This is a genomic window from Paenibacillus sp. FJAT-26967, assembly GCF_001541095.1.
Taxonomy (GTDB): Bacteria; Bacillota; Bacilli; order Paenibacillales; family NBRC-103111; genus Paenibacillus_F.
This window is the reverse complement of the sequence record NZ_LMXH01000008.1, coordinates 1-57,671: the sequence shown is the minus strand read 5'-3', so window position 1 is coordinate 57,671 and position 57,671 is coordinate 1. Positions and strand designations below refer to the sequence as shown.

General features: G+C 47.4%; 52 protein-coding genes, 1 rRNA gene and 1 riboswitch (1 of these 54 running past the window's edge). All 53 genes read right to left on the bottom strand.

The window, feature by feature from the left end:
• Positions 1 to 1,002 carry the 5' portion of a sensor histidine kinase gene (locus AR333_RS21565; RefSeq protein WP_068777441.1) on the bottom strand. 186 nt of this gene lie to the left of the window's left edge, so 1,002 of the gene's 1,188 nt are visible here — the first part of the coding sequence; its start codon is at positions 1,000 to 1,002; its stop codon lies off the left edge, out of view.
• Positions 1,003 to 1,092: 90 nt separating this feature from the next.
• On the bottom strand, positions 1,093 to 3,708 hold the full coding sequence (locus AR333_RS21560) for a stalk domain-containing protein (RefSeq protein ID WP_068777440.1): 2,616 nt from the start codon (positions 3,706 to 3,708) through the stop codon (positions 1,093 to 1,095).
• 476 nt (positions 3,709 to 4,184) lie between these two features.
• Entirely contained in the window at positions 4,185 to 5,387 is a 1,203-nt protein-coding gene (gene metK / locus AR333_RS21555; protein ID WP_172798921.1) for a methionine adenosyltransferase, read from the bottom strand.
• Positions 5,388 to 5,559: 172 nt separating this feature from the next.
• The gene (locus AR333_RS21550; protein ID WP_068777438.1) at positions 5,560 to 5,835 is read right to left on the bottom strand and encodes an alpha/beta-type small acid-soluble spore protein; all 276 of its coding nucleotides are present in this window, start codon (positions 5,833 to 5,835) and stop codon (positions 5,560 to 5,562) included.
• A 163-nt stretch (positions 5,836 to 5,998) separates the two neighbouring features.
• Entirely contained in the window at positions 5,999 to 6,568 is a 570-nt protein-coding gene (locus AR333_RS21545; protein ID WP_156430981.1) for a hypothetical protein, read from the bottom strand.
• Between the two features lie 72 nt (positions 6,569 to 6,640).
• Complete coding sequence (locus AR333_RS21540) at positions 6,641 to 9,559, bottom strand: S-layer homology domain-containing protein (RefSeq protein ID WP_068777437.1); 2,919 nt, start codon at positions 9,557 to 9,559, stop codon at positions 6,641 to 6,643.
• A 489-nt stretch (positions 9,560 to 10,048) separates the two neighbouring features.
• Complete coding sequence (locus AR333_RS21535) at positions 10,049 to 13,912, bottom strand: S-layer homology domain-containing protein (RefSeq protein WP_253735947.1); 3,864 nt, start codon at positions 13,910 to 13,912, stop codon at positions 10,049 to 10,051.
• Positions 13,913 to 14,250: 338 nt separating this feature from the next.
• Complete coding sequence (locus AR333_RS21530) at positions 14,251 to 15,366, bottom strand: glycosyltransferase family 4 protein (protein ID WP_068777435.1); 1,116 nt, start codon at positions 15,364 to 15,366, stop codon at positions 14,251 to 14,253.
• Between the two features lie 128 nt (positions 15,367 to 15,494).
• Positions 15,495 to 16,268 (bottom strand): WecB/TagA/CpsF family glycosyltransferase, encoded by a 774-nt coding sequence (locus AR333_RS21525; RefSeq protein ID WP_068777434.1) that lies wholly within the window; start codon positions 16,266 to 16,268, stop codon positions 15,495 to 15,497.
• 14 nt (positions 16,269 to 16,282) lie between these two features.
• Positions 16,283 to 17,473 (bottom strand): polysaccharide pyruvyl transferase CsaB, encoded by a 1,191-nt coding sequence (csaB, locus tag AR333_RS21520; RefSeq protein WP_068777433.1) that lies wholly within the window; start codon positions 17,471 to 17,473, stop codon positions 16,283 to 16,285.
• Complete coding sequence (locus AR333_RS21515; RefSeq protein ID WP_367584924.1) at positions 17,437 to 19,509, bottom strand: DUF5693 family protein; 2,073 nt, start codon at positions 19,507 to 19,509, stop codon at positions 17,437 to 17,439. Before AR333_RS21515 ends, csaB begins: the two co-directional genes overlap by 37 nt.
• Positions 19,510 to 19,604: 95 nt before the next feature.
• Complete coding sequence (locus tag AR333_RS21510) at positions 19,605 to 21,299, bottom strand: phospho-sugar mutase (protein ID WP_068777431.1); 1,695 nt, start codon at positions 21,297 to 21,299, stop codon at positions 19,605 to 19,607.
• Between the two features lie 49 nt (positions 21,300 to 21,348).
• Positions 21,349 to 21,777, bottom strand: coding sequence for a 3-hydroxyacyl-ACP dehydratase FabZ (gene fabZ, locus AR333_RS21505; RefSeq protein WP_068777430.1), 429 nt, complete (start codon positions 21,775 to 21,777; stop codon positions 21,349 to 21,351).
• Between the two features lie 198 nt (positions 21,778 to 21,975).
• Positions 21,976 to 22,530, bottom strand: a complete 555-nt coding sequence (locus AR333_RS21500) for a CDP-alcohol phosphatidyltransferase family protein (protein ID WP_068777429.1) — start codon at positions 22,528 to 22,530, stop codon at positions 21,976 to 21,978.
• 117 nt (positions 22,531 to 22,647) lie between these two features.
• Positions 22,648 to 22,899, bottom strand: a complete 252-nt coding sequence (locus AR333_RS21495) for a DNA-directed RNA polymerase subunit beta (protein WP_068777428.1) — start codon at positions 22,897 to 22,899, stop codon at positions 22,648 to 22,650.
• 21 nt (positions 22,900 to 22,920) lie between these two features.
• Positions 22,921 to 23,799, bottom strand: coding sequence for a flagellar hook-basal body protein (locus AR333_RS21490; protein WP_068777427.1), 879 nt, complete (start codon positions 23,797 to 23,799; stop codon positions 22,921 to 22,923).
• 69 nt (positions 23,800 to 23,868) lie between these two features.
• The gene (locus AR333_RS21485; RefSeq protein WP_068777426.1) at positions 23,869 to 24,684 is read right to left on the bottom strand and encodes a flagellar hook-basal body protein; all 816 of its coding nucleotides are present in this window, start codon (positions 24,682 to 24,684) and stop codon (positions 23,869 to 23,871) included.
• Between the two features lie 13 nt (positions 24,685 to 24,697).
• Positions 24,698 to 25,696, bottom strand: a complete 999-nt coding sequence (locus AR333_RS21480; RefSeq protein WP_068777425.1) for a rod shape-determining protein — start codon at positions 25,694 to 25,696, stop codon at positions 24,698 to 24,700.
• Between the two features lie 168 nt (positions 25,697 to 25,864).
• Complete coding sequence (gene spoIIID / locus AR333_RS21475) at positions 25,865 to 26,155, bottom strand: sporulation transcriptional regulator SpoIIID (protein WP_068777424.1); 291 nt, start codon at positions 26,153 to 26,155, stop codon at positions 25,865 to 25,867.
• 213 nt (positions 26,156 to 26,368) lie between these two features.
• Positions 26,369 to 27,112, bottom strand: coding sequence for a M23 family metallopeptidase (locus tag AR333_RS21470; RefSeq protein ID WP_068777423.1), 744 nt, complete (start codon positions 27,110 to 27,112; stop codon positions 26,369 to 26,371).
• A gap of 75 nt (positions 27,113 to 27,187) precedes the next feature.
• Positions 27,188 to 28,231 carry a stage II sporulation protein D gene (spoIID, locus tag AR333_RS21465; protein WP_068777422.1) on the bottom strand — a complete coding sequence of 348 codons (1,044 nt, stop codon included), beginning with the start codon at positions 28,229 to 28,231 and terminating at the stop codon, positions 27,188 to 27,190.
• Between the two features lie 219 nt (positions 28,232 to 28,450).
• Positions 28,451 to 29,779, bottom strand: coding sequence for a UDP-N-acetylglucosamine 1-carboxyvinyltransferase (gene murA / locus AR333_RS21460; RefSeq protein WP_068777421.1), 1,329 nt, complete (start codon positions 29,777 to 29,779; stop codon positions 28,451 to 28,453).
• Between the two features lie 165 nt (positions 29,780 to 29,944).
• Positions 29,945 to 30,196, bottom strand: coding sequence for a DUF1146 family protein (locus AR333_RS21455; protein ID WP_068777420.1), 252 nt, complete (start codon positions 30,194 to 30,196; stop codon positions 29,945 to 29,947).
• 4 nt (positions 30,197 to 30,200) lie between these two features.
• Positions 30,201 to 32,753 carry a S8 family serine peptidase gene (locus AR333_RS21450; RefSeq protein WP_068777419.1) on the bottom strand — a complete coding sequence of 851 codons (2,553 nt, stop codon included), beginning with the start codon at positions 32,751 to 32,753 and terminating at the stop codon, positions 30,201 to 30,203.
• 383 nt (positions 32,754 to 33,136) lie between these two features.
• Complete coding sequence (locus AR333_RS21445) at positions 33,137 to 34,651, bottom strand: NADH-quinone oxidoreductase subunit N (RefSeq protein ID WP_068777418.1); 1,515 nt, start codon at positions 34,649 to 34,651, stop codon at positions 33,137 to 33,139.
• A gap of 3 nt (positions 34,652 to 34,654) precedes the next feature.
• Entirely contained in the window at positions 34,655 to 36,283 is a 1,629-nt protein-coding gene (locus tag AR333_RS21440; protein WP_068777417.1) for a NuoM family protein, read from the bottom strand.
• Positions 36,273 to 38,156 (bottom strand): NADH-quinone oxidoreductase subunit L, encoded by a 1,884-nt coding sequence (gene nuoL, locus AR333_RS21435; protein WP_068777416.1) that lies wholly within the window; start codon positions 38,154 to 38,156, stop codon positions 36,273 to 36,275. Before nuoL ends, AR333_RS21440 begins: the two co-directional genes overlap by 11 nt.
• A gap of 80 nt (positions 38,157 to 38,236) precedes the next feature.
• Positions 38,237 to 38,548 (bottom strand): NADH-quinone oxidoreductase subunit NuoK, encoded by a 312-nt coding sequence (nuoK, locus tag AR333_RS21430; protein ID WP_068777415.1) that lies wholly within the window; start codon positions 38,546 to 38,548, stop codon positions 38,237 to 38,239.
• Positions 38,549 to 38,550: 2 nt separating this feature from the next.
• On the bottom strand, positions 38,551 to 39,075 hold the full coding sequence (locus AR333_RS21425; RefSeq protein ID WP_068777414.1) for an NADH-quinone oxidoreductase subunit J: 525 nt from the start codon (positions 39,073 to 39,075) through the stop codon (positions 38,551 to 38,553).
• Positions 39,068 to 39,520 (bottom strand): NADH-quinone oxidoreductase subunit NuoI, encoded by a 453-nt coding sequence (nuoI, locus tag AR333_RS21420; RefSeq protein ID WP_068777413.1) that lies wholly within the window; start codon positions 39,518 to 39,520, stop codon positions 39,068 to 39,070. The genes AR333_RS21425 and nuoI overlap by 8 nt, the downstream gene beginning before the upstream one ends.
• A gap of 39 nt (positions 39,521 to 39,559) precedes the next feature.
• The gene (nuoH, locus tag AR333_RS21415) at positions 39,560 to 40,567 is read right to left on the bottom strand and encodes an NADH-quinone oxidoreductase subunit NuoH (RefSeq protein ID WP_068777412.1); all 1,008 of its coding nucleotides are present in this window, start codon (positions 40,565 to 40,567) and stop codon (positions 39,560 to 39,562) included.
• Complete coding sequence (locus tag AR333_RS21410) at positions 40,567 to 41,664, bottom strand: NADH-quinone oxidoreductase subunit D (protein WP_068777411.1); 1,098 nt, start codon at positions 41,662 to 41,664, stop codon at positions 40,567 to 40,569. Before AR333_RS21410 ends, nuoH begins: the two co-directional genes overlap by 1 nt.
• Positions 41,665 to 41,667: 3 nt before the next feature.
• Positions 41,668 to 42,387, bottom strand: coding sequence for an NADH-quinone oxidoreductase subunit C (locus AR333_RS21405; RefSeq protein WP_068777410.1), 720 nt, complete (start codon positions 42,385 to 42,387; stop codon positions 41,668 to 41,670).
• Positions 42,384 to 42,902, bottom strand: a complete 519-nt coding sequence (locus AR333_RS21400; protein WP_068777409.1) for an NADH-quinone oxidoreductase subunit B family protein — start codon at positions 42,900 to 42,902, stop codon at positions 42,384 to 42,386. The genes AR333_RS21405 and AR333_RS21400 overlap by 4 nt, the downstream gene beginning before the upstream one ends.
• On the bottom strand, positions 42,887 to 43,252 hold the full coding sequence (locus AR333_RS21395; RefSeq protein WP_068777408.1) for an NADH-quinone oxidoreductase subunit A: 366 nt from the start codon (positions 43,250 to 43,252) through the stop codon (positions 42,887 to 42,889). The genes AR333_RS21400 and AR333_RS21395 overlap by 16 nt, the downstream gene beginning before the upstream one ends.
• A 185-nt stretch (positions 43,253 to 43,437) precedes the next feature.
• Complete coding sequence (locus AR333_RS21390) at positions 43,438 to 43,842, bottom strand: F0F1 ATP synthase subunit epsilon (RefSeq protein WP_068777407.1); 405 nt, start codon at positions 43,840 to 43,842, stop codon at positions 43,438 to 43,440.
• 131 nt (positions 43,843 to 43,973) lie between these two features.
• A complete protein-coding gene (gene atpD, locus AR333_RS21385; RefSeq protein ID WP_068777406.1) occupies positions 43,974 to 45,383 on the bottom strand; it encodes a F0F1 ATP synthase subunit beta in 1,410 nt (469 codons plus the stop codon).
• 43 nt (positions 45,384 to 45,426) lie between these two features.
• The gene (gene atpG, locus AR333_RS21380; RefSeq protein ID WP_068777405.1) at positions 45,427 to 46,290 is read right to left on the bottom strand and encodes an ATP synthase F1 subunit gamma; all 864 of its coding nucleotides are present in this window, start codon (positions 46,288 to 46,290) and stop codon (positions 45,427 to 45,429) included.
• A 48-nt stretch (positions 46,291 to 46,338) separates the two neighbouring features.
• Positions 46,339 to 47,853, bottom strand: coding sequence for a F0F1 ATP synthase subunit alpha (gene atpA / locus AR333_RS21375; protein WP_068777404.1), 1,515 nt, complete (start codon positions 47,851 to 47,853; stop codon positions 46,339 to 46,341).
• A 16-nt stretch (positions 47,854 to 47,869) separates the two neighbouring features.
• Positions 47,870 to 48,418 (bottom strand): F0F1 ATP synthase subunit delta, encoded by a 549-nt coding sequence (locus AR333_RS21370; RefSeq protein ID WP_068777403.1) that lies wholly within the window; start codon positions 48,416 to 48,418, stop codon positions 47,870 to 47,872.
• Positions 48,415 to 48,900 carry a F0F1 ATP synthase subunit B gene (gene atpF, locus AR333_RS21365; RefSeq protein WP_068777402.1) on the bottom strand — a complete coding sequence of 162 codons (486 nt, stop codon included), beginning with the start codon at positions 48,898 to 48,900 and terminating at the stop codon, positions 48,415 to 48,417. The genes AR333_RS21370 and atpF overlap by 4 nt, the downstream gene beginning before the upstream one ends.
• Before the next feature lie 106 nt (positions 48,901 to 49,006).
• Complete coding sequence (atpE, locus tag AR333_RS21360; RefSeq protein WP_068777401.1) at positions 49,007 to 49,219, bottom strand: F0F1 ATP synthase subunit C; 213 nt, start codon at positions 49,217 to 49,219, stop codon at positions 49,007 to 49,009.
• A gap of 113 nt (positions 49,220 to 49,332) precedes the next feature.
• On the bottom strand, positions 49,333 to 50,109 hold the full coding sequence (gene atpB / locus AR333_RS21355; protein WP_068777400.1) for a F0F1 ATP synthase subunit A: 777 nt from the start codon (positions 50,107 to 50,109) through the stop codon (positions 49,333 to 49,335).
• A gap of 26 nt (positions 50,110 to 50,135) precedes the next feature.
• The gene (locus tag AR333_RS21350; RefSeq protein WP_068777399.1) at positions 50,136 to 50,504 is read right to left on the bottom strand and encodes an ATP synthase subunit I; all 369 of its coding nucleotides are present in this window, start codon (positions 50,502 to 50,504) and stop codon (positions 50,136 to 50,138) included.
• On the bottom strand, positions 50,497 to 50,730 hold the full coding sequence (locus AR333_RS21345; protein ID WP_068777398.1) for an AtpZ/AtpI family protein: 234 nt from the start codon (positions 50,728 to 50,730) through the stop codon (positions 50,497 to 50,499). The genes AR333_RS21350 and AR333_RS21345 overlap by 8 nt, the downstream gene beginning before the upstream one ends.
• 196 nt (positions 50,731 to 50,926) lie before the next feature.
• On the bottom strand, positions 50,927 to 52,063 hold the full coding sequence (gene wecB / locus AR333_RS21340) for a non-hydrolyzing UDP-N-acetylglucosamine 2-epimerase (RefSeq protein WP_068777397.1): 1,137 nt from the start codon (positions 52,061 to 52,063) through the stop codon (positions 50,927 to 50,929).
• 22 nt (positions 52,064 to 52,085) lie between these two features.
• Entirely contained in the window at positions 52,086 to 52,715 is a 630-nt protein-coding gene (gene upp, locus AR333_RS21335; RefSeq protein WP_068777396.1) for a uracil phosphoribosyltransferase, read from the bottom strand.
• A 251-nt stretch (positions 52,716 to 52,966) separates the two neighbouring features.
• Positions 52,967 to 54,217 carry a serine hydroxymethyltransferase gene (gene glyA, locus AR333_RS21330; RefSeq protein ID WP_068777395.1) on the bottom strand — a complete coding sequence of 417 codons (1,251 nt, stop codon included), beginning with the start codon at positions 54,215 to 54,217 and terminating at the stop codon, positions 52,967 to 52,969.
• An 84-nt stretch (positions 54,218 to 54,301) separates the two neighbouring features.
• Positions 54,302 to 54,952 carry a TIGR01440 family protein gene (locus tag AR333_RS21325; RefSeq protein ID WP_068777394.1) on the bottom strand — a complete coding sequence of 217 codons (651 nt, stop codon included), beginning with the start codon at positions 54,950 to 54,952 and terminating at the stop codon, positions 54,302 to 54,304.
• Between the two features lie 18 nt (positions 54,953 to 54,970).
• A complete protein-coding gene (gene rpiB, locus AR333_RS21320) occupies positions 54,971 to 55,429 on the bottom strand; it encodes a ribose 5-phosphate isomerase B (RefSeq protein WP_068777393.1) in 459 nt (152 codons plus the stop codon).
• A gap of 152 nt (positions 55,430 to 55,581) precedes the next feature.
• Positions 55,582 to 55,662: riboswitch (ZMP/ZTP riboswitch) on the bottom strand.
• A 179-nt stretch (positions 55,663 to 55,841) separates the two neighbouring features.
• The gene (locus AR333_RS21315; protein WP_068777392.1) at positions 55,842 to 56,423 is read right to left on the bottom strand and encodes a low molecular weight protein arginine phosphatase; all 582 of its coding nucleotides are present in this window, start codon (positions 56,421 to 56,423) and stop codon (positions 55,842 to 55,844) included.
• 112 nt (positions 56,424 to 56,535) lie between these two features.
• Positions 56,536 to 57,108 carry a manganese efflux pump gene (locus AR333_RS21310; RefSeq protein ID WP_068777391.1) on the bottom strand — a complete coding sequence of 191 codons (573 nt, stop codon included), beginning with the start codon at positions 57,106 to 57,108 and terminating at the stop codon, positions 56,536 to 56,538.
• Positions 57,109 to 57,320: 212 nt separating this feature from the next.
• Positions 57,321 to 57,437, bottom strand: a 5S ribosomal RNA gene (gene rrf / locus AR333_RS21305).
• Between the last annotated feature and the right edge of the window lie 234 nt (positions 57,438 to 57,671).

The following is a 57,671-nucleotide window of genomic DNA, read 5'->3' as shown; positions in this document are numbered from 1 at the left end:
CTCGGTCAATTCCACATTAAATCCGATTCCGTTATCGTTAATCGATATGTTGACCAGATCTTCACGAAGAGATAATTCGAGTGTGACAAATGTTGCCTGAGCATGTTTGAGAATATTTGAAAATGCTTCTTGAACCAAACGGAATATAGCAACTTCCATCCCGGATGGAAGTCTTGTTTCTTTTCCAGAAAGCTCGAATTTTGTATGTACTTGGGTCTTATCCTCGAAATCCTGCAAAAATTTCCGCAAGGTTGGAATTAACCCAAGGTCATCTAGAGCCATTGGCCTAAGATTATAGATCGTTTTACGTACTTCTTCTAGCCCGCTGCGTAACTGGGACTTAAGATCCATAAGTTCTTCTTTGGCAGCCTGGTACTCTTGCTTTGTTACCATTCTTTCTGCAATCTCTGTACGAAGTACAAGGTTTGCCATGGTCTGGGCCATGCCATCGTGAATTTCACGGGCAATTCGTTTACGTTCTTCTTCCTGCCCTAAAATAATTTTAAGCCCGAGCAGCTGACGATTTTTAGCCGACTCCAGAATACGGGTTACCTGATTCAAATCTCCCGATAAGTACTCAAGCACCACATTCATTTGAGAGACAATCATTTCCGCCCGCTCGAGCTGTCTATCTACATTCTTAATACGCTTTTGAATATCATTGCGTCTTGCTTTCAGATGATTCTCTTTTTCTCTTGAAACGGTAAGCTGAAGCTGTAGCGAGATGGCCGCCTCATATGCAACTTTAATATGGGTTTCCCGGTATTTGGCAAAGTCGCGGCTCACATCCGTCAGACGTACGCGTGCACGCTTGTAATCGCGTTCCAGGGTATCTACCGATTCAATTGTCTGGGAAACTTCCTCGATAATTTGCTGCAATTCTTTGAGAAGGGATTCGCGTTCGCTCCTCGCACTTTCACAAATTTCGAAGACCTGATACTTGCTGCTTTCCATGACTTCGATAGCATTCTTGATGACACGATCCAATGCATCTACCTGCAACTCGCTCCAAACTCCTTTATCAAAAACAAATTGGTCTGCCTTCTATAGTACCATACTTTGGATCATTTGAGAGTAAACTAATAGAACTATTTATTGCAGTGTAACGGACTGTTCTTGCTGGTTCCAAGTGACTTTCCAGCCCAGATTTTCAGTGATAATCCGCAGGGGTACCATCGTCAAATTGTTCACAATCCGTGGAGGGACTTCCGCTGTAACACGCTTGCCGTCGGCAATTAAATCCAGCTGATTGTTCCACATATCTACGATGTTACTATTCTTAACTACGGTCGCGCGCAGCTCTTCCTGATTCCACAATACTTTAGCTCCGAGCGCTTCGGACACGAAACGTATAGGGACCAGTGTGTTGCCTGCATCATTAATAGGAGCTTGTTCCAGCACATACGATTTACCATCGACGGTCGCTGTCTTGCTTCCGATTTGCAGCTTCACTTTGGACATAGATCCCGCCGTACCGTAATCCGGATAACTGAATGAAATATCATCGAGTTCTATTTTGCCTTGCAGTGCACGCTCGTCCTGGCCCTGCTCAGGATTCACGACATAAATACTGCGTATAGTCAGCGGATATTTTAGATTTAAACCCGATAAATTGGCAGATACGGACTTCCATCCCTGCCAGTTAATATTTTTGGCCAGTTCGACCAGCTCTTTTTTACCATTTGCATCAATGATCTCCGCACGCAGCCAGTTCTCGCTTTCGTCCCCTTTCACGCGCAAATTAATGGCTTGAGGATACCCGTAGAGCTGTGCTCCGTTCGTGTTAAATACCGCGTAAGCTGCTTTGTTACCTTTACCTTTTGTAAAATCGTAGGCCAGCTGCAAACTGTTGTTGCCCGCCTCATTCTTCACAATGCTCGCCTTCGCCTCTACCTCTGCCGGATATTTATCCGTATTGGTCAGGACAGACTTGTCGTCCAGGTTGTACCACATGGACTCATTGCCAATCGGAATACTAACCATGCTGCTGAAACCGTCATAACGGGCAATAACCTGGGCATTTTTAGCGCCCTCCAGACTTTCTACATGAAGCACGCCATCTTTCACTGCTCCCTTAATGCCTAGCACTTCCCATTCGAGCGATGCCGGAGAGAGCTGCTTGGTTTTGCCGCTTTTGGTCGTAGCCGACACCGTCAGGTTATAGCTTCCACCCGCAACCAGGCCAGGCCCGCCGGATTTAGTAACCTTCATCGAGCTAAGGTCCGCACGTCGGATGACTTTAACATCCAGGCTGGATGAACCTTCCCCGGATGATGCCGTTAGCTTTCCACTGCCGAATTTCGTCGGGATAAACGAGTTTCCTTCGAATTTACCCAGTCCATTCGTTACCTGCCACTGAGGCTGAATTCCATTCGAGGCCATCGGGTTGTAATAAGTATCATAAGCGCTGAATGTATAAGAAGATTTCTCATTCAAGAACAGCTCTGTATCGCCTTTAACGACTAAGCTCTTGACCTGACCCTTCGGAGCTGTCGAAAAAACACCCAGTCCATTGACGACAATTCGCTGAGAACCGTATTCCGTCTGATTGGCCAGCTGTATATTTGTAGTGCCAAGCGGACGCTCTACCATTTGGGTCGACCCGCCGCCATCCAGGTTCATAGCTTTATCGGCACCTATGGCGATCAGGAACTTCTGGAACTCTTGCAGACTCATGCCCGCGCTGTTGTCATTCTTATCGGCTGTAACTACGTAAGCCGTCTTCATATCCTTCGAGTACCCTACTCCTGTACGGGAACGGTAGCCGCCTAGAGAAGAAACATCTCTGGAGAAGGTTGTAGCCTTGCCCCCGTCTACTAGAATAGAGTGGCCTCCAATCATCATTTTGAATGTATCGTTGGGATAAACTGCACCCGTTCTTTGATTTGTAAAAGCATAATTCGAAGTCAGCTTCTCGCCTACCTTCAAATTCGTTTTAACGAACTCAGCAGACTTGCCTGCAGCGCGCAGGATATAGCCGTTCGCCGGCGGCACCTGTTTAATGACAGAGTTAACGGCAATTTGCTTGATCACTCCATCTTGCACTAACACCTCAGTAGGAGTCGATTGACCGTCATTCGAGCGTTCCACTTGTCCCCATGCTTCTGTATACATGAACAACCCGTCTTTATGGCTGTGAGTACCATCGTCGAACCAATAGTAGGTTTTGTTGATACCACCCAGATCAAAAGCCGCACCATTGCTTGCTTTAATCGTACCTTGGAACGCGAACAGATCAATTACCGGTTTGTTGTCTTTCGTTACACCAAAGGCATACAAGCCTTTCATGTTATTAACCGGCGAAGTAATAATTTGACCATTAGTAATTTGCGGACCTAACGGCACACCCTCTGCTTGGGTATTAAAAAAGTCTCCATTCACACCAGCTACAGCTCCTGATTCTTTGGCCATAGTGATTACGGTCTGCTTATCCGTTAACGTCGTAGTCTTCCCCGACATTACATCCAGTTTGACATAGGGACTTGTTAAATCCACTTCAATAACATTGGCATTCGCCGTAACCTGCTTATTGTTTCTGGTAAACTTCCAAACATATCTTTTCATCACGGCACCCGATGTTAGTATGTTCTCCGATTTGAGAGTGACGGACGGCTCTGCGGCAAAGGTCGGTAAAGGTGTGGAAGCGACGACTTGAAATGCGACGACAAAAGCCAGTGTCGTTCTCCACAACTTGCTGGTAAATCTCATGCTTGTTTCACTTTCCTCTCTCCTAAATAGGTAAAATCAACTAGAACGCACAATAGTATAGACTCTCATTCTAGCCAAAAAGTTACGTATTTCGTTCGATTTTTCACAGAATAAGAGGAAAAGGGACTATTTGAGTGTCAAAGTAGCGAATAATAGAGTCTTTTTGCTTTAAAAAGTGAGTTTTAATAGTGCAGTAGTGAAAGGAATCTCTAGTTACTAGCTATAGGATTCGTAGGGAGGATGATATTTGAGGGATTTTTGAGTCTTGAGTTACATAAGTCTTATAGAAAAGGACAATCTATTCAATTCCAGTGCACACGGGTGTTACTCTAGAAATCTAGCAATCTAGCAATCTAGCAATCTCCTGATAACCTAATCTCAAATTACAGACTACTCAAGCGAAATTATTTCCCAACACTTAAAAAACACGGCCTCCCCGCAATGGGTAGACCGTGTTCTTCAAGATATCTTATAGTTTACAGAGCATCGGCTTTCAGAAGATCCGCTTTGTCTGTACGCTCCCAAGGAACATCCAAATCATTGCGGCCAAAGTGACCGTAAGCAGCAGTTTGCTTGTAGATTGGACGACGCAGATCCAGCTGTTTAATAATTCCCGCCGGGCGCAGATCAAAATGCTTGCGAATCAAATCAACAAGCTTGTCCTCTGCTACTACGCCTGTACCGAATGTATCCACGCTAATGGATACCGGCTTAGCAACGCCAATGGCATACGCAAGCTGAACTTCACACTTCTCAGCAAGGCCCGCAGCGACGATGTTCTTAGCTACGTAGCGAGCTGCGTAAGCACCAGAACGGTCGACTTTTGTCGGATCTTTACCGGAGAATGCTCCACCGCCATGACGCGCATAACCACCGTAAGTATCCACGATAATTTTGCGGCCAGTCAAGCCGGCATCCCCTTGAGGTCCACCGATTACAAAGCGGCCAGTCGGGTTAATAAAGTAGTTCGTATTTTCATCCAGGAATTGTTCTGGAACGATGGGTTTAATCACGTGCTCTTTGATGTCCTTCTGGATTTGCTCCAGCGTAACTTCTTCAGCATGCTGAGTGGATACAACAATTGCATCTACACGAACAGGCTTGTCCCCGTCATACTCAACCGTTACTTGAGTTTTACCGTCCGGACGAAGATAGTCCAGGGTACCGTTCTTACGAACTTCAGTAAGCCTACGGGAGAGCTGATGAGCCATCGAAATCGGCAGCGGCATCAATTCAGGTGTTTCATTCGTCGCGTAACCAAACATAAGACCTTGGTCGCCTGCACCGATTGCCTCGATCTCAGCGTCACTCATTTGACCTTCGCGAGCCTCAAGAGCTTGGTCAACCCCTTGTGCGATGTCAGGGGATTGTTCGTTAAGGGAAGTCAGTACGGCACATGTCTGGTAGTCAAAACCAAACTTAGCGCGTGTATAACCGATATCTTTGATCGTTTTACGTGCGATTGCTTGAATGTCCACGTACTCGGAACGAGAAGTAATTTCGCCGATGACGAGTACCAAACCGGTAGCTACAGATACCTCACAAGCTACGCGTGCGTTCGGATCGTTCTCCAAAAATGCGTCTAACACCGCATCGGAAATTTGATCGCAAATTTTATCGGGATGACCTTCTGTCACGGACTCGGATGTAAATAAACGTCTGCCGCGTTCTAGTGTCAATGTCACCGACCTCCTACTCCATTATAGTATGTAAAAACAAGTGCAAACTTACACAAAAAATGAACCTTTTCCGTGATGGAAAAGGTTGCTTGCTTAACATGACCTTCTTCAAAATATATTACTGTATTTATAAGGGAAAGTCAAACCAGCATAACCTAGAAACAATCATAAATTATAACGTAAAAAGAACCTCTTCCGCCTTACGTATTAAACGGCTTGTAATAGCCCCGCCTACTGCTCCCGAATCACGTGAGGATATATGTCCCCAGTAATCTTCTTTAATGGAAGCGGCTGGTATGGAACCAAGATCCGAAGCGAATTCCGTATTGAAATCTAAGCTGTTCAAAGCTTGTTTCCCTACAGGAAGACCCATTTCCGCAGCAATTTCATACTTGAGTAAATCAAGTGCCTTATGGGACTCAGGTACTACTTTTTTGTTGCTTGCCATGTTTCTTTCACTCCTCTACATATTGGTACAGATAGTATCACCTTCTCCTCACAAAAAACGCGGATAATTTCTTGTCAGCAGGGTTAATTTATGGAGAGAAAAACACACGAAAAAAACACAACAAGCATTTCGATATGAACTAACTTGTTGTGTTATATAGCCATCATTGCGCCACACGTGTTCCATCGGCATTCTGAACCACATAGCCTCCACGTACCATTACATATACCTCTGCTGTTTCCTTGAGATCCGGTTTAACACCGCGTCCGTCTCTAGGGAAAATAAGCAGATGATTATTAGTAATAACAGTCCCAGCGGCTAGATCCTTACCCGCTGTTACGTCTGGAATCCCATTATCATCACTGCTTACTGCAATCGTCTTGCCCGTGCGGACAATCAGTTCAGCACCTGCATCTGCATAGAGAGTTTGGCCTGATTTCAAAACGACAACTTTCAAATCAGCAGATGTGCCTGGAGAAGTAGTACCTCCCCCGCCATTGTTGGGCAGCTTGGCCACTTCTTGAGCAATAATTTCTCTAACCTTGCTCTCCGTTAAACCTGAATTGTTCCCCCCGCCTGTAGATCCTCCAAGATTTTGGACGTATTGTTCTAAGTAGCTTTTTGTAACGACTGGATCGTCCACAGAGCCTGGGGTCGGGGCAGCGGCATTAGTAATAGATATAGTAGATACGAAAACCAACAATGTGGTTGTCATTAAGAAATACTTCTTCATGTAAACCACCTCCATATTTGATTTTTTCTAAAAAAAAATAAGAGGGCCTAGGCCCTCTTATTTTTTTACAAATTACTTAGTTACAAGTGTAGTTGTGGAAGTACCGTTAGGAGCAGTTGCTTTGAGTGTGAACTCAATTACATCATTACCAATGTTCAGGGTACCATTAGATCCCAAGGAAACACCATTATCCGTACCATTAGCTTTTGTTACAATACCGCTGATGGAGAAACGAATACCAAGGAAAGCGTCATATTTCTCGATAACATTGGTATCAATTGCTGCGATGTTTGCATCGTAAGCATACTCAATGCCATAGTTGTCTTTTGCTTTCAGTTCCATAGTAGTGTACACATCATTAACATATTTCTTAGCCGACTTAGAAGTCAGAGAAGCTACTGCTACAGCATCATTCTTAACTTTAACAGCCAATGTTTGGTCACTAGACTCACCGGATGCTGTTTTGAAAGTAACAACTACGTTTGCAGTACCTGCTTTGTTACCAACAAGTTTAGCTTTTCCTGCATTGTCAGCATAAACTGCTTTAACTACAGTATTATCGGAAGACGATACGCCTGTAATGAAGTTAGTAGGTACAGCTACAGTCTTACCTGCTGCATCTTTAGCTTCAATAGTTACACTGCGACCCATTTTGCTGTCATAAGCATTTGCTTTATCAGCAGCAGGTGCATTAGCATTGTCGAGGATTGCAAACAGGTCACTCACAGCAGCAACGTTGTAAGTCAATTTCTCGTCAGCTTTAGCGATAGTTACTTCTCTGGAGATTGAATCAATTTCATTAGTACCTTTATAGAGCTTAGTTACAACTTTAAAGGTTCCAGTAGCACCTGGTGCAGTTTTAATTGTGAAACCTTTATTGAATGTTTCTAAATCAGTGTTAGCATAATTTTGAGTAAGAGTTTGTTGGTCTTTATTTACTAAGGAAACATTAGTGGAGTTGCCTTCAAGGGTAACTTTAACACTGTAGTCTGCATTACTCACACTGTTAACTACTTCACCGTTTTGATCTTTAACTTTCAGAATCAGATCGGTTTCTGCACCAGCGATTGCTTTTTGCTTGGACTCAGTAGCTACAGAAAGTGAATCAGCGATACGAGATTTGTCGATTTTGAAGTTCTTGTTAACATAGCTGTTAACTCCTGGAGCAATGATGGAAACACTGATGTTCATGTATCCATTCTCAAGAGTTGCAGGAATACCAGCAATTCTGATTTTACCTTTGTTCTCACCAGTAAGCTGCAGAGATACGTTTTCAACGCTGCTGTTAACTTTGATGATATCAGCATTGTCTACGATTTCTTGTGCTGTAAGAGCATTGCCGCTCTCGTCATAAACATTGATTGGGAGGAATTTCTCGCCATCGCCAGCCGCTAAAGATCCGCTGAAATCTCCGAATTCAACTTTTTTAGCAAATTTGTTGGATTTCACGCTAAGCTTCGTAGTTGCGGAAGATGCACCAGCATAGATAGTAGCTGTGTACTCAGCACTCGAGCTAGCTTTTTCAGTTAGAGAGAATACAACTTTCTCAAATGTTTTCTCGGAAACTGACAGGCCTTTTTCGTAAGGAGTTACGATTACGTTCGGTACACTGGAGATGTTGCCAGCATCAACATCAGAGATGATGTTGCCGAATTGGTCGTATTGATAAAGATTTACAGTTGCTGTTTCTCCAACATTAGCAAGTGTTTTGTTAGTGTTGCTGTATACAACATCACTAAGTTCAAGCTTGGTAGCATAAGGAGCTACGTTTACTTTGAAAGTCTTGTCTTTAGCAACACGGGACTCGTTGTTAAAGATATTAACTGGGATAACACCCATACCTTGAGTGATACCGTTCAAAGATTTTCCATTGGAATCACGATCGTCAACTTTGAGAGTCAGAATCAAAGTTCCGTCTTCGTTCTTCTTCAGGCTGTTCTCAACGTTGGAAGTGAAAACAGTGTAGTTGCTAGCGGAGAAAGACGCATTCTCGCCATATTGGTTGCTTGCTTTGATCTTGATACCGACTTTTTTACCATAAGCAATTGTGTCGGAAGTATTCAAGAAATCAATGCTAGTTACTTTCTCATCAGTAGCTTGGAACTCAGCAGTGGATTTGTCTACTGTAGAGGAATCTACACCGGACAGAGTTACACTGTAAGTACCATCGATGATTTTAACGTCTTTCAGAGTAAGTTCAGCAGACTTCTTGTCTTCTGCCCATACTACGTCTGTAGCTACTGCTGCAGTTCCTCTTTTCAGAGCCAGTGTAGCTTTAGTTGTATCTACTTCACGGTTAAATTTAACCGATACTTTCTTAATGCCTGTAGCTTTAGCTTCAGTTACGGAAAGCTTCTTGCTAGCGTTAACGACTTGTTGAGCTTGGTAAGAAGCTGTTACAAGCAGGTCACGAGTAGCAGGTGTGGAACCGTTGAAAGGCTGGCCAGCTGGAGTATCGAACAATTTCAGTTCTTGAGCCATTTGAACATAGCCTTTAGCCCAACCGGATACGGTTTGGTCAGAAACGCCTGGCTTAGCTAGCGCTTCGCTTTCTTTGCCAAGACCACGAACTAAGAAAGTAGCAAGCTCTTCTTTAGTTACGTCGCCAGCTGGTACGTACTTGCCTTCTTCTTTACCATCAGTAAGACCAGCAACTCTAAGAGCTTCGATGTAAGGAAGTGCATAGCCGTTAGCTGGGTCACTGGATTTAACATCAGTGAAGCTGGAAGTAGTAGCATTGGATTTCAGTTCGAAAACCAAAGCTGCAACTTTAGCGAATTGAGCGCGGTTCATTTTGTCTTTCAGACCAAAGCGGCCTTCTTCAACACCGTCGAAGATACCTGCTTGAATCATCGAATCAAACTTGGCTTTTGTAGCCGCGTCCAGATCTTTAAGATCGGAGAAATCGTCTGCTTTAGCACCGAATGCTACGGAAGAAAATACGGATAATGCCATAGCTGTGGAAAGAATAACGGATAAACTTTTTTTCATAACCTTTTTGTCTCCTCCTTGAATATCTTTCGGGTTTTGAGAGTGATTGGGAAATCTAGAGCTCATATTCCTCATTGTTTGATTCACCCCCTTTCCAGAGTTGTAGAGCCTGAAATAGTATAACTAATTCATCTGCAGATCTCATGTCCGCATAGAATCTAGTAACGAGAAAATAATAGATATGTAGACATCTAACACCACTTTAAACATTATACATTGGCGTTATTGCTACGTAAAGAAGAATTTTGAGAAATGATTCCAGAAAACCTTAGTGTTTAGGGGCTTTCTTTCTCTTCCAATGTATTAAACGAACGGTTTCGGAAAAAGTTGCGGTTGTTGCGATTTTTTTTGAAATTATTTTGTAACTTCTTATGTATTATAGCTTGGAATTATTAGGCATGTCCAATTTCACTGCTATTAAGCCGTTTTTCTACTATATATAGAGAAACGACCGCACATTGTGCACGGCCGTATCTTCCATAATAATCCTTACTTAGTACCCATAACTCGCGATGCCACAATAGCAGCCTCTGCTCTTGTGAAGGTCTCCAGCGGATCGAAACGCACGGTTTCTTTCTTCTGGCCTTCAATAAGAACGTTAGGTTTGCCCTCAATATACTTCTTCTTGAATACCGCTTCTACGGCCGGGCGTGCATAATAGTCAATGGCGCTGCCATCCGTAAATGTCTTCTGCAGGCTGCTCAAAGTCTTATTCGCGTCCGTTGCAAGCTTCAAATCAGCTGCGCGTGCAATCATGACCGCCATATCTTGACGGGTAATAGAACTATCCGGACTGAAACGGTTGCCGGCAGTACCACGAATGATACCGGCACGAGCTGCCGTCTCAATGTACTTATAATCATACAGTCCGTAGAGGTTCTCGACTTTGAATACGTCAATAAACGTTGGTGTCCCCCCGTAATTCAGCGGGAGATCAAAGATACGGACAAGCATCGTCGCGAACTCACCGCGGGAAATCGGCTCGTTCGGACTAAACGAGTAATTTGTCTTACTGTTCATAATTCCTTTGGAGAATAACATCTCCAATTCATTTCTTGCCCACGGGTGACCCGTTAAATCATCGAATCCTTTGTCCATGTACATAACTTGATAGTAACCGAATTTCTCGAAAGGTACGGTAATGGTGTTGCTTCCCGTATTCACTGTACCACCGAGATTAACCCATCCGCGGCCAGTCAAAGTGTTGTACTGCTCATACGTATCAAAGAAGAAGACCGAAATGTATTTGCCGGCATCATCACGGATAGAAGGATCAAACTTAAGCGTTAAAGTACCACGTTTAGTAGGAACTACTGTTTGATCGACTGAGCGTGTAAAGAAGTTTGTCTTTGGATCGTATGGCTCAATACCTCTGCCTTGCAAAGCATAGCTTAAATAGTCTTCTGGAGTTTGTGCGCTTGATTTCTCATTAATCACACCCGCATCCACATAATATAACTTGCTAGCCGTACTGAAGTTATCAGACTTGCCTTTGACAGCTAAGCGGGATTTCGCATAATCGTTAGGGAACTGATTGTGAATGGAGAACTTATCCACTCGTCCGTCAATGCTATCCGCGATACCGAAATACAATTTGCGGTCCGCGGTAATATACTCTTTGTTATCAAATGTAGGCTTATAACGTTTAAGCTTCGTGTCTTTATCAAATTTCAGCTGGAGTCCGCCATCAAACACTTTGAAGCTGGAGCCCATGTTATCCAGATACTGCGCGCCTGCAACTGGCGTATTCGTATTAAAGAGTACGATACTTCCGCTTGTTTTGGTGCTGCCCCGGTTAACAGTAAATTTGACTGTGTTCTTGCCAGCCTTAAGATCTCTCACTTCATAAGTAAAACGATCGACTTCCAAACCGTTTTCATACAAAGTCTCTTTATCCGCTTTTTCTTTACCGAAAACAACACTATCCGCTTTCTCAGCGTCAATCACAATTTTGGTAAAGTTACTATTAATATTGGCTTGGTATTCATGCTTTTCATTCTCAATCAATATCGGTTCTTTAATGACATAGGCCAAGGGCTCTCTAGCGATAGTAACGGTTTTGGACACGCTCATATTCGCTTGATTGGTCACCGTGAACTGGAATGTCATCTCGCCTCTTTCCGGAAGGGCGATTGCATTGGTTGTGAAGTCTACCCCCGAAGATGGCATACTTGCGAAAAATCCGCCTGATACCGATGTGCTAGATCCAGTAGTGGAGCTCCAAGTATGGTAATCGTTTTTTGGATTGCCGTCTTTATCTTTGGAGTAAACGTTCAGGGAAACGGTCACATTGCCTGCATTCGTATTAAAATATTTACCGTTCAATTGAACAGTGCGCTCTGTAGTTGCATACATATCCGGCTTCTGAGCTTTGGGAAACTTAGTTTTGCCAGCTGTATCTTCCTTCGGCAAGAAAAGAACAACTTCAGGAGCTTCAGCCGTAATCAAGTTAACATTATAGACAGCCCGGCTGATCAATGAATTGTTAACATACATATAGAACTTGATCTGGTTAGCTCCTTCGCTAAACAGTTGAGCTGCTGTAATTCCGTATTTTGCCGCTAATTTGGTTAATTCAAATTTGAATTGACGATTAGCATCAAAATCTGCTGCCTGAAGCTCGATCATTTTGTCATTCACATAAAGCTCAACTTTATTGCCTGCTCCGGTTGGAAGGTAGTTGACCGCTTTACCGGAAAGACATCCTACTGTTGTTCCACAAGTGAGCTGATCCACACCACGGATCGTAATCCCTGTGTTACCAGGACTGGAAATTTGATTGGCAATAATGTAAGGTGCATTGTTGATTTGGATGCTATACTCCCGGCTGCCATTCTCAACCGGAATCCCCGCTGCATCTATCGGCAGGAATTTCAACTGCTTTTGCCCGTCCGTTATGTTCTCCAGTTTGTAAATAAATTCGTTGTTCCCTGGGTTAGAGATTTCAGAAACTTGTTTGTTATCAAGCAGAACTCTAATTTTAGCTGTATGAGCATTCGTTAGAATCTTCATTTCTACTGGTAATTCATTAACTTCTGTAGTCGCCAACTCAGACAAGGAAGTATAAATATTCTGATTCGTTGCCGCATCTTTACCCGTTACCATAGCAACATCCGTTACTCCGGCTTCGCTCGGATTGGTGTAGCTGAAGGTGTAAGTAGAAGACGCTGTTCCGGCTACTCCCAGTGAATCTTTAAAAATAAACTGAACTTGCTGAGGGTTGCGGACTGCTGTCCATTCAGATATCCCGGCTACATTCAGATCAAGAGTAAGGTTGAATACATCGTACTCATTCTTCAGGCCTGTTCCTTTGCCAAACTGCTTAACAGCACCCCCGACAGAGGAAGATGGTGTGTTAAGATCCAGATTAGCTGCAACCTGGTTACCATTCACCATGATATCTACCAAGTTATAACGAAGAGATGTAGGCGCATTCGTACCATCTCTGTTGTAGTCTACTTTAAGATTTGTTTTGAGTGTCAGGTCTTTAACATCGAAGTTTGGTTTGTTTAACAGAGATTCCGTTTGTCCTGCGCTGGTTTTTCCCATCTCCACGCCAAAAGCAAATGGCTGGCCGTTGTCATAAACAAAGCGCTTCTCAGTCTGGTAGGAATTCGAATCATTGCTCGAATCAAAAACGATCCGGTTATCCCCGGCTTTCAAACAGATCTCGCCGGTGGCCCCACAATTGCCTGCTGCGTCGCCGCCACGGAAATACACCATGCCTTCGCTGCGGTTCAGGATACCAAGCTTCGCATTGGCACTGCCCGACTCATATGCCTTAACTTGATTGGCATTGGAAGCCTTCGCTTTAATATCTACCGCGGTGACTCCCATTCTGATGTTGTTGCGGTCTACCGGATAAATTTTACCGTCTACAAGGTTTTCGTTGTTGATTGTAAAATCGGTCAGGTTCGTTGTAGGCGTATAATAAATCCAGCCGGGTGCGGAAGAAAGCTGGTTGGTATCGCCCATTTTGATAACAATGCGGTTAAGACCCTCTGACAGGGTAATGTTCGTAAAGGTAATTTCATTAGCGCTTGTCAGCGAAGGTTTGTGAGACTTTTCTACCGTAACTTGCTTTGTATTTACATTCGTAATTTCGTAATAAATTGTAGGGATTTGTGATTCACTGATGTTAGAAATACTTGCTTTTAAAGTAAAAGGATTGCGAGTTACACGGGTTACGTTGTTGTAATCCTCGGGAGCTTCCTTATCCGTGCCGAAGTTAACGGTCTTATTGTACATATTCGTAATGGAAATGGTCGAAGCCGCATACGCCGTAAGGGGCGGAAGCAGACTGATCAACATGGCAAACATCATCACGACGCTGAGCCATTTGCGGGATTTCATTTTCAAAATAACTCCTCCTTATATAAATAGGTTCTAATCGACGGATAGCATGAAAAGGTATTGCTTTAAGGGGCCTCCTTCCAATTCAAAGCAAATAAGCCGTCTTAAAATAAAGTAGTCGTATTTTAAATATCGGTATGCCTTTCTGAAAAGTTTAGGTGTTTATCAGTATTTGGAAATTAAAACCCACCAAAAAAGCCACCCCGCAACGGAGTGGCCTTCTCATATAAAAAAACAGGTATTTATTTATGAAAGAAAATATTAGAACGGTCGCTTAGCCTTATCAACAGATATAGTCTATCCAAAACTCACATTAGGTCATCTTTATAACGTCACTATCACTTCGGCAAGCGGCTGTTGAAACTTGTTGATTTAACACCCAGCTTCTGCAAGAACCGGATAACCGGCTTTTTGCTGCTGCTGATAATTCCGATAGCCTCTGCACCTACCACTAGAACAAACAGCAGGATGGCTACAATCAGAACCGTTAACCAAGCGGAATCATTATAATTATTCAAGACAATTGCTACTCCGCCAAACATAGCAGCGATGCCGTAAATAATCAACACAGTCGTCCGGTGACTAAACCCAAGCTGCAGCAGGCAGTGGTGCAAGTGGTTCTTATCTGCTTCAGAAATCGGCTTCTTGTTCAGGAAACGGCGCATGATAGCAAAGAAAGTATCCGAAAGCGGCACACCCAAGATCATAATCGGTGTAAGCAAGGAGAGTACGACCGATACTTTAAATCCGAGGATAGAAAGTGTCGCCAGCGCGAAACCCAAGAAAAGCGCTCCCGAATCGCCCATAAAAATTTTGGCCGGATGGAAGTTGTAGAACAGAAAGCCTGTAATGCTTCCAAGTAAAATGGTACATAACAGCACAACCGTAACCGCATCACTGAATGGTGTCAGCAGTGCGAGAATAAGAATGGTCCCTGTTCCGATTCCAGAAACACCAGCCGATAGACCGTCAAGTCCATCGATCAGATTAACAGCATTCGAAACGCCTACAATCCATAGGACAGTCAAAGGCATGCTGATGTAATCGGGTAAAGAAATATGTCCGCCGAACGGGACATTGAATTCATTAATTTTCAAACCAAAAGCAACTACGATACAGGCCGCAATAATCTGTCCAAGCAGCTTCCATTTAGGCGAGAGTTCAAAGCGGTCATCCAGTGCTCCTGTAATTACAATGACCAATCCGCCAAGCACCAGTGCAAGCGCCGCATTGGCATTTACTCCCGAAAGCGCCGGAGATATTACAAAGAAAGCACCTACAAATGCCAGGAATATAGCTACTCCGCCCATCCGCGCCATAATCTTGGTATGTACTTTCCGGTGGTTAGGTTTATCCGTGGCGCCAACCCAGAAAGCAAACCGTTTGACTAGCGGTGTTAACAACAGTGCGAATAGGCAGGATACAACAAAGCCTAGCACATATAATACATTCATAATCGGTTTTTCAACCCCTCTTATTGCGAGTAACTTGTACTGATTGTTCTGCCGACCAAATTATACTTCTACTCGATTGAGAACGCTAATCTCAATTTCATCTCAATTCAGCGTACAGCGGCCAATTTTCATCGCTTTTCAACGGTTTTTAACACATTTTCTTTGTCTCGAACCACTTTCATTACAAATTGCGGCAAAACCATCATTCTTCCAAGCCTCGAAGGCTCTTGCAGCAGCCGGTAAAACCATTCTAATTTAAGCTTCTGAAACAATTTGGGGGCTCTTTTAAGCTTCCCTGCAAAAACATCAAAACTCCCGCCTACACCCATTATAACAGGAACGGCCAACCCCTGCTTATGTTTCGAAATCCAAGGTTCTTGAGTCGAAGCCGAACGCCCGACCAGTAGAATATCAGGCTCAAGAGCCCTGATCTGACCTACGACCGCATCGTCTTCCTCTTCTCCGAAAAAACCGTCACGAAACCCGACAATATCAATCAGCGGATACTGCTGCGCAAGTTTGGCAGCCGCGGCCGCTATCGTCTCCCGGGTCGTTCCGAGCATATAAACTTTCCATCTCCGGGCTTCGCCGGTTCTCATTAACTCATGAATAAGATCGATTCCCGGAACTCGCTCCGATACCGGCTGGCCTACGTATTTGGTGGCCCAAACAAGCCCGTTCCCGTCCGGTACAATCAGATCCGCGGTATGCATCATCCGCATGTAATCAGGATCTTGAAGAGCTGCCATAATCATGATCGGATTCGCCGTAATGACATGGTGCGGCCGGCGAGATTCTATCGCTTCAGTTAAGTAGGCTACCGTGTCTTGCATGTTCATCTTGGAAACGGGAACGCCGTATATCCGAACAATCGGCACCATTGCGTTATCGTTAGCAGTCATTGGTCTCATCCCTCTTAACGGTAATATTGCACGATTTGTTGCGCCGGCTGCTGCGCTTCTTTCTTCAGCCGGTCAATGGCGGCTTTCTTCTCGGCCGCCCAAGCCTCGCGCCCGTCGAGCAGCCTCTCGATCTCGGCGGCTACAGCCGCCGGATCGAATTGCTCCGTCGACGCGGCCGCAACCATTCCGAGCCTCGCGAGGAATTGATCGATCTTAGGGTCGTAGGACACGCCGACCATCGGAACAAACTGCGAGGCGGCATAGATCAGCGAATGCAATCTCATGCCGACGAGCACATCGCAGGCGCTCACCTCGGCGAGCATGTCCTGCGGATGCGTGACGCCGCTGACAATGCGGACGTCATGCCCTTCGCCCTTCGGGCCGACTCGATCCGCCACGTAAGCGGATGCTTCCTCGTCCGAAGGGAGATGAAACGGCAGCAGGCGGATTTGAACTTGCCGCCTGCTCATCACGACGCGCAGCGCTTCTGCCAGCGCGTCCAGCTCGGAGCGGTCCGTGTTCCAGTAACGGACCGATACTCCGATGACGGGAACCGCAGATCCTGCGCCGTCATCGGGTGCTTGTCCCGCCCTGCCGGCAGTTAGTGGCGACTGGTGACCGGAGGAGCTGTCGCTCTCCGCTCCCGCCTCTGCCGAGCGCAGCGGAAGACCCATCACCGGGTCCGGTACAACCCGGACGGACGAAGCCGGCACGCCCATGGTGCCGAGTAAATCTGCAGATTCCTGGTCTCGTACCGAAATCATGGGACATTTCTTAAATGTGGACCCGATCCAGGAATAGAAGCGGCGATTGCTCACGGGACCGACACCTTGCGAATAAATAAACGTCGGTTTGCGGAACCACTGGGCCAGTTTAAGAACCAACAGGTAGTACGGGATGGTGCGTGAGCTAGTCGCATCCTGCAGCAGGCTGCCGCCTCCGCTGATGAGCCCGTCCGATGAACGGATCGTCCGGAATAAATCCGGGATCTTCATCCGGTGTACCGCCTCGACTCCGTACATTTCGGTAGTCCGCTGAGGATTAGCTGACAGAACGACCGGCTGAATGCGCACACCAGCCGCTTCACCCTGTTCTTGCAGCGCAAGCAGAATAGACTGCAGTACAGCCTCATCTCCGCTGTTATCGAAGCCGTAATAACCGGAGAGAACTACCCTTTTACCGCTGCGCGGCGTTTGGCTGCCCATGCTTTCCAACTCCTTGTGACGATTTCCCAGGCTGCAATCAAGAGCAAGCCGATGATGAGTCCGAACACAATTCCGTACACGACACGAATGCCTGAAATGTGAAGCGGGGTGTGCAGATGTGCGAATGTATCCACAATGGAGAGCTGCCCGATTACGCCGATCAGAAGCAGGTATACCGCATTCCGGTATTTTACCGTGAGATACGCACCGAACAAGAAGAGCGGATGAGACAACAAGAATTCTTTCGTCCGCGGACGCACACCCAGAGTGTTCTCCAGGAATGAACGGAAATAACGTTCAAACGGCGAAGCTTGTCCTTCATTACCTGTTCGTGAGAGGTAGTAGAAAATAACAGCGGCACCTGCTGCAGCTACAACTACCCATAAAACGCTGATATTGGCTTTAAGGAGCTTCTTAACCTGCTCCCCGCGCTGCTGGTAGTTAAGCTTTTCGCGGAAGAGGAGCAGATAGAGCCCTACGATTGCGATCGGGAGCAAATGCAGCAGACTTACACCTCTGAACTGCTGCATAACCAGGAAATAAGAAATGTGATTCAGCAGGCCCACAACGTACACGACACCGATCAATGAGATCAGGGTTGTTTTGACTAATTGAACGATCGCATAGACCACAGCTGATTTGGCCTTGGCTGCCCTGCCTGCTTGAACGGAACGAATCGCCTCAATGACTGCGATACTCGGAGCGGCGATTGATGTGCCCAAAGCGAGCGCTTGAGCATACAGACTTGGTGACAAGAAATACAAGCCCGATGCGCCAATAAGGCCTAGAACAAACAAAAGCAGCGACGCTTCGGGTATAAAATACCCCAACAGCAAAACAATTAGGCTGATACTGCCAAGCAGCATAAAGAATCTTGCGATATTCTGATAGTCGTTATAGCTATAGTCGAATTTTTGGGCAGGAGCTACAGTAAAACCTGCTTCTTCTATACGCTTAATGGCTCCATCTGGCCCATTCAAACTTTCATAGATAGCGTCCAAAGGTGTTATAATCGCACCTTTTTCCAGATTCTTAACAGCTCTGCCATTCAGGAAAATCATACGGATGTTGCGGTCCTTGACGGCCAGTACGATCCGGTCCGCCGTCTGTTGAATCCGTGCTTCCCTATCTTCTTTGACGAGACTTTCGGTCAATTTCTCCCCATCTTTCTCGGTAAAGGAGTGGAGCCGCACTACATTGTAGCCAGTTTCTTCGGCAAGAACGCCAAAGCCTTTTTGAGGTTGCTTCAGCATCTCAATATTGGCTAAGCCCATGTCGTATTTCTCGAGTAAAATACCCATCTTGTGAAGCTGGACTTGTTTGGGATCATCAGAGAATCCCGGGGCGTAGTCACCATCAATCAGTAAGCGGCGAACCCCCATTTTGTATAAATTAGCAAGCATAGCATCCATTTCATTCGTTACAAACTCACGTTTGTTTCCGAGACGGACGACGATATGAAAACCATGATCCTTCAGCATTTCAAGCGTGATCGGATCCGGATCCATTGGCTTCAGGTTGGCTTCTTCCATATTCATTTCGATGATTAGACCCGGTTGGTTTTTAAAATCCCACGGGCTTGTCTTCACGTTAAGCTTCGCAAAAGTGTTCTCGATCATCGGCTTTATTTTCGCTTCGGAAGAAGGATCCGTAAACAAAATGTACGTGAAGTTTTCATTGGGCGAAATAGGCTTTTGCGTCAGCGAGGTGGCCTCACGTGAGGAGAACACTTCGATCCGCCTGCTCAGCCTAAGTTCAGACAAGGTCGACTCATACACGGCCAGGGACTCGATGCCAGCCTGTTTCATTGCCTGTAGCTGCTGCAGAACGAATCCCCGCGGATTCGGACGCACGTCCGACATCTCCAGTAAGTCGCGATAATCGAATACAAATTCAACCTGGTTCGCCGAGGTTTCCGTCTCTTGACGGAAGAACGCAAGCGGCAGAGAAGCCAAAAGCCCCACAATGACAAACCACCATAATAGCTTGCGCAGCATCCGGTTTGCCGCATTATATCCGTGCATCAATCTGTTCACTCCGTTTCATGATTCCTGCTTCATCAATTACACTCGAAAACCTCTCCGGTATCCGGCATTTTCAAAAAACGCAGGGACCTGGAGAGGTTTCGCTATTATTGTTCTACTCTGCTGAGTACGAAGCGGACCAACTGATCCAGCTTCTCAGCGGACTCTTCTCCGGTCGTACCTTTTACGGCAAAATAAAATTTAATCTTAGGTTCGGTTCCGGATGGACGCAGGCAGAACCATGAGCCATCCTTCATGATGAATTTCAAAACATTTTCCTTAGGCAATCCTTGAATACCTTTGCTGTAATCCATAGCTTCTGCTACTTCGATCCCTTCAATGGCTTCCGGCGGATTGGCTCTCCAGTCTTCCATCATACGACCGATTTGTTCCACGCCATCTTTCCCTTTAAGCGTCTTGGATTCCAGCTTCTCCAGAAAATATCCGTGCGTGCGGTACAACTCTTGAAGCACATCATACAGCGTCTTGCCTTGGCTCTTGTAATAAGCGGCCGCTTCACAAATTAGCATAGCTGCAACGATGGCGTCCTTATCACGGGCATAGGTACCTGCCAGATAACCGTAGCTTTCCTCATAACCGAATAAGAATTGATACTCGCCTGTGGATTCGAATTCGGTCATTTTTTCACCGATATATTTAAATCCGGTCAGCGTGTTAAGAACCTTCGCTCCATAGCTTTCCGCAATCACCGCACCCATTTCACTGGTTACGATTGTTTTGATGACAACGCCATTAGCAGGCAGTTCACCGCGCTCTTTCAGAGAACCCAACAAGTAATTGACGATAATCGCACCGGATTGGTTGCCCGTCAGCACGAAATAATCCCCTTTATCGTCTTTGACGACAGCTCCCATGCGGTCAGCATCCGGATCTGTACCGACAATAATGTCGGCGTCAGTCTCTCTGGCAACCTGAAGAGCCAGTGTAAATGCCTCACGCTCTTCCGGGTTGGGAGATTTCACGGTAGAGAAGTTGCTGTCCGGCTGTTCCTGCTCCTTGACAATATGCACCTGCTCAAAACCTATTCGCCCCAGTGCTTCGCGTACCGGCTTGTTGCCCGTACCGTGCAGAGGAGTAAATACAATGCGGAAGTCTCCGCTTGTCTGCTTCACAATCTCGGGATGCTGGCTTACCGACGTAACCGCCGCCAAGTATTTCTCATCCATCTCGCTGCCCAGCCATTCCAGTAAGCCTTTCTCCTCCGCTTCACTCCGGGAAATTTTCTTCACCCCGTCAAAGCCTTCAATCTTCTGAATATTGGCAAGCACTTCCGCAGCATCCTGCGGAACCAGCTGCCCGCCATCTGCCCCGTATACTTTGTACCCGTTGTATTCAGGCGGATTGTGGCTGGCCGTGACAACGATACCTGCAGAAGCGTTCAGTTCCCGAACGGCAAAGGACAGCTCCGGAGTCGGACGCAGTGATTCAAACACATAGGCCTTAACACCGTTGCCGGCAAGTACTAAAGCAGCTTCCAGCGCGAATTCCGGAGAGCGATGGCGGGAGTCATAAGCAATGACAACCGAAGGACTCGCCACCCCTTGATTTAATGCGAACTCCGCTAAAGCTTGAGTCGCTTTTCCTACCGTATATATGTTCATCCGGTTCGTACCTGCGCCAATAACGCCGCGTAATCCACCGGTTCCGAATTCCAAATCTTTATAAAAGCGATCCTCGATTTCTTTCGCTTGTTCGGCGATTGAAATCAGTTCTTTTTTGGTCTCTTCATCAATAGCTGGATCCTGCACCCATTTTTCATAAAGCTCATGCACACGAGTCATTCGTTATCGTCCCCTTATTTAAAATGATACTGAATCATCGCCTTGATTCCTAAGCGTTTACAATAGCAAACATAATCTCACCTTCGGCTACCAGCTCGTCTCCTACCTTAGCTGTAGCTTGGCCTTTACCGATTGATCCCTTCAGCCGGGTAATGTTAACTTCCAGCGTCAGTGTATCTCCCGGCACGACTTGTCTGCGGAATCGGAAGTTATCAATCCCTGCAAGAAGACCGATTTTGCCATGGTTAGCTTCCACATTCAGAATAGCAAATGCGCCAACTTGTGCAAGCGCCTCTGTAATAAGGACTCCCGGCATAACCGGATAACCTGGAAAGTGCCCCTGAAAAAAGGGTTCGTTAACGGTTACGTTTTTGAGACCGACGGCACGTACCCCGTCTTCAACCTCCAAAATACGGTCTACCAATAAAAAGGGGTAGCGGTGAGGAATAATTTCCTGGATTTGTTTGCTGTCCAACATGTTTGTTGCTCCTTCCAATACTCTTACGTTTGTATATTTTGGTTTGAATCAACCCAAACTAAACATATTCCTTCACGACTGCAGAAGTGAAGGTTGATATAAGGGAGCGTATTTTGCGGTCACGCTAGACCGTAGAATATGCTCTTTTTTATCTTCCCTATCTTTTATAAACAATTTTTCAGGGTTCGAACAAGGTCTTTATGACCCTTTTTTTACCGGAGCCGACTGCTCGCGCAGCAATTCTTTCTTACCTGGGTTCGCAGCAGCGAACTGAACCACATAAATAATGGATGTAACGAAAGAAAATAGAATAACGGCAATTAAGTATTCCGTTGCATATGGAATGCGGAAAATGATCAGCAGCACGGCCAAGTAATACAATACCGTCGTCAGCTTGCCCATCGCATTAGCGGGCAGCGTATTCTTGCCGCGAAAATGAAAAAAAGCCGACCCCACGATCATGCCGATATCCCGGATAAAGAATGCCACCGCTGCCAGCCATGGGATCATCCCGGAGCTTAACAGGGAAATGATGACTGCAATCATCATCAGTTTATCGGCAAGCGGATCGAGCATAATCCCCAGTTGTGTTACCAGGTTCCGCTTACGGGCGATATATCCGTCTACAATATCAGTGATGCCTGCAAGGACGACAATAAGAAAAGCCACTTTCGTATAGCCTTCATAGAAAATATACAGATAGACGGGAATTAGAAAAAATCGGCTTAAAGTAAGCAGGTTTGGTAAATTCAATCGTCTCTCCCTTTCTATGACTCCGGCTGGTTACGAGGTACTTTTCCTGATTTTCATTGTTTTCCATTATACCGTTTCTTAAGGCAAAAAGAAAACTCCCTTGCGGGAGCGGAGGGCTCAGTCTGCAAACACCAGATTAAAAAGATGCTTCCATGTGCTGATTTTAAATATATCTGATGCGGGCTGTCCACCAAACCACGCATACCCCAGCCAAAGCCCGATAAATAGGGCGGCCAAACAAATAAGCGGGATACGCAATATTTTGAGGATGCGAAGTGCGGTCGACACACCCGAAGACCGTTTCTTCGGCTTGCTGCTGCTCTGCTCCGTCCGGGAAGGTTTCTCCTCATTGTTTGCTTCCGTTGACATGAGAATCGCCTCCTTTACGTATTACCCACGCAGGTTATTAGCGAGCCCCATCATCGTATCCGCTGAAGAAATCGCTCTGGAATTAAGCTGAAATGCCCGCTGAACCATAATTAGTTCCGTCATCTCATCCTGAAGGCTTACATTAGATTTCTCAATGAAGCCCTGCTTCACAGCTACACCATCCGCTGTTGTGTTTACAGGTGTTATCACAGTATTCTGCGCGATGTTAGGCGGTATACGGAAATAGTTCCCGTCTGCTTCAGTCAGCAGTTGTGGGGCTACAACCTTTACCAGCTTAATTTGCCCAGCCATTCTGCCCGCATCCGAAGGATCGGATTGATTGCGGACATAGACACGGCCCAGCTCATCGATTCTTACCCGAGTGTTCTGCAGAGTCGGATCTGCGGGATTGATCGCGATTTGTATAGGTTCATTGTTCGCGGCGTCCTTAACAAAATAGCCGTCTTTGGTCGTCAATCCCATTGCTTTGGTGCGGGCTCCCGTTGCAGGATCGACTTTCTCATAAACGCTCAACTTGAATGAGCCGTCACGTGTCCATACCGGTTCCTGTGATCCAGGCACCGTTACTTCAAACAAACCGTCGCCTTCAATTGCCAGATCGTAAGGGTTGTCCGTCTGATTCAGGCTTCCCTGCTTCATATTGCTCTGCAGGCCAACCAGCCTGGATCCCCAGCCTTGTGGCAGTCCGAGCGGCGTCATCCGTCCGTTCTGCCGAAAGCCTTCCGGCTCTCCGAGAACATTCGTCAGCACGTTCTGAAAGCTCGCTTCCTTCTTCTTATAACCCGCCGTATCCGCATTAGCCATGTTGTTAGCCAGAATATCCAGCTTCTGCTGCAGCCCTTGCATCGAAATCGATGCGTTTATAATCGAATTATTCATTCTGGTCTCCTCCGGGCTTTCAGCCGAAAGCCCTCGAACATTTCCATTGGAGCCGGCAATCTTATTGTATTATACACGGCCCACTTCATTAACTAGCTTATCCATACTGCGGTCATAGAACTGCACCATCTTCTGGTTGGCTTCATAAGCACGCGCAGCCGTTGTCATATCTACCATAGCTTGAGTCGGGTCTACGTTGGAACGCTCGACGAAACCATTGCGGACCTCAACCTGATCGTTCGCGGCTACAGCCACGATCTGCTGCTGATCTTCTTCGCTTACGGCGAACAATCCGTTACCTTGCGGAAGAAGAACATTCGGATTGTCTACTTTCATAACAAGCGGCGCAGGAGGGTCGGCCGGATTATACAGCATCGGCTGACCATCCGCTCCCCGAACACGGTATCCATCCGTATTCGCGACGTATCCCTCTGCATCTACCGTAAACTTGCCGTTACGCGTATACCGCAAATCTCCCGGCGTCTGGGGATTCTCGACGACAAACAATGCTTGCGGCTGATAAGCAACCGTTCCATCCGGACGAATAGCCTTGCCGCCATTGTCAAAGTTCATCCCATTTACCTGAATGTCCGAGACTAGGGCATAGTCAAGCACATTGCCGGTCTGCTGCAAATCACCCTGCTGCATCTTCCGAATCGTTTCCTCCGCAAACACGCCCGTGTGCAGACGTCCGACGTTTAAAGCTCCGGCAGAGTCTTGTCCACCGTTAATCCGGGAAATAAGAATTTCCGGAAAAGAGCGGGCTGAGGTCGTTTCTTGCTTAAAACCAGGTGTATTCATGTTGGCAATGTTATTGGTAACGGTATCGTGCTTGCGCTGCTGCGTCGTCATTCCAGATGCCGCAGTATATAATCCCCTAAGCATAAGTCACCCTCTATCAGAATTTTCGTTTGGTCACTTTATCCAGGTTGTCGAGCATGATGCCCGTGCCTTTTACTACACAATGCATAGGATCTTCCGCAATAAGGACAGGAACCTTAAGCTCGTCCGCCAGCAGTTGATCCAAACCATGCAGCATAGCTCCTCCGCCTGTCAAAATAACCCCTCTATCTATTATATCGGCAGAAAGTTCTGGAGGTGTACGTTCTAATACACTTTTTGCTGCAGTGACAATGGAAGAAATCGGATCCCATAGCGCTTCCTGTACTTCACTTGAGCGGATCGTAACCGTAAGCGGCAGACCCGACACCATATCCCGGCCGCGAATATCCATTTCAGACAAGGATGAATCAGCTTGTACCGTACCGATTTTGATCTTAATATCTTCGGATGTGCGTTCTCCGATTAACAATTTGTATTTGTTCTTGATATACTTCGTGATCGCCGTATCAAACTTATCGCCGGCAATCTTGATGGAGGAGGAGGTGACGACGTCTCCCATAGAAAGAACAGCTACATCAGTCGTCCCTCCGCCTATATCCACTACCATATTACCGCTCGGCTGATAAATATCCATTCCGGCGCCGATGGCCGCAGCCTTCGGTTCTTCTTCCATGAAAACTTCCCGGGCTCCGCTGCGTTCGGCCGCTTCTCTAATCGCCTTTTGCTCCACAGAGGTTATGTTGGTCGGGGCACAGATGAGGATCCTAGGATGTGAGTACCAACTTTTACCTCCGACTTTGGAGATAAAATACTTGAGCATGGCTTCCGTAATTTCAAAATCGGCGATTACGCCATCACGAAGAGGGCGAATCGCCACAATACTGCCGGGTGTACGCCCGACCATTCTTCTTGCTTCTTCTCCAACCGCAAGTACACGCTTTGTATCGCTTTCGATTGCCACTACCGAGGGCTCATCAAGCACTACGCCGCGTCCTTTCACATGAATCAAGACGTTCGCAGTGCCCAAATCGATTCCGATATCCTTACTAAACATGAAACTGAATCCTCCCTAAACTAACCGTCCATCCCCATAAACTGAAGCGGTGCTTCGAATAGTATACATATTTTTCATTATAAGCTAATTTCGTTGAAAAAAACAGAAACTCCTCTTTTTTCAGATTCTTTTCGACAATTTTCCGGAAGGAAGGGCGGGCCTCGGGAATCAGGATTTAACCGTAACAAGCGGTTCGGCGGATTTGACGTTTTTCGTCTTGCGATATTTAATCTTGGTCGCTTCCCCTCCCCTAAGATGCCGGATGGATTTGTGATACTCGAGGATCGTTTTGACCTGGTTGGCCAGCTCCGGGTTGATCTCGGGCAGCCTCTCCGTCAAATCTTTGTGCACCGTGCTTTTGGAAACTCCAAACTCCTTCGCTATGGTGCGAACCGTGTTTCTCGTCTCAACGATGCAAGTTCCGATCTTAATGGTTCGCTCTTTGATGTAATCGTGCACTCCCCTCGCCTCCCTACTCGGATAGTTTGGTACATTATATGAGAGGCAGGGCCTAATATTCTTTGTTTCCTTGGCCGACAAGCCATTTCCGTCCATTTATTTTGACGGACAAGACATAAGCCTGTCCTAATTCGGCCTTATTGCCTCCAATCCGCTATCCCACAAATTCGCGCAAAAAAAGCGGACAGGTTGCCCCATCCGCCAAGATTCATTTTATTGCTGTTTATATTCCGGAAGAAGCTGTTCCGGAAGTTCCACTGCACCTGCTTCACCCTTGCGTACTTCGAAGTGAAGATGAACGCCTTGATCTTTCTCCAGCTCGTTACGGCCGGCTTGTGCAATAATTTCGCCCTGCTTCACAGTTGCACCGGCAGCCACTTTAATATCACCCAGACTCTGGTACACGGTTACAAGACCGTTCTCGTGCGTAATTTCAACCAGGTTACCTACAACAGGATTCTTATCAACCGCTGTTACTTTACCGCTCAGGGCAGCACTTACTTCAAAAGCTTGCTTGTCATTACGTGCCAGGTCAATACCGACATGCGGCGTAAGAGTGTCGCCGTATTCTACCATAGCGGCTTGCTTGGCTTCATTGGAAGCCTTGCTGTCGTAAGACGGAAGGGTAACCGTGACTTGGCTGCGGTCTTTAACCGGCCATTGCATGCTCTCGGCTTTGGCGCCTACCGGAACGGCATTGTCTTTGCCAGCCGTTTCGCCTGCAGGTTTATCGGACTGGACGTTGGCCGGTGTGTCTAGTGCTACCGGTTTCTTCATCGCATCCTGATAGACCCACATTATGGTTAAGATAATTGCCGCTGCCGCTACATAGGTTGCCGGGAATACCCACTTTTTGGCTAAAAATCTTTTCCATGCGGAGTTAGGTACATTTGCGGCTCCCATTGCAGTTTGGGGAGCGTCTTCCTTCTTTTGAAACTCTTGTTTACCATCTCTCATATGGTTATCACCTCAGTAACCATTCTTGACACGTTTGAGAGTTTTATACATTTGCAGAAAAGAAATTCTAGCAGGTTACTGCAGCTCCAGATGGTTCAATAGAGAAGAGGCTAAAGCTATTTCTGTACCCGTATAATAATAATCGATGATCTCCTCCGCTTTTTTGCCGTCCAACGCCATGCCGTTGGCTCCCCACTGACTCATCCCTACGCCGTGACCGTAACCGGTGACCTTGAATGTCCAATTGCTGCCGCTGCCCGTTACCTCGAAATCAGTAGAATTCAGCCCCAGTTTTTCTCGTACTTCTCTACCGCTAAATATTTTGCCTGCAATAGAGACCTTTTTGACTCGCTTGGATTCAGTTCGTTCTAAGATACGAACGTCTTCTTTTCCTGCCGCTGCACTGGAATTCGGAAGGCCCATCTTTTGTAAGACATCCTTATATGAAAATAAGAGATTCTGCTTGAACTTCGGGGAAAGCTTAGCATCCCAGGGACTATCGACTGATTTTAAATACGGCACTTCCGATCCCCAGACTTCTTTGGCATTCTCCGTGTATCCATTCGAAGTAGAGAAGAAGGTCGCCTGTATGGGCCGGCCTGAATAGATAATGATTTTGCCCTCTGTCGCCTTCACGGCTGCCTCAATCTTACGGAGGTTGGTTTCATAAGAGGAGCCTGTCCACTGTCTATGCAGCTGTTCTTCGGTCGCGTAGGCCTGATGCTGGATCGTATCGGTCACCCAAGCCTCCTTGACAGGCACATTACTGAAATCCTTCTCCAGAATTCTCCTTACCATGTAGGTCCGCGCTGCCATCGCCTGAGCTTTTAACGCCTCCGCCGAAAAATCAGCGGGCATCTCTGCTGCGACCACTCCCCGCACATACTCTTCCAAGCTTATGGTACGGATCTGCTGCTGCTTGGATAAGTAGATCGGCACCATGACCGGCTTCACCTTTGATCTGTCCGCCTCCGGTTCTTTCATTACTTCAGACGATGTATCCTCTTTACTTACTAGAAGAGCAGGAAGCAGGATCGTCACAAACAGCAGACCCGAACATACAAGAGTCGTCCATAAAATAGCAGGGTGAATCGGCTTCGATCGTTTTTTGAATTTCATAGAAGCGCCTCCGAAATGTCCGTTCCAAGCAGACTGTCAGGCATGATTAGAACTAACAGGGTTGCCCTTCTTCTTCATTCTCATCGCCTACCTGCCGGAGCGGGATTACTTTCATTTTATGAGGCAGATTAATAGAATAGAACGAAGCCGGCCCCTCTGAGTGAAGGGCCGGCTTCGTTCTGTACCTGATTTGCTATAGTTTCGCGCTATCCGAATGAATTAGGCCCAAGTAGGCTGGACCGCAAACATTCCGATTTCCTGCGTCTGTTCCTGCGTCTGCTGTTCTTCCTGCGGTGCTACCCGGTATATATCCGCTCCCACGGAACGCAGAGCGGAAGCGATGTCCACGTAACCCCGATCAATATGATGCAGACCGGTTATTTCCGTCTCCCCTTCTGCAACAAGTGCGGCCAGAATCAAGGCTGCGCCTGCACGAAGGTCGGTTGCGCACACTTTGGCGCCTCTAAGCTTGTTGCTTCCGCTGACAACCGCTGTACGGCCGTCCACTTTGATAGAGGCGTTCATCAGCATGAACTCATCCACATGCATGAAACGGTTCTCGAACACCGTCTCCGTTACCAGGCTGGTTCCGTCAACAACGAGCTGCAGTGCCATCATCTGAGACTGCATATCAGTCGGGAAGCCCGGGTAGGGAAGCGTCTTGATATCTGCTGCACGCAGCGGTTTATCAGCACGCACCATAATCCCGTTCTCGTCTTCTTCGACGCTGACTCCCATTTCCTGAAGCTTGGAGACGACCGGACGAAGGTGATCTCCAATCGCTCCTTCTACATAAAGCTCACTTTGAGTAATAGCGGCGGCAATCATATAAGTACCCGCTTCAATGCGGTCCGGAATGACGGTATGTACCGCGCCCTTCATCTTCTCGACACCCTCAATGCGGATGACACCCGTTCCCGCTCCACGGACAATGGCGCCCATGGCATTCAGGTAATTGGCCAAGTCAACGATTTCCGGCTCTTTAGCCGCATTCTCGATGACCGTCGTTCCCTCAGCAAGAGCGGCAGCCATCATAATGTTCTCTGTTGCACCCACACTGGCTACGTCCAGATAGATTTTGGCGCCTTTTAAACGATTGTTTACCCGTGCTTCGATATAACCCTGTCCCAGCTCAATTTCCGCACCCATGGCTTCAAAGCCTTTGAGATGCTGATCGATTGGGCGCGTCCCGATGGCACAGCCTCCTGGAAGAGAAATACGCGCTTTGCCCATACGGGCCAAAAGTGGTCCCATCACAAGGAAAGAAGCCCTCATTTTGCGGACAAGCTCATAGGATGCCTCACAGGTGTGGATCGTTTCGGCATTCACACGAACACTTTGATTATCATAGCTGAGCTGTAAACCCAGGCTCTCCAGTACCTTGTTAATTACCAGTACATCGTCAAGCGGAGGAGCGTCATGTATCACGCTTTCTCCTTCCGCAGCTAAAATTGAGGCCGCAATGATGGGGAGTACGGCATTCTTGGCGCCGTTAACTTTTACCCTTCCGGCTAATTTACGGCCACCGCGGACGATAATTTTGCTCATCTCGGTCCCTCCGCGTCTTTATATTATTGATCTTTCCCTGTTACGTGACAATCCGTCTATGTGTCATGAACGCACAACATTTCATACTATTCGCAGTGGGTTCTCAGTTTGGCACCGTTGTACTACCATTGTTTACAAGTAAACGTGATGTTATTCGACAAAATGTTAAAAAATTCCGTTTAATCCTACAGACCACTCCAGGTATTTCAAGAAAAAACTTGCGACCAAATACCCAAGTCCGATGGACATAAAGATTTGCAGCATTTTGGCCGGGGCGCTTCGGGGACGCTTGAGCAGGACGTCAAAGCGAAATTCCTGGAGCGCCCACCAAGACAAGGCGACAGCAATCAGATAAACCAAGATGTTAATCAATGGCATCTGCGGTACTTCATTCGTTAATTGTTCGAAATTCGACATGAATCTACCTCTTCTTCCCTACCGAATGCGTAAACCGGGACAATAGGGCTGCAAATTCCGCTCGGGTGGCCTTCACGTCTGGTCGGTAGGTCCCGTCAGGAAACCCGCGAATCCAGTTGTCCAAGGCCATCTGCTTGAGAATGCCAACCCCCCAATAATCATCCGCTACATCGCGGTAAGGAGACCGGCCGCGGTACTTGCCGGCCATTCCCATCGCATTCGCAAGAACCCGAGTCATCTCCATTCGGGTCAGAGGCTGATCCGGACGAAAGTGCCCATCCTCATATCCGTCCATGTATCCGGCCAGCGTCGTTTTGGCGATGGCATGATACGCCCAATGGCTTTTACTGACGTCCGGGTATTCCGCCGGTTTAATTCTTTCCAGACGAAATCCGTTGCTCAGCATCACTGCAGCTTCCGCACGTGTAATGGGCTGATCCGGTTCAAACCGGTAGCTTTCGCCCCCGCCAACAACCTGATCACGGGCCAGATCGGCAATCGCATTCTCAGCCCAATGCCCATGAATATCTGAAAATCCGGCGACAAGCGGCATCGTGCTTGCATTCAGTTCATACATAATCTCGGTTGCGGTCTGCTCACTTTGCAGTTTGATGTAATACAAACCCGCCGGCAAGCGCCGTTCGAGTATAAAGTTGCCCGCCATACCCTTCGTGCTTTCGCTGCCGATTCCCCCCAGAGCATGATCGTATAGCTTAAAGGAAGCATCGCCACCGAATTGAGGTAATCTGAGATTCAATTGTACGAGACTTTCCTGCTCAAGTGTGAACTGAAACCAATCCACGTCACGTGCAGAGTCGATTACGCCGGGATGATCTACATGCAAGGCCAGTGTAGCAGCCTGGTACGGCTTGTCATTAGGTTCATTCGGGTCAATCAGTTTAGGCGTGTAATCGACCTCAAGCGTATACTCTCCCATGACCGGTTGCGTATTATCCTTCACATTGCTGATCCGGATATAATATTCCCCGGGCATTATATTCAGGAGAGAAGTCACTTCGGTCGTTCCTTCTCCAAATTGATCAAACGTTGTCGATTTTTCTCCCTTTTTCTGAATCAATACTACCGGGTCTATTCTAGCTGTATCCACGGAAGTTTTCAAGCGCAGAGTCCCCGATTTATCGAAAGAAATCACAAACCAATCCTGATCATTCTCTTGATGAAACGTGCCCTTCACAACTTGGCTTCTCGCGGGCAGCGCAGATGCCTTGTATTGCTTGTCATTATCTTCAAAAGCATCTGAATAAATCAGAAACTCCGTCTGCACAGAATACGTTATCGGCTGCACTTCATTTGGATCCGACAGACGTAGAGAAATCTCATTTATTCCCTTCTTAACAGGAAGAGTAACCGTCCGGCTTTTAGGGTCCGTGATAAAAACATCTTCTGCCTCTTTATTATCCTGAATGTGACGAATAGAAACAGGACTAGCGTCACTTGACTTTACAACAAGTTTCACATACCCGTCATAGGGGCTGTCAATCTTATACCAATCTATGTCCGCTCCCGAGCTGAAATCTGCATGGACCATCGTGTGGACGGGCAGCATGCGGGCTTGGTTTCTCTCGTCATTCGGCTCAAACCGATCACCCAGCAGAGATTCCTTGAGCAAACGGTCCGCGCGGAGAAGACCATATCCGGTCGCAGCATCCCATCCGGTCTGACCCAGATCTTCAGCCGTTTGCTTGATCATCTCGCGAACTTGCCACGGCTCCAGGTAAGAGAATTTGCCCCACAGAAGGGCCGCAGCCCCGGCAACCTGAGGAGCCGCCATGGAAGTCCCCTCCTTGTTCTCATAGCCTCCGCCCCTTGCAGTGGTATATACGCTCCAAGGCGCTACAAGATCTAGATCGGGCCCGTAGTTCGACCGCACATCCGCCTGTCTTCCGGCGGTCATGCCGCCTACGGCCAATACCGTCGGGTAGGCCGCCGGATACTTCACGCTGCCTCCCTCATTACCTGAAGCGGCAACTAACAGTACCCCGCGCTCCTCGGCATAGCGGACCGTCCCCGCCATATAGCTTGAATATTTATTCAAGCCCAGGGAGAGCACTACGATCTTCGCACCGTGGTCGACGGCATAGCGGATACCTTCACCCAGCTTCGTTTCTCCGCCGGTGCCATCCGCTTCGAGTGCTTTGATCGGCATGATTCTGGCATTAGGCGCAATCCCCGCTATGCCCTTGTCATTATTCATCTTGGCAGCAATTACACCCGCTACATTCGTTCCATGGCCGTTATCGTCCATAGGCTTAGCTTGGGGATTGAGCAAATTAGTTCCCGGGACGAGCCGCCCTTCCAAATCGGGGTGGTCGAGATCCACACCGGTGTCCACCACCGCCACAATCAGCGGCTCCTCAGACATCCCCGCCTCCGGCCAAGCTTGATCCATATGAATTTGATCCAAATAAGTTTGTTTGATACGCATCGGATCGCTGGACACTGAGTATGCCTTCGCATAGGACGTACCCAGCCCCAAGACGATTACAAGCATGCCAATTATTCCGTACATCCATTTATATCGTAATATTGGTTTCATTTGGAGAGTCCTCTTTCGGCATTTTTAAAAAATTTCTAAATTTACAGCCAAATCGGGAAAACGAACCTCTGCCATTTTCTCGTTTTTCTGTTAGCAAAGTCACTGAAATTGATCTTTACCTGCTCAGATGCTGTAAATATGGAAAGGATGACGACAGACGGCACTTCCGCTGCAGCTATGGCAATCGCAATTTCATTGTGTAGGAACATTAGAAACTGGCTTAACATTCAGCTTTGCAGAATTCAATAGTTGTTCAGCTGTTCGCAATGCGACGGACAAGGGACTCCTTTTGTACAGACAGCTAGACCCTCTACTATACAGGAAACACAAGAAAAAAGCCTCCCGGCTCATAAAAAAGCGGAGAAGCTTATATTATATCAAATTTATGACAGGATTAGGAGGTCTCTAGTCAAACTAAAAATAGAATCGATATAACGGAGCAAAAGTCCTGGTAAAATACCAAGCGCCAGACTGATTCCTGCACAGAACCAGATCACAATACCAAGGGGAGCGGTGATTCGAATCGGCCTGTCTTCCGAGTCAACGCGCATGAACATCTGACGGATTAATCCGAAGTAATAGTAAAAGGATAGAACAGCCGTTATGATCATCACACCGCCAAGCCAGTACATATGCGCCTGCATGGTTCCGATGAGAAGATACAATTTACCGAAAAAGCCGGCGGATACCGGTATTCCCGTAAGGGAAAGAATGAGCAGAATTGTAGCGACCGCCGTAAACGGCGCACGGTAGTATAAGCCTGAAAAGCCTTTAAGATCAGTATCCCCCATGGATTTCTCAATTACTATCAGGACAGCGAATAGCCCGATATTCATCAGCAGATAAGCGATTAAATAGAACAGGAACTTAGAGAAATTATCCACTTGCACCAAGTTGATATGAACCGCGAGCGGTACGAGCAGATAACCGGCATTCGCCACACCGGAATAAGCCAACAATCGTTTGACATTCCTCTGGCGCAGAGCAGCGGTATTCCCCACAATCATGGCGGCGGCAGCTACGACTGATAACGCCAGGAACACATCTTCTGTCAGCTGGTCCTCCGGAAATTGACCAAGGGCAAACAGCGCGTAAAACACGCGGAACAAAATCGCAAAAGCAGCCCCTTTGGACACAACCGCCAAAAACGCGGTGATCGGTGTAGGAGCACCCTGATAAACATCAGGCGCCCACGAATGAAAAGGAGCAGCCGCTATCTTAAAGCCGAAGCCCGCCAGCAGCAGGAACACCGCCACATAAAGCAGAGGTTTGTAATCCGAATAGCCCGATATGATCGCTTGCTGGATGACTGCAAGGTTCGTCGAACCCGACATTCCATACAGGAAGGACATACCGTATAGAATGATGGCCGACGAGATGCCGCCTAGTACAACATACTTAAATGCGGCTTCATTAGATTTTGTATCCTTTTTCTTCATGGCAACCATGACGTAAGAGGTAATACTGAGCAGCTCCAAACCGACGAACAATGTGATTAAGTCAGAGGATGAGGCCATAATCATGGCTCCAAGCACAGCCGGCAGCAGGAAATAATAATATTCTCCTATGTGCGGGATGTCTTTCTCTTCTACACTGCCCAGACTCATGAGCGTTATAAGGGCAGTGCCTCCCAGAAATACAAGCTTAAGCAAGTTACCAAAATCATCAATACGGTAGCTGCCGTTCAGCAGGCTTACAGCCTGTGCAGGATTCATCTGCATGCTGACAAATCCGATAGAGACGGCTATACCCGCCAAAGACAGCCACCCGATCAGTTTGCGGTCGATCTTCTTCGGCAGCAGCAGGTCAATCACGGTAAGTAGTACCGCAGTGACCACAAGCGTGATCTCCGGTAGCAAGTGCGTCAAGTCCTGCAAATGCAGTCTAATCGGTCCCACGGTCTACCCCCCCACCTTCCCGGCTATACTGTGAATCATACGATCGAACCCGTTTACGGTCTGCTGCAGAGGTTCACTGAGTACAGCCGGATACACACCGAGCAGCAAAATAAAAGCAACAAGCGTAATCATCGGCACAGCCTCGATCCATTTGGCGTCAGGTAAACCGAGGTGCTTATCCCGAATAGGTCCATACGTAATTTTCATAATCCCCCTCAGCACATAAGCAGCTGTCAGTATGATGCCAACCGCCCCAATAACGGCGAGTGTGCGCGCTGATCCAAACAAGCCGAGGAAAGCAAGCAATTCACTGACAAACCCTGATAATCCGGGCAGCCCCAGTGAAGCCAGACCCCCAATCAGCAGCACAGCGCTAAGGAATGGCATGGATTTAGCTAGACCGCCGAGCTTATCCAGTTCCGTCGTTGAAGTCCGCTCGTATATACTGCCGACAAGCAGGAACATGAGTGCTGAGATCAAGCCGTGTGAGATCATCTGGAAAACCGCTCCCTGCATGCCGATCGGATTGAAAGCAGCCAGGCCGAGCAGCACAATCCCCATATGGCTGATGCTGGAGTATGCCAGCACGAGCCGGAACTCTTTTTGCATAAAAGCCAGTATCGCTCCATAAAGAATGTTGATTACACCAAGCAGGGCAAGGATCCAAGCCCACTGCAAAGCCTCTGCCGGGAACAGCAGCACACCGAAACGGATCAGACCGTACGCACCCATTTTGAGCAGAATACCTGAATGAATCATCACGACAGAAGGCGGTGCCTCTGTATGAACTTTGAGCATCCAAGTATGGAACGGGAAGATGGGCAGTTTGATTCCAAATGCAGCAAGCAGCAGCAAGAATAGTGTTGTTTTCATCGCGTCGCTAAGATAAAAGGGATTCTGATTCTGCGGATCCCCCGATGCCTGATTCACCAGCGATTCCGAATCCTGCAGCAGATTGCGCGTTATATTCTGAATATCTCCGCTGTATGAAACCGTCAGACTATTGTCAGCGATTTCTTGGGAAATACCCGCAGTGGAAATCAAAATAGCAAAGACAATCAGCATGATTGCGGAACCTAACCCATTATAGATCAGGAAACGGTTCGCGGCTTTTTCGCGGTCTATATTGCCCCAGATTCCAATCAGGAAAAACATCGGAACGAGGGTGATTTCGAAGAATAAGAAGAATAAGACGAGATCCTGAGAGGTAAAGACCCCGAGTACACCTACCTCAAGCAGCAGAAGCCAGATGAAGTATGCCTTCCATCTTTTCTTGATGTAGATAGACGCAAGCGCAGCCATGGTAAAAATAAGGGCGGACAAAAATACGAGCGGCATCGACAAGCCGTCTACGGATAGGTGATACGGAATGGTCCAGTAAAAATTCGTAAGACCCTCCACACCTTCCTTATTAAGCGGAATCGTGATCCAGTCGAATTGCTGCTTGAACTGCATCCCCGAATTTTGAGTGACATATGCCGCATATAACCAGACGCTCAGAAGAAGCGGGAGCACCGTCGCCGCGATTCCGACTTTTTGCAGGATTACCTTCCGGTCTTTCGGTAGGAAAAGAAGAACAATAATCCCAATAAGCGGAGAAAATACAATCAGACTAAGCAGATTATCCGACATCAATGAACCTCCTTCCTGCCACTGCAAGTATCAGAATCAGGAGGCCCAGCAGCGTTATAAGACCATAGGTCTGTACCTGGCCATTCTGCATCCGCGTACTGGTTTGACCAAATCCGAATGCGGCAGCCGTTACGAGTCGTACCGTTCCGCCAACGATATATGTATCAATGGTCTTCAGTACCGCTCCGATTCCGTAGAACGGAATGATAATGAAGTAACGGTAGATCTCATCAACATAATACTTACGCTCAAGAAGGGTATACAGCATCGGTAATTTAGCTTGCAAAGGATCCTTCGCGATAGCGTTCTTCGCATAAAGAATATAGCCGACCATTATACCCAGAATTCCCGCAAACGAGGATAGGAGCATCACGAACAGGTGTATTTTGTGCTGTTGATCGACCCCGCTCAGCCAGCTTCCGAACCCTTCGTTCCAAGGCGTATACAAGAAACCCGCGAGTGCAGCAGGAACAGCCAGGACTAGCAGAGGTACTGTCATCGTAGAGGGAGATTCGTGAGCGGACTGTCCGGCCTCCGTCTCCGCCTTTCTCCAGAAGACCAGAAAGAACAGGCGTGCCATGTACAGGGCCGTGAAAAATGCGGTAACAATGCCGATCCAGAATAGCAGCTGATTGTTATCGTAGGCTGCGGAGAGAATCGCATCTTTGGACCAAAACCCCGAGAATGGCGGGATGCCCGAAAGAGCCAGAGCACCGACAGCGAATGTCCATGCCGTAATCTTCATTCGTTTACCGAGGCCGCCCATCTCATGGATATTCTGTGTATGTATGGCATGAATTACGCTTCCCGCTCCAAGGAAGAGTAACGCCTTAAAGAATGCATGCGTCAGCAAATGAAAAATCCCGGCTGTGTAAGTATCGCTGACTCCAAGCGCCATCATCATATAGCCAAGCTGGCTAATTGTGGAATAAGCTAAAATCCGCTTGATGTCGCTCTGGGCTATGGCAATAGTCGCGGCAAAAATAGCGGTAAATCCGCCTACGTAGGCGACGATCTGCATAGCGGTATCCGATGCCAGGAAGATATCAAAGTTGCGTGCGACGAGGTACACACCGGCTGCTACCATTGTAGCCGCATGGATAAGGGCACTGATCGGTGTAGGCCCTTCCATCGCATCAGGCAGCCAAGTATGAAGCGGGAATTGGCCTGATTTGCCGATAGCTCCGATGAAGAACAACACGGCGATCCAGGTCGTTGTCTCCGCCGGAATCCCTCCGGATGCAAAGGCCGCTTGAATCGAGGCGAAATCGAGTGCATGACCCGGCATGCTCCAGAACAGCAGCAGAATACCAATGAAGAGGCCCAGATCCCCGATCCGCGTCACGAGAAACGCTTTCTTGGCGGCTGCCTTAGCCTCTGGCTTACTGTACCAGAAACCGACGAGCAGGAAGGAGCAGACCCCGACCAACTCCCAGAACAGGTAAAATTGCACCATATTAACAGATAGCACAAGGCCCAACATAGCGAATGAAAAGAGCGCGATATAACTGAAGAATACGTGAATTCGTTCATCTGTTTTCATATACCCGAGGGAGTATATATGGACGAGCAGACTGACTAACGTAACAATCAGCAGCATGACGGCATTCAGGTTGCTCACTTCGAAGCCCATGCTCAGTGTGAAATCTCCGACCTGAAGCCACTTGAAACCATCCCGGATATAATTCTGCGCACCACTGTCAAGCCTTTCGATACAAACCAGCAGTGCCATAATAAAGGATGCAAGTATAGCAGCAATTCCTGCGTAGGGGCCGGCTGTGCGGGCTTTGCTTCCGGCTGCCGCCAGTAGTACAAAGGCAAGCAGGGGAAATACAGGGATGAGCCAGGCATATTGTGAAAATACGGATACCATATTTCTTCCCTTCCTCCTTCAAGTCAGTGACGTTAAACCACTATTCGGATACTTGAACCGATTCACGAACCGAGCCGGGTCTAATGTTTCATCGAATTCATGTCCTCAACGTCACCTGTCCCACGGTTACGATAGAGTGCTATCAGAATAGCAACGCCGACAGCAGCTTCAGCTGCGGCTACCGTGATGGTAAACAGGGAAAAAATATGGCCCGTCAGCGCTGGATTTGCGCCCAGTTTCGCGAAGGCAATAAGATTGAGGTTCACGGCATTGAGCATCAGCTCGATGGAGAGAAGCACGATGACGCCGCTTTTTTTGGACAAAGCCCCATACAACCCTATGCAGAAAAGAATGGCCGCCAGCGTCAAGTAAGGAGTAGCAACACCACTCAAGGTTAATCCTCCTCCCTCTTAGCTATGACGATAGCGCCGATGAACGCAACCGTTAGCAGAACGGACATAATTTCAAATGCAATGACATGCTGGCTGTACAGCAGCTTGCCGATTTCAAGCGTATTATCTCCCCCTGCTTCGAAAGTGCCGGATGGAAACGATGTATTCTGAATCGCATAGAAGAGAATAAAGAACAATCCCAAAGACCCTATAGTCAAAAGTACATGATATACCGGTCTTTTCTTCGATGCTTCCTCTCCTTTATGATTCGTCATCATGATTCCAAAGATCATAAGAATAGAAATCGCACCCGCATAAATGAGAATTTGAACAAAGCCGACAAATTCCGCTTCCAAGAGTACGTATAAACCTGCCAGACTTATAAAAGTAAAGGCAACGGACAAGACCATATGAACCACTTTCGTGAAGTTAATCATATAGATTGCTCCGCCAATCGCACCTATCGCGAATAACAGGAACCACCAGTTATGCCCGTCAGACAGGAAACCGCCCAGTCCGCTAAACATCCTTCTTCGCGCCTCCCCTTGGAAAGGCATAATTATTTTCTTTTCTAACCAGAGTATTGTTGTCAGTCAGCCATTTCATATCCTTAAACAGATCGTCACGACTGTATGTACTCAGCTCAAAATGATTCGTCATTACGACGGCTTCCGTCGGACAGACCTCTGTACATAAATCACAGAGAATACAGATTTCAAAGTTAATATCGTAGGTTTCGATCACTTTCCCCTTCTTCTCGGGATCAGGGTTAGCCTTGCCGGTCAAAGAGATACATTCGGTCGGGCAGACCTTCACGCACATATTGCATACGATACATTTATCGGGTTCAAAATGCTGGATTCCACGGAAACGGTCCGGCATGGTCAGAGGAACATCGGGATACGCATAGGTTACTTTCTTCTGAGTCATCGTCTTGAGCGTCACGCCTAGTCCTTGGAGCAATCCTTTCATGAGCTTTCTCCTCCTCCTGTGTCTTTACAATCCGACGCCCTATGCAGTAATGCCCATATAGACCGCGGTAATAAAAATATTGAGCAGTGCTAACGGTAAAAGGACTTTCCAGCCCAATCCCATCAGCTGATCGATACGGATCCTCGGCATTGTCGCCCGGATCCAGAAGAAGAAGAATACGATGATTGAGAACTTAAGCAGAAACCAGACGATACCCGGTATAAAGGCAAGAAAGGCAAGCGGGGCATGCCACCCTCCCAGAAAAAGGACGGTCGTCAAAGATGCAATGGCAAATACATATACATATTCGGCGAGCATGAAGAAAGCAAAACGGAAACCGCTATACTCCACGTGATATCCTGCGACCAGCTCCGATTCAGCCTCAGGAAGATCGAAAGGAGTCCGGTTCAGCTCCGAAACGCCTGCAATCATGAAAACGATAAACCCGACGATTTGAGGGAGGAAGTTCCAGTTCCAGAAATTGTCGCCCTGAGCCTCCACAATCTTATGAAGATTCAGCGTGCCCGTCATCATAATGACCCCGATTACAGAAATGACAAGCGGTACCTCGTAACTGATCATTTGAGCAGCGGAACGCATACCCCCGAGCAGTGCATACTTGTTATTCGAAGCCCAGCCTCCGAGTATCATTCCGATAGTCGATATGCCGGACAGAGCAACATAATACAGGAGGCCCACATTCAGATCGGCATGAATCAGGTTGGCCGTGAACGGAATCGTCGCTACAACGACAAACGCCGGAATGAATGTAATTACGGGAGCCAAAATAAACAATGGCCGGTCTGCCTTACGCGGAATTGTATCCTCCTTAATCAGGAGCTTAAACACGTCTGCAACCGTCTGAAGTAGTCCAAAAGGACCCGTCCGGTTAGGGCCGTAGCGGCCCTGCATCCAGCCGATCACTTTACGTTCAAAATAAATGGCATAGGTGACGAATCCCAGAATAATTAGAAGGAGCACTACACCGTAAGCCACAAATATAAGGGTATGAGTCCATGTCAGCGGTTGTCCGACCAAATCCAGCATCAGCAATCCACCTCCCCAACAACGATATCAATACCACCCAGAATCGTAATTAAGTTGGTCATGGTTTCGCCTACCAGCAGTTTAGGCAGGATTTGCAGATTGACAAAAGAAGGCCGCCGAAATTTTAACCGGTAAGGCTCGGTCTTCCCTTTAGACATAATAAAACACCCGATTTCCCCTCTTGGCGATTCAATCGGTGCATAAATATCGCCTTCGGGCGGCCTAATTACCCGCAATCCTTTCGCCATCGTATCGCCCTCGGGTATTTGATCCAGTACTTGTTCAATAATCCGGAGTGACTGTTCAATCTCCTCCAGCCGGATCAAATAACGGTCGTAGCAGTCTCCATTCTGACCCACGGGTACGTCAAACTCAAAGCGTTCGTAAATGCTGTAAGGCTGGTCTTTCCTCAAATCCCAGCTCACTCCAGTGCACCTGAGATTGGCTCCGCTCAGACCATATGCAATGGCAGTTGCCGCATCGTATTTGCCTACGCCTTTAATACGGGCAAGGAAAATCTCATTACCGCTGACCAGCCGGTCATATTCCTCAAGCTTACTTCTCATATAAGGAATAAATGCGCGGATTTTGTCCAGCCAGCCGTCCGGTGCGTCCCATTTCACTCCACCCACGCGCATATAATTGTAGGTTAGCCTTGCACCACATAGCTCGTTAAAAAAATCAATGATCATCTCTCTGTCACGGAATGCATATAAGAAGGGACTCATAGCTCCAATATCCAGCAGATAAGTCCCCCACCATACGAGGTGGCTGGCAATCCGCTGAAGTTCCATGACAAGTACACGCAAATACTCCGCTCTTTCTGGTATTTGTACGTTCATCATTCGCTCAACAGCGTTCACTAGCACATAATTGTTCGTCATGGCAGACACATAATCCATTCGGTCCGTATATGGAATAATTTGTGTATAGGTTAAGTTCTCCGCTAACTTCTCCGTCCCACGGTGCAGGTAGCCCATAACAGGAATAGCTTCCCGGATAATCTCCCCGTCGAGTTTTACTATAATGCGGAATACCCCGTGCGTACTCGGATGCTGAGGGCCGACGTTTAACAGAAGTTCTTCAGTCCGTAACAAGTGCTACACCTCCGGGTCGTACGCTTCATAATCTTTGCGAAGCGGATGTCCGATCCATTCATCCGGCATCATAATGCGGGTCAAATTCGGATGACCCGGGAACTCAATGCCCAGCAAATCGTAGATTTCGCGTTCATTCCAATCTGCCGTCGGCCATATTGCCGATACAGAGGGTACAGCTGGAGCTGTACGGTCTGTCCGAACTTTAACGCCGTATTCTTTACGCAGAGGAATCGAGAGAAAGTGATACACAACCTCCAGGTTCGACTCTGTATCAAGACCCGTTACATTGCGTAAATACGTACACTGCAGCTCCTTGTGCTGCAGCAAGACCTCAGCAGTCCGCAGCCAGTCCTCGCTGCGGATCACCACAAAGGGGCGGTGACCGTCAATCTCGTTGATGTATGCCTCTTCAACGGCCTGTTCGTTCACCGCTCCCTTAAGAATCTCCACCAGCCGATCCAGCAGCGGCTGGTTAGGGGATGGCTCCTTCGGCGCAGCCGAATCAGCTGCATCCTTAGCGCTGCGGGCTTTCGCACGGTTAGCTCGCGCTTCAGCCGCTGCCTGCGCTTTGCCGACGTCTGCGGAAGCCTCTGCGGTGGATTCCCCCATTTTCGATCTATTTACTTCTTTTTCCTCTAATTCAATTGTATGCACTTCCAAAACTTCAGGTGAGTTTGTCACATCCTGCTGTTTTTGGTTATCTTTATCCTTGTCGCTCAACGATTCGTCACCTGCTTCCCGGTCTTAGCTTCGTAACGGATCTTTTCCTGAAGTTTATTAATTCCGTAGATTAATGCGGCTGGATTCGGTGGACAACCAGGTATGTATATATCGACCGGTACAATTTGATCGACCCCTTTTACAACGGCATACGATTTCACATAGGGCCCTCCGGCAGTGGCACAGGAACCCATCGCAATGACCCATTTCGGTTCGGGCATTTGATCGTATAACCTTTTCAACAAAGGAGCCATCTTCTTAGTAACCGTACCTGCCACAATCATTACATCGGACTGCCGGGGGGAAGTCCTGAAAATGACCCCAAAACGATCAAGGTCGTAATGAGACGCGCCAGTCCCCATCATTTCAATAGCACAACAGGCGAGACCGAAAGTAAGCGGCCACAGTGAATTGCTCCGGGCCCAGGCTTTTACCTGCTCAAGGGTGGTCATAAATACATTGCGGTTAAGCTCATCGCGTTCTTCCGGTGTAATTGATCCTAAATTGAAGTCCATTGCAGCACCTTCTTCTTCCAAGCGTAAAGTAGTCCGACACCAAGAAGCACAATGAAAATACACATTTCAACCAATGCAAATAGCCCAAGTTGATTGTATGCGACTGCCCACGGATACAGAAACACAGTTTCTACATCAAAAATGACAAACATCAACGCATAAAGGTAATACCGGATATTAAACCGGATCTGACCTTCCCCAATTGGCTCGTTGCCGCTCTCATAGGTGGTTGCCTTGTCTTCTGTAGGTTTATTAGGCCTTAGCAATCTGCCGATCGTCAAAGCTGCAATGGGCAGTAAGACGCCGAGTGCAACGAAAATGGCAACGATCAAATATTTCACCGTATACATCCGCTTGAAACCGCCTCCATTTTCATAAGATATTCTAATTGATCTCATAAAATATGGTAATACAACACCTTCCAATTATAGCATACGCTAAAATTTTGTGTCTAATGAAAATGAATTTAATGAAAACGTTTCCTTGGACACAAAAAAACAGAGAACGTTGATGCAACGTCCTCTGTCCTTTATTCTTATCTGTGCTCGTGTACCCCGATCCGGGTCAACGCCCGTTTGAGTGAAAGCTCGGCGCGCTTGAAATCCGCCTCGTCCTTTTTACCGCTCAAACGCTTCTCGGCGCGTTCCTTCGCTGCTTTAGCACGTTCGATGTCAATGTCGCTCGGCAGTTCCGCACTCTCCGCAAGTATAACAACCTTATCCTTACGCACTTCCATGAATCCTCCGTTTAATGCAACAGATTCATTCTTGCCATTCTCAAGCTTGATTGAGGCAGGTGCGATTTTCAAAGGTGTCACAAACGGAATGTGGTTCGGAAGAATCCCCAGTTGGCCGTCAACGCCCTCGACAGTGATCATGCGAACATTCTGGGTATATACGATGCGCTCCGGAGTTACAATTTCCAATAGGAAAGTACTCACGCTCATTCCTCCCCAGAACTTTCGCTAGAAAGTTCGCTTCGTAAGCTTCGCCTCACTTGCAGGGAATTAATTCCCCCGCTAGCTCGGCTTATAATCAGAATTGGCAGACAGAGCCTGCTTGTACTGATTGCTTATACCATCGTTCTTGCTTTTTCAACAGCTTCTTCAATCGAACCCACGTTAACGAAAGCTCCTTCTGGCAAATCATCATGCTTGCCTTCCAGCAACTCTTTAAAGCTGCGTACTGTTTCTTTAACAGGTACGTAAAGTCCAGGCATACCATTGAACGCTTCCGCAACGTGCAGTGGTTGGGACAAGTAACGCTCAACGCGTCTTGCACGGTTAACGGCAATCTTGTCTTCCTCACTAAGCTCATCCATACCCAGAATCGCGATAATGTCCTGAAGTTCTTTGTAACGCTGCAGAAGACGCTTAACGCCTTGCGCTACTTCGTAGTGCTCTTCGCCAACAACCTGAGGAGTCAGGATACGGGAAGAAGATGCAAGCGGATCAACTGCCGGGAAAATACCTTTTGCTGCAATCGAACGCTCCAAGTTAGTTGTTGCGTCCAAGTGAGCAAAAGCAGTTGCCGGAGCCGGATCCGTATAGTCATCCGCCGGTACGTAAATCGCTTGAATCGAAGTTACGGAACCTTTGGTTGTGGATGTAATACGCTCTTGCAGTTGACCCATTTCAGTTGCCAGCGTTGGCTGGTAACCTACTGCGGACGGCATACGTCCGAGAAGGGCCGAAACCTCAGAACCTGCTTGTGTGAAACGGAAGATGTTATCGACGAACAGAAGTACGTCGCGGCCTTCCTCATCACGGAAGTACTCAGCCATTGTCAGGCCGGACAATGCTACACGCAGACGAGCGCCTGGAGGTTCGTTCATTTGACCGAATACCATCGCTGTTTTTGCAATAACGCCGGAATCACTCATCTCGTGATAAAGGTCGTTACCTTCACGTGTTCTTTCACCTACACCAGCAAAAACGGAAATACCGCCGTGCTCTTGTGCGATGTTATGAATAAGCTCCTGCATGGTTACGGTTTTACCTACACCCGCACCACCGAAGAGACCGATCTTTCCACCCTTCATGTAAGGAGCGAGAAGGTCAATTACTTTGATACCCGTTTCGAGCATTTCAGCTTGAGTCGTCAGATCGACATACTCAGGAGCCTGTCTGTGGATCGGAGATGTCAAAGTACGGTCTGCAGGGCCTTTACCGTCGATTGGATCACCAAGTACGTTATATACACGGCCTAGAGTAGCCGGACCTACTGGTACGGAAATAGCTGCTCCTGTATCAATAGCTTCCATGCCACGCACAAGTCCGTCTGTGGAAGCCATAGCTACACAACGTACTTGATTATCACCGAGATGTACGGCAACTTCAACTGTCACTTCGCTGTCCTGCTGGTCAGCGGTTTGAGCAGTTTTTTGAATTTTAATGGCGTTCAGAATCTCAGGCAGATGTCCGCGGTCGAACTCAATGTCGACAACCGGGCCCAAGACTTGAACAACACGTCCTTTGCTCATTGTATTCCCTCCTGTACTCAAATGCTAAGATCCGTATTCCGCATTAATTCAATGCGTTCGCGCCAGCGACAATTTCCGAGATTTCTTGGGTGATTGCCGCCTGACGTGCACGGTTGTAGGAAAGTGTAAGCTCTGCAATCATCTTCGACGCATTCTTCGTCGCGCTTCCCATTGCGGTCATCCGCGCGCCGAATTCACTCGCTTTGCTTTCCAGCACGGCGCTGAAAATGACCGTTTCCGCATATTTCGGAAGCAGTACTTCCAGAACACCTTCGGCGGAGGGTTCATATTCATAGGAAGAGATGGCATTTCCACCGGATTCAGTCTGCTCAAGAGGCAGTAGCTTCTTCTCAATCGGTGTTTGCGTAAGAGCATTGTGGAACTGATTATAGATTACATACAGCTCGTCATAGCTGCCATCGATGAAATTCTGCACGGCCGAAGAAGCAAGCTGCTTGATATCGGCAAAGGTAGGAGAATCGCTTAACCCCGTCACTTCATCGAAGACAGGAATATTTCTACGCTTGAAGAAATCCTTCCCTTTACGTCCTACAACGAAAACTGCATACTCATCTGTAGATTTATGGCGTGCACGAATTGTAGTGAGCGCTTTACGCAGGACGTTCGCGTTGAATCCTCCAGCGAGTCCACGATCGGAAGTCAGAACCAAATATCCCGTACGTTTAACTTCACGAACCTGGAGCATCGGGTGTTGGATCCCCTTTGAGCCCGCGGCTACGCTGAATGCAACTTCGCGAATCTTATCCGCATAGGGGCGAGAAGCCTCCGCGTTGTTCTGCGCTCTTTTCAGCTTGGAAGCGGCAACCATTTCCATTGCTTTCGTGATTTGCCTGGTGTTTTGTTTACTCTTAATTTGCCGTTTAATTTCGCGTATACCTTTAGCCATACTGTTTCACCCCCTGCAGCTTTATTATGGAATCAACAATTCTCATAATTATTCGGATACCGAGAATCCTTTAAGGAAGGTCTCGATAGCTGCAACCAGCGCCTTTTCCGTGTCGGCGGAAATATCCTTCGTATCACGGATGGATGCTGGAATTTCAGGCTTGTTAGCATCGAGGTAGGAAAGGAACTCTTTCTCGAAGCGGCCGATATCTTTCACCGGCAGTTCATCCAGGAAGCCTTTAGTAGCGGCATAAATGCTAATAACCTGTTTTTCAACCGGCATTGGCTCATTGATACCCTGCTTAAGGATTTCCATTGTACGCTCACCGCGGTTAAGGCGGGAAACGGTTGCTTTATCAAGGTCGGAACCGAACTGCGAGAAAGCAGCCAATTCGCGATATTGTGCAAGGTCAGTCTTGAGGGTACCGGCAACTTTCTTCATTGCCTTTACCTGCGCGGAACTACCTACACGAGATACCGAGATACCTACGTTAATCGCTGGGCGCTGACCGGAATAGAACAAGTCAGACTCCAAGAAGATTTGACCGTCGGTAATCGAAATAACGTTCGTTGGAATGTACGCGGAAACGTCACTCGCTTGAGTTTCAATGAATGGAAGCGCCGTAATGGAACCACCGCCCAATTCGTCGTTCAGCTTTGCAGCACGCTCGAGCAAACGGGAGTGAAGGTAGAAAACGTCACCCGGATATGCTTCCCGACCTGGTGGACGGCGGAGCAAAAGGGACAACTCACGGTAAGCAGCGGCTTGCTTGGACAGATCATCATAAACGATCAGGACATGCTCGCCTTTGTACATAAAGTACTCACCCATTGCACAGCCTGCATAAGGAGCCAGGAAGAGCAGTGGAGCCGGTTCAGAAGCACTTGCCGTTACAACGATTGTGTAATCAAGTGCGCCGTTACGGCGAAGAGTTTCTACTACGTTAGCAACGGTAGATTGTTTTTGACCAATTGCAACGTAGATACATTTTACTCCGTTGCCTTTTTGGTTAATAATCGTATCCATTGCAATCGCGGTTTTACCCGTTTGACGGTCACCAATGATCAACTCACGTTGACCGCGGCCGATTGGTACAAGCGCATCGATTGCCTTGATACCCGTCTGCATTGGCTCGTGTACGGATTTACGGGCCATAACGCCCGGTGCCGGGGATTCGATCGGACGGAAGCTTGCAGCTTCAATCGGTCCTCTTCCATCCACCGGTTGGCCTAGTGCGTTAACAACGCGGCCTAGCAGCGCTTCGCCTACAGGAACCTGCATGATGCGTCCTGTACGTTTCACTTGGTCGCCTTCACGGATATCCGAGTAAGGTCCCAGGATGATAATACCTACATTGTTCTCTTCCAGGTTCTGCGCCATTCCGACAACGCCATTGGCGAACTCGAGAAGCTCACCGGCCATGACGTTATCCAAACCGTGAACACGTGCGATACCGTCACCAATACTGATAACCGTACCAACTTCCACGACCTGCAGATCTGCTGTATAATTTTCGATTTGCTGCTTAATCAGCGTACTGATTTCATCAGGTCTGATACTCAACGAACCTCACCCCTATCTACATTGCTTGAGCTTGTTTCAGTGATTTTTCCAAACGTTCGAGTTTGCCTGCCAAACTACCGTCGTAGAGACGGTCACCGATCCGAACGGTAATGCCGCCAAGAAGGCTCGGGTCGATTACCGTCTGTACACGAATTTGCTTGCCAGTCATCCGGCTAAACTGTTCTGCAATTTCCTTAACCTGTGCTTCCGTCAGCGGCAGCGCGGTATATACCGTCGCGTCAGCTTGGCCAAGCGACTCGTTGGAAATCTGAACAAAGTCGGAAAGTACAATAGGAAGCAGAGATTGACGTCTTCTATCAATCAGAAGATTAATTATATTCAGAACGAGCGGCGACAGCCGACCCGCAAAGATGCTTGACATGAGCTGGCGTTTCGCAGGTACGTCGATGTTCGGATGATCCAGTACTTTGCGGAGCTCCGCATGATTCTGAACTGTCTGAACAACTTCGTTCAATTCGGTTTCGACTTGAGCGACCGCACTCTGCTCTTTCGCCGCCTCAAAAAGTGCTCTCGCATATCTTTTCGCTACAACGATGTCACTCATTTTTGTCCCCCTACCTCATTAAGGTAATGGTTCACCAATTCTTCCTGCGACTTTTCGTCCACTTGCTTTTCAATAATTTTGGAAGCGATCATAACGGACATAGCGCTAACTTGACCGCGCAGAGCCGCAACCGCTTTGTTTTTCTCGCTATCGATTTCACGGATTGCTTCTTCTTTCACACGATCCGCTTCGGATTTTGCTTTATCAACGATCTCTTCCGCTTGCTTGGAGCTCGTTTGTTTAGCTTGCTCGATCATTTGATATGCTTCTTTACGAGCATCCTGGATAACCTGCTTCTGCTCTGCGAGCATCTGCTCAGCTTGAGCACGGTTAGCGTCCGCCGAGTTCATTTGCTCAGCTATCAGCTTTCTGCGCTCTTCCATCGTAGCCATTAATGGCCCAAATGCATACTTGCTTAGCAGCCAATATAAAATCCCGAAGGCGACAAGCGCGAATACAAAAGATTCCCAATTCCAAGCCATTCGAGTCACTCCTTTCCGTATCTGTGTGCTGGCGATCCTACAATCCTAATTCACAACGAAGGCGCGGATGGCTCAGGCCTTCCCCGCCCAACCGAGTCAATATGAATTAGCTGAAGAAAATCAGGAAGCCAAGTACGACACCGATAATCGGAACAACCTCGACGATACCAACACCGATAAACATAGTTGTTTGAAGCGTGCCACGAAGTTCTGGTTGACGAGCGATACCTTCTACTGTTTTGCTTACGATCAGACCGTTACCGATACCCGCGCCAAGTGCGCCCAAACCAATTGCTAATGCTGCTGCTAGGAATTCCATGAAAAATTTCCTCCTCAGAAAATGGGTTTTTTAACCTTATTGTGTGTATTATGATCCCGCGCCTAGCGCTAAATTAACCGAACTTCAACCTGCAAAGACTTGCATGCCGATCGTTAGTGTTCTTCATGAACACTGGCTTGGGAAATGTAAACCATGGTAAGAATTGTGAACAAGAATGCCTGAATGGCGCCTACGAAGATACTGAAGCCCTGCCAGATGGCAAGAAGCGGTACCCCAACGACACCTAGCATTAAGATGGTGGAGATCAAAACCTCGCCGGCGAAAATATTCGCGAACAAACGAAGAGCAAGCGTCAAAGGCTTGGAAAGCTCTTTAATAATGTTCAGCGGCAGGAAGAACCAGAACGGTTCAATATAGTGTTTCAGGTAGTGCTTAGTGTTACGTGTCAAGCCAAGGGTGTTAGTCATTACAAACACCATAATGGCAAGCGCTGAAGTTACGGAAAGATCGGCTGTAGGCGATTTCCACCAAGCGATTGAAGCGTGCTTGCCCTGGTCATGCAGTTCATGAATGCGAGCATCCGATAGAACGCTTTGGCCAAATAAACTGAACTCTTCTGTATGATCCGTTACAATACCAAACGGAAGACCTAGCAGGTTGGCAACGAAGATGAACATGATCAGTGTCATACCGAGCGAAACATATGTCTTAGCTTTGCTCAGTGGCATGGTGCTAGCAACCGTATTGTGGACAAACTCAAGTACCCACTCCATAAAGTTCTGCATCTTGGAAGGTTTATCGACCGACAGATTACGTACGGATAGACGGGCGAGAATAAACACAACCAAACATGTAACGGTAATAGCAAAGAAAGTGGAAATATCAATATCTATTCCGTTGTTAAAATGTAGCACGGGAAACTCATGCATTTTTCATTTTCACCCCTTTCCATGCATTACGGTTTGTGTTGTCGTTTTGTAATACCGACTAGCAAAATAAAGAATGGTACCAAAAAGCAACCAATGATGGTTGAGACGATATCGAGGTGTTGTGGAAATTTAAGCGCAAACATAACAGCAAGTAGCACAGTTGCCAGCCGGCTCATAAAACCTAGGCTCGTACGCTGAACGCCTTGCTCTGCAATGGTTCTGCCGATCATATCGACTCTGCGTTGAAGCAGCAGGGCATTGATTCCGCTTGCAACGGCGCCCATAGTCAGCCCTGCAGTAATTGTACGCAAGGGTGGGTATGCAGCCCAAATTAGAATACTTGCAGCCAATACAAAAAGCGTTATGCGTAATGCGGTTTTAAGCAGGTCATTCATCGGATTCCTCCAAAAACTTCTTGAGCAACATGACAACGGATACGATTCCGACGAAGAGACCGATCATCAAACCGCCCGCGATCCAAGCCTTAGAACCGCCGAAACGGTTCACCAGATAGGTAGCGATAGCATAACCGGCAATCATACAGAAGGCGATATCAATCCCGATGGCCCCTACCATTCCGGCAGCTTTCCAAGGATTATCGCGATTTCCTTTGTTATTCATGGCTTTGACCCCTATCAATCCTCATATATTGTATCGGAGCAAAGTCTAGTTTGTCAATTCGAACAAAATCAAAATTTTCGTGAACTCATTCGCAAGAACCCTTATATATCAAGGGTTTCAGACAAATAAAACCAAACAGTACAACTGTATGCTGTGACCTTTGTCATAGCATCGTCACAATGTTAGAAAAAATACATCAGAACGAGTCCGGTCTGTCAGCTTCATATCCAAAATGATGCAGAATTCCCTGTACAATTCTTCGCGAAGCTTGTCCGTCCCCATAAGGGTTGGCAGCTTGTTTCATCCGATCATAGGTCTGTGCATCCGTCAGAAGCGCGCGTGTACGATCGTATACCTTCTGCCCATCCGTACCGACTAACTCCAATGTGCCCGCTTCAACGCCCTCTGGCCGCTCTGTCGTATCGCGTAGTACCAGAGCCGGAACGCCAAAAGTCGGAGCTTCTTCCTGAAGTCCGCCGGAATCAGTCAGAATCATATACGTATGCGGATAGAAATTATGCAGTTCGAATACATCCAGCGGTTCAATCAGTTTGATTCTCGGATGATTTCCAAGAATTTCGTATGCGGGCTCTTTAACAGCCGGGCTTGGATGGACCGGATAAACAATAGCCACATCGTCAAACTCATCGGCAATCCGCTTGACCGCGTTAAAGATTTGGCGGTGAGGCTCACCCTGCGATTCCCTGCGGTGTGCAGTCATTAGGATAAGACGCTTACCTTGCGCCCAATCCAAAACCGGATGTTTGAAGTCCTTCTTAATCGTGTATTGGAATACATCCGTTACCGTATTCCCGGTCACATAAATCGAGCTTTCTGACTTGTTCTCTCTGCGCAAATTGCCCGCCGACCATTCGGTTGGAGCAAAGTGCAGGTCTGCAAGAACCCCGGTCAGCTGACGATTCATTTCCTCCGGATACGGGGACATCTTATTCCATGTACGGAGTCCCGCCTCTACATGACCTACCTTAATCTGCTGTAAGAAGGCAGCATAGCTCGCCAGGAATGTCGTCAGCGTGTCCCCATGCACTAGAATCAAGTCCGGCTTTGCTTCGCTAAAAACAGGCTCCAGTCCTTGGAGGACACGGATCGTTACCTCATTTAGAGTCTGGCGATCCTTCATTACGTTAAGGTCAAAATCGGGCTGGATTCTAAAAATCTCCAGAACCTGATCCAGAATTTGACGGTGCTGTGCCGTTACGGCTACAAGTGATTCAATAGATTCGGGATGCTTTTGAAGTTCGAGAATAAGCGGAGCCATCTTAATGGCTTCCGGTCTTGTACCGAAAATCGTAATGACTTTCAACTTTTTCATTGGACTAAAGTCCTCCTACCTCTTATTTCGTGCCAAATAACCGGTCACCTGCGTCTCCAAGGCCGGGAATAATGTACCCGTGGTCATCCAAATAATCATCAATTGCCGCAACATAGATATCGATATCCGGGTGTGCTTTCTGAACAGCTTCAATGCCTTCTGGAGCAGCGATCAGACACATCAGCTTAATCTGGTGGCAATCTCTGTTCTTCAAGGCAGTGATCGCCGCATTAGCGGAACCGCCTGTAGCCAGCATCGGATCAACGACTATCAGCTCGCGCTCCTGTACATCGGTAGGCAGCTTAGCATAGTATTCCACCGGCTGAAGTGTTTCCGGATCCCTGTACAGTCCGATGTGTCCCACTTTAGCGGCAGGAATCAAGTTCAGAATCCCGTCTACCATACCCAGTCCTGCACGCAGAATCGGAATAATACCCAGCATGCGGCCAGAAATAATGCGGCAATCAGCAGTTGCCACTGGCGTCTTAACCTGAATATTCTCTAGTTGAATGTCACGTGTAATTTCATAAGCCATCAAAGTTGCAACTTCGTCAACCAGCTCGCGGAAATCCTTGGTTTTCGTATTTACGTCTCTAATGTATGTAAGTTTGTGCTGAATCAAAGGGTGATCGCAAATGAACACCTTACTCATAGTATTTCCTCCCGAATTTCGATCTCGCTGACTTTCCCATAAACCCTGTTTATTATATCATATGTCTCTTTAGATATCCTCCCCAAAAAGCACTGTGATCTATTACAAGAACTTACATATTTAAAATTACATAGCAATTTTATTTCCTAAAAAAAGGAACCCTATAGGGTTCCTCAAGTAACTTTATATTAGTTTCTATTTAAATAAAAGCAACTAACTGTATTCATTTATATTCCACACGAATATTGTTATTAATACTCGAGACCTTTGTAGAGCGGATATTGGGAAGTCACGTCTTTAACCAGGCCGCGAACCTGCTCATGAACAGCAGTGTCAGATGGATTTTTGAGCGTAAGCGCGATAATTTTCGCGATCTTCTTCATTGCATCGCTGCCCATACCGCGGGAAGTCGCTGCAGGTGTACCAATGCGGACACCACTTGTTACAAACGGACTGGTCGGGTCGAAAGGAATAGCATTCTTGTTCACCGTAACTCCGACTTCATCGAGCAGATGTTCAGCATCTTTACCTGTGATGTTCAGGTTACGAAGGTCGATCAGAATAAGGTGGTTGTCTGTTCCGCCGGAAACGAGATCGATGCCTTCTGCCGCTAAGCCTTCTGCAAGAGTTTTCGCGTTGTCAATTACGTTTTGACCGTATGTTTTAAAATCCGCTTGAAGAGCTTCGCCCAGAGCTACCGCTTTTGCTGCGATAATGTGCATTAGGGGTCCGCCCTGGGAGCCTGGAAACACAGCTTTATCGATAGCAGCTGCCCATGCTTTACGGCACAAGATCATACCGCCGCGAGGTCCACGGAGTGTTTTGTGCGTTGTAGTCGTAACGAAATGTGCATGAGGCACCGGATTCGGGTGAAGACCTGCTGCAACAAGGCCCGCGATATGAGCCATATCGACCATGAACAGGGCACCGACTTCATCAGCGATCTGAGCCAGTTTCTCGAAGTCGATTACGCGCGGATATGCGCTTGCACCCGCAACGATCATCCGAGGTCTATGTTTGAAAGCCGCTTTGCGCACGTCTTCATAATCAATGCGGGAATCTTTCTCGCTTACACCGTAAGCAACGAAATTATAAAGAATACCGGATGCGTTAACCGGGCTGCCGTGAGTCAAGTGACCGCCGTGTGCAAGGTTCATACCCAGAACGGTATCACCAGGCTTCAAAGCTGCGAGGTAAACAGCCATGTTTGCTTGTGCACCAGAGTGAGGTTGTACGTTGGCATGCTCAGCACCGAAAAGTTCTTTTGCACGGTCACGAGCGATATCTTCCACGATATCTACGTATTCACATCCGCCGTAGTAACGTTTGTTTGGATAGCCTTCCGCATATTTGTTCGTCAAGACAGTTCCCATCGCTTCAAGAACAGCCTCGCTGACAAAGTTCTCAGATGCAATCAGTTCGATTTTGTCACGTTGACGCCCAAGCTCCAAGTTCATCGCTTCTACAATTTTAGGGTCCTGTTTACGTAAGAATTCTACCATTTCCAAAATACCTCCCATGGATTAAGATCTCAGTATTCATTACAATTTCTTATTGCTCAATCAGGTCATTCACTCTTAGCCTCATTACTCACAGGCATCGCTATCTTTGGCAGCATAGGAGTAGCTCTTAGAGGATGATTCTGCTTTACCCGAGTCATTTCCCTCTGAATATAATTCGTAAACTGCGCGAGGCCCGCCGATTAGTTTGGGGCGTGTGTAAGCCATCGTCACATGGGCTTCGCCAACCCGGGGCACAGGCGGCCGTACCGGTACAGCGACCCGGCGGAGATGCATACCGATGAGCGTATCGCCGATGTCAATTCCGGCATGCGCCGCGATTTCCTCCACAACGCAGGGACGCGCCATGTGCTGATAGGCGTGAGCCGCCATTGAGCCGCCGGCTTTAGGAACCGGGACGACCCTCACTTCTTCGAGGGACGGCAGTTTCTCCAGCAGCGCCTCTTCTATGACGAGAGCGCGGTTTAAGTGCTCGCAGCATTGGAATGCGAGCCACAGGCCATGCTCGGCGGCCACGCGGGCTGCTGCCGCATAGATCCGCTCGGCAGCTTCCGGAGTACCGGAAGTGCCGATTCTTTGCCCACGCACTTCGCTCGTCGAAGTGCCGATAACCACGATCTGGCCCGAACGTAAACCGCCTGCTTCAATTAATGCGCGGAAATTCGTCTCAACAGCCGGGCCGATTCCATCCAACATCTTTTGTTGTTCTGAGCTCATACGATCTCACCGCTTCCTTTAAGGATGAATCGTATATTTCTCTTCAAGAAGTTTTACCTTGCTTAAACGGTTCTCATGACGTTCACCGTTTGAAAACTCAGTTTCCAGCCAAATCTTAACGATTTCCTGAGCAACCCCCGGTCCGACTACACGTTCGCCCATCGCTAACACATTCGTATCATTATGCTCGCGTGTCGCTTTCGCCGAGAACATGTCATGTACAAGCGCGCAGCGGATGCCTGGGAACTTGTTGGCTGCGATCGTCATGCCGATTCCCGTCCCACAAATCAATATGCCCTTGTCTGCCTTACCAGCCAGTACAAGATCACACACAGGCACAGCGTAATCCGGGTAATCCACAGATTGATCGCAGTTGCAGCCTACATCCGTGATTTCATGACCCAGTGATTCTAAATAAGGAACGATAACATCTTTAAGCCGGTATCCGGCGTGATCGGCGCCAATTGCTATTTTCATAACGATTCCTCCTCGGATGGAAATAAATATGCGTTTGGCTTTATTATACCCCAAACCGACACGCCGGAGCGAAAATAAGCTAGTATCCGACATTAGCTGCAAGGAAATGGTATGAAAAAAAGAGCATGACACGCGTAAATACGCATGCACTGCTCTTTTGCCCAGGCGACCGGCCGTATATCCCGATGCTCCATTGTGGTTACACCCACTTGTCGCCAGTTACACCGGGTCTTAAATGATACCTTTATCTTAACGCATCCACGAAGAGCTGTAAAGCCCGAAATCATGAACATTTTATAGGAATTACTCGTTAATGTTCGTATTTATGCTCATTTGAAGCACAGTTTTTAATTAACAGCCCCAAGGGGGAAACGGTGGGTTGCATCTTTGTGTGCACCAATTCACCTATCTGCTATCTATTCTTCTTTAGCTGGCTAATTAGCTTGAGCAGCGCTTCTTCAATCTCTGCAGCCGTTCTGCGATACACAGACAAAGAACCTCCGTAAGGATCCGATATATCATAAACGGGAAGCTGCCTTTCCAATAGAAGGAGTTGACTTTTTTCTTCCTGAGTAATAGGTTCGGATAGAGCCACCTTGACTTGAACTTCTGCGATTAACTGCTCATGCTCTTGTACAGCGGCTAGTACTGACGGGTCGTCCTCTACATATTCTTTAAGCGAAAAAGTCTTACCTGCTGCCTCTGGAAATCGTTGAACCACGCCGCGTTTATGCTCGTTGGTCATCGTTAAGATGAGATCTGCCCACTTTACCTCTTGAATTCCCAATAGTCTGCTGGTTATCGATGCCTCACAGCCTTTTTCCCGTAACACCGAGGATGATTGCTGCGATATTGGACTCCCATCATTGGCGTAAACACCTGCAGAACGAATATGAATCTCCAGATTTTCCTGCCCGGCCAATTGTTTTAGCATACCTTCCGCAAGAGGACTTCGGCATGTATTCCCTGTGCATACAAACAGAATATGTTTCATGATTAACAACCTCCTTTGATATGGACGAGTTATGATTCTTATCTATTTGTAACCCCTTAGATTTATGGTTGATACAAATTATTGTAACGTAAATTTCAAATAACAGGGTGCCTTAGAGAAGAAATTTCAAACCGAACAGGAACAATATCACACCGCCCAGTGCCTCTCCGTATTCCCCGATCCAGCTTCCAACGTGACGCCCGAGTACTAACCCTAGTATAGACATACCTCCACCCAGAAGTCCAAAAAGCAAAACAGTCATGACTATGTCTGTCGCAAAAATTCCAAGTGATACTCCAACCGAGAAGGAATCGACACTTACACTCAGAGCAAAAAGAATCATTCCCCAAAAGGTATTGTGGTTAAATGCTGCACTATCTTCTCCACGCACAGAGCTGTATACCATATGAGAACCGAGTAATATAAGCAGTCCTCCCCCTGCAGCTACAGCAACATGTCCAAGAAGAACACCCAGATAGCTGCCTGCGTACATTCCCAGTAAAGGCATTACGATATGGAATAACCCGATGACGATACTGATTTTTAAAATATGCCGATATCGTATGCCTCTCATCCCTATACCTATTCCCAAAGAAAACGCATCGAACCCGAGTGCTACAGCCATAATCAAAATAGTCAGCATCTGGCCCCACGCAACGGGTGACGCGTTCAGCAACGCCATCATGGAATTTCCCCCTGTCCACATATTCTTTCTCAAGATATGCGGACAAACTTTGAATCATGCTTGAAGATCATTCCATCCTAAGTATTCTCAGGATAAATTGGTAGCCCCTTTACTTTATGCTTTTAAAAAAATAATAAAAAACAAACATTAAATAACGAAACAGACTGTTGCACAGTGAATTCACTATGCAACAGTCTGTTAACTACTTTATTGCTTGGCAACGTCCTACTCTCCCAGGACCCTGCGGTCCAAGTACCATCGGCGCTGGAAGGCTTAACGGTCGTGTTCGGGATGGGTACGCGTGGTTCCCTTCCGCCATCGTCACCAAACAGGATGTTCCGAAGTGTTAGAGACTTCGAAAATCGCAGCATCTCCTTGCGGACATACTACTCATAGCAGGGTTGTACCCTGAAAACTAGCAGCGAAAGATGTATGAGATCCATCCAAAGATCTTGTGGTGCACAGCCATAGGCCATGCTTCCGATGTTGGCCTCTACTCGCGTAAAGACCTGTAGGTCAAGCCCTCGACCGATTAGTATTGGTCAGCTCCACACATTGCTGTG

Bases quoted from the DNA above. Each gene is read 5' to 3' on its own strand.
- AR333_RS21560 (WP_068777440.1), bottom strand. From the start codon at position 3,708: ATGAGATTTACCAGCAAGTTGTGGAGAACGACACTGGCTTTTGTCGTC.
- murA (WP_068777421.1), bottom strand. From the start codon at position 29,779: ATGAGCAAAATTATCGTCCGCGGTGGCCGTAAATTAGCCGGAAGGGTA.
- AR333_RS21485 (WP_068777426.1), bottom strand. From the start codon at position 24,684: ATGCTTAGGGGATTATATACTGCGGCATCTGGAATGACGACGCAGCAG.
- AR333_RS21425 (WP_068777414.1), bottom strand. From the start codon at position 39,075: ATGTTTAGCGGACTGGGCGGTTTCCTGTCTGACGGGCATAACTGGTGG.
- AR333_RS21440 (WP_068777417.1), bottom strand. From the start codon at position 36,283: ATGTCGGATAATCTGCTTAGTCTGATTGTATTTTCTCCGCTTATTGGG.
- AR333_RS21350 (WP_068777399.1), bottom strand. From the start codon at position 50,504: ATGAATGACCTGCTTAAAACCGCATTACGCATAACGCTTTTTGTATTG.
- AR333_RS21395 (WP_068777408.1), bottom strand. From the start codon at position 43,252: ATGTATACGGTGAAATATTTGATCGTTGCCATTTTCGTTGCACTCGGC.
- AR333_RS21455 (WP_068777420.1), bottom strand. From the start codon at position 30,196: ATGTCGAATTTCGAACAATTAACGAATGAAGTACCGCAGATGCCATTG.
- AR333_RS21535 (WP_253735947.1), bottom strand. From the start codon at position 13,912: ATGAAATCCCGCAAATGGCTCAGCGTCGTGATGATGTTTGCCATGTTG.
- AR333_RS21325 (WP_068777394.1), bottom strand. From the start codon at position 54,952: ATGAGCTCAGAACAACAAAAGATGTTGGATGGAATCGGCCCGGCTGTT.
- wecB (WP_068777397.1), bottom strand. From the start codon at position 52,063: ATGAAAAAGTTGAAAGTCATTACGATTTTCGGTACAAGACCGGAAGCC.
- AR333_RS21450 (WP_068777419.1), bottom strand. From the start codon at position 32,753: ATGAAACCAATATTACGATATAAATGGATGTACGGAATAATTGGCATG.
- atpE (WP_068777401.1), bottom strand. From the start codon at position 49,219: ATGGAATTCCTAGCAGCAGCATTAGCAATTGGTTTGGGCGCACTTGGC.
- rpiB (WP_068777393.1), bottom strand. From the start codon at position 55,429: ATGAAAATAGCAATTGGCGCCGATCACGCCGGATACCGGCTTAAAGAT.
- AR333_RS21400 (WP_068777409.1), bottom strand. From the start codon at position 42,902: ATGGACTTCAATTTAGGATCAATTACACCGGAAGAACGCGATGAGCTT.
- atpD (WP_068777406.1), bottom strand. From the start codon at position 45,383: ATGAGCAAAGGACGTGTTGTTCAAGTCTTGGGCCCGGTTGTCGACATT.
- AR333_RS21550 (WP_068777438.1), bottom strand. From the start codon at position 5,835: ATGGCAAGCAACAAAAAAGTAGTACCTGAGTCCCATAAGGCACTTGAT.
- nuoL (WP_068777416.1), bottom strand. From the start codon at position 38,156: ATGGTATCCGTATTTTCACAATATGCCTGGCTCATCCCTGTATTTCCC.
- AR333_RS21530 (WP_068777435.1), bottom strand. From the start codon at position 15,366: ATGAATGTATTATATGTGCTAGGCTTTGTTGTATCCTGCCTATTCGCA.
- AR333_RS21510 (WP_068777431.1), bottom strand. From the start codon at position 21,299: ATGACTCGTGTGCATGAGCTTTATGAAAAATGGGTGCAGGATCCAGCT.
- spoIID (WP_068777422.1), bottom strand. From the start codon at position 28,231: ATGAAATTCAAAAAACGATCGAAGCCGATTCACCCTGCTATTTTATGG.
- AR333_RS21545 (WP_156430981.1), bottom strand. From the start codon at position 6,568: ATGAAGAAGTATTTCTTAATGACAACCACATTGTTGGTTTTCGTATCT.
- nuoI (WP_068777413.1), bottom strand. From the start codon at position 39,520: ATGAAAGGATTGCTCCAAGGACTAGGCGTGACGCTCAAGACGATGACT.
- atpB (WP_068777400.1), bottom strand. From the start codon at position 50,109: ATGCATGAGTTTCCCGTGCTACATTTTAACAACGGAATAGATATTGAT.
- AR333_RS21470 (WP_068777423.1), bottom strand. From the start codon at position 27,112: ATGAGAGATGGTAAACAAGAGTTTCAAAAGAAGGAAGACGCTCCCCAA.
- glyA (WP_068777395.1), bottom strand. From the start codon at position 54,217: ATGGTAGAATTCTTACGTAAACAGGACCCTAAAATTGTAGAAGCGATG.
- AR333_RS21480 (WP_068777425.1), bottom strand. From the start codon at position 25,696: ATGTTTAGTAAGGATATCGGAATCGATTTGGGCACTGCGAACGTCTTG.
- AR333_RS21490 (WP_068777427.1), bottom strand. From the start codon at position 23,799: ATGAATAATTCGATTATAAACGCATCGATTTCGATGCAAGGGCTGCAG.
- upp (WP_068777396.1), bottom strand. From the start codon at position 52,715: ATGAGTAAGGTGTTCATTTGCGATCACCCTTTGATTCAGCACAAACTT.
- atpG (WP_068777405.1), bottom strand. From the start codon at position 46,290: ATGGCTAAAGGTATACGCGAAATTAAACGGCAAATTAAGAGTAAACAA.
- nuoH (WP_068777412.1), bottom strand. From the start codon at position 40,567: ATGCTGGATTTGGTCGGACAACCGCTGACATGGACTCATACCCTTATA.
- AR333_RS21495 (WP_068777428.1), bottom strand. From the start codon at position 22,899: ATGTCAACGGAAGCAAACAATGAGGAGAAACCTTCCCGGACGGAGCAG.
- AR333_RS21540 (WP_068777437.1), bottom strand. From the start codon at position 9,559: ATGAAAAAAAGTTTATCCGTTATTCTTTCCACAGCTATGGCATTATCC.
- AR333_RS21310 (WP_068777391.1), bottom strand. From the start codon at position 57,108: ATGATGGCGTTGCTGAACGCGTCACCCGTTGCGTGGGGCCAGATGCTG.
- AR333_RS21370 (WP_068777403.1), bottom strand. From the start codon at position 48,418: ATGAGTGACATCGTTGTAGCGAAAAGATATGCGAGAGCACTTTTTGAG.
- fabZ (WP_068777430.1), bottom strand. From the start codon at position 21,777: ATGTTGGACAGCAAACAAATCCAGGAAATTATTCCTCACCGCTACCCC.
- AR333_RS21315 (WP_068777392.1), bottom strand. From the start codon at position 56,423: ATGAAACATATTCTGTTTGTATGCACAGGGAATACATGCCGAAGTCCT.
- atpF (WP_068777402.1), bottom strand. From the start codon at position 48,900: ATGGCTTGGAATTGGGAATCTTTTGTATTCGCGCTTGTCGCCTTCGGG.
- AR333_RS21525 (WP_068777434.1), bottom strand. From the start codon at position 16,268: ATGACTGCTAACGATAACGCAATGGTGCCGATTGTTCGGATATACGGC.
- csaB (WP_068777433.1), bottom strand. From the start codon at position 17,473: ATGGGCAGCCAAACGCCGCGCAGCGGTAAAAGGGTAGTTCTCTCCGGT.
- AR333_RS21345 (WP_068777398.1), bottom strand. From the start codon at position 50,730: ATGAATAACAAAGGAAATCGCGATAATCCTTGGAAAGCTGCCGGAATG.